The organism is Leifsonia sp. Root1293, from assembly GCF_001425325.1.
Classification (GTDB): domain Bacteria; phylum Actinomycetota; class Actinomycetes; order Actinomycetales; family Microbacteriaceae; genus Orlajensenia.
Window position 1 is genome coordinate 1,430,427 of the sequence record NZ_LMEH01000001.1, and the last position, 55,107, is coordinate 1,485,533.

General features: G+C 68.8%; 56 protein-coding genes and 1 tRNA gene (2 of these 57 running past the window's edge). 20 read left to right on the top strand and 37 right to left on the bottom strand.

The window, feature by feature from the left end:
* Positions 1–85 carry the beginning of an RNA polymerase sigma factor gene (locus ASC59_RS06655; RefSeq protein ID WP_235492599.1) on the bottom strand. The gene continues 494 nt to the left of window position 1, outside the view, so 85 of the gene's 579 nt are visible here — the first part of the coding sequence; its start codon is at positions 83–85; the stop codon falls past the left edge of the window.
* Between the two features lie 99 nt (positions 86–184).
* Positions 185–649 carry a hypothetical protein gene (locus ASC59_RS06660; RefSeq protein ID WP_055819869.1) on the bottom strand — a complete coding sequence of 155 codons (465 nt, stop codon included), beginning with the start codon at positions 647–649 and terminating at the stop codon, positions 185–187.
* Between the two features lie 216 nt (positions 650–865).
* On the opposite strand from ASC59_RS06660, the gene ASC59_RS17180 reads away from it, so the two are divergent.
* Positions 866–1,015, top strand: coding sequence for a hypothetical protein (locus ASC59_RS17180; RefSeq protein WP_157487940.1), 150 nt, complete (start codon positions 866–868; stop codon positions 1,013–1,015).
* 82 nt (positions 1,016–1,097) lie between these two features.
* The gene (locus tag ASC59_RS06665; protein WP_055819872.1) at positions 1,098–2,012 is read left to right on the top strand and encodes a hypothetical protein; all 915 of its coding nucleotides are present in this window, start codon (positions 1,098–1,100) and stop codon (positions 2,010–2,012) included.
* Between the two features lie 36 nt (positions 2,013–2,048).
* On the opposite strand, the gene ychF is transcribed toward ASC59_RS06665, so the two are convergent.
* From ychF to ASC59_RS06680, 3 genes are read right to left on the bottom strand one after another with little or no spacing between them, the layout of a single operon-like run.
* Complete coding sequence (gene ychF, locus ASC59_RS06670) at positions 2,049–3,122, bottom strand: redox-regulated ATPase YchF (protein ID WP_055819876.1); 1,074 nt, start codon at positions 3,120–3,122, stop codon at positions 2,049–2,051.
* A 50-nt stretch (positions 3,123–3,172) separates the two neighbouring features.
* Positions 3,173–3,499, bottom strand: a complete 327-nt coding sequence (locus ASC59_RS06675) for a nuclear transport factor 2 family protein (RefSeq protein WP_055819879.1) — start codon at positions 3,497–3,499, stop codon at positions 3,173–3,175.
* Positions 3,496–4,254: an HAD family hydrolase gene (locus ASC59_RS06680; RefSeq protein WP_055819882.1), complete on the bottom strand. Its 759-nt coding sequence runs from the start codon at positions 4,252–4,254 to the stop codon at positions 3,496–3,498. Before ASC59_RS06680 ends, ASC59_RS06675 begins: the two co-directional genes overlap by 4 nt.
* Positions 4,255–4,458: 204 nt before the next feature.
* On the opposite strand from ASC59_RS06680, the gene ASC59_RS06685 reads away from it, so the two are divergent.
* Positions 4,459–5,076 carry a 3'-5' exonuclease gene (locus ASC59_RS06685; RefSeq protein ID WP_055819884.1) on the top strand — a complete coding sequence of 206 codons (618 nt, stop codon included), beginning with the start codon at positions 4,459–4,461 and terminating at the stop codon, positions 5,074–5,076.
* A 196-nt stretch (positions 5,077–5,272) separates the two neighbouring features.
* Complete coding sequence (gene rmuC, locus ASC59_RS06690; protein ID WP_055819887.1) at positions 5,273–6,676, top strand: DNA recombination protein RmuC; 1,404 nt, start codon at positions 5,273–5,275, stop codon at positions 6,674–6,676.
* Positions 6,677–6,715: 39 nt separating this feature from the next.
* On the opposite strand, the gene ASC59_RS06695 is transcribed toward rmuC, so the two are convergent.
* The 5 genes from ASC59_RS06695 to ASC59_RS06710 form a co-directional block, all read right to left on the bottom strand.
* Positions 6,716–7,204 carry a Clp protease N-terminal domain-containing protein gene (locus ASC59_RS06695; protein WP_055819891.1) on the bottom strand — a complete coding sequence of 163 codons (489 nt, stop codon included), beginning with the start codon at positions 7,202–7,204 and terminating at the stop codon, positions 6,716–6,718.
* Positions 7,182–8,630, bottom strand: a complete 1,449-nt coding sequence (locus tag ASC59_RS06700; protein WP_055819895.1) for an MFS transporter — start codon at positions 8,628–8,630, stop codon at positions 7,182–7,184. The genes ASC59_RS06695 and ASC59_RS06700 overlap by 23 nt, the downstream gene beginning before the upstream one ends.
* Before the next feature lie 106 nt (positions 8,631–8,736).
* Positions 8,737–9,723 (bottom strand): class II fructose-bisphosphatase, encoded by a 987-nt coding sequence (gene glpX, locus ASC59_RS06705; protein ID WP_055819898.1) that lies wholly within the window; start codon positions 9,721–9,723, stop codon positions 8,737–8,739.
* 38 nt (positions 9,724–9,761) lie between these two features.
* Entirely contained in the window at positions 9,762–10,004 is a 243-nt protein-coding gene (locus tag ASC59_RS17185; RefSeq protein ID WP_157487942.1) for a hypothetical protein, read from the bottom strand.
* A 28-nt stretch (positions 10,005–10,032) separates the two neighbouring features.
* A complete protein-coding gene (locus tag ASC59_RS06710) occupies positions 10,033–10,986 on the bottom strand; it encodes a fructose-bisphosphatase class II (protein ID WP_055819901.1) in 954 nt (317 codons plus the stop codon).
* Between the two features lie 141 nt (positions 10,987–11,127).
* Between ASC59_RS06710 and fbaA the strand changes: the two genes are divergently transcribed.
* Positions 11,128–12,153 (top strand): class II fructose-bisphosphate aldolase, encoded by a 1,026-nt coding sequence (gene fbaA, locus ASC59_RS06715; protein ID WP_055819905.1) that lies wholly within the window; start codon positions 11,128–11,130, stop codon positions 12,151–12,153.
* Between the two features lie 6 nt (positions 12,154–12,159).
* Positions 12,160–12,924, top strand: a complete 765-nt coding sequence (locus ASC59_RS06720) for a DUF6264 family protein (RefSeq protein ID WP_157487943.1) — start codon at positions 12,160–12,162, stop codon at positions 12,922–12,924.
* A gap of 70 nt (positions 12,925–12,994) precedes the next feature.
* Here the strand turns inward: ASC59_RS06720 and ASC59_RS06725 are convergent, their stop codons facing one another.
* Entirely contained in the window at positions 12,995–14,029 is a 1,035-nt protein-coding gene (locus ASC59_RS06725) for a 4-hydroxy-3-methylbut-2-enyl diphosphate reductase (RefSeq protein WP_082513613.1), read from the bottom strand.
* Between the two features lie 88 nt (positions 14,030–14,117).
* Between ASC59_RS06725 and xseA the strand changes: the two genes are divergently transcribed.
* Genes xseA through ASC59_RS06750 form a run of 5 tightly spaced genes read left to right on the top strand, consistent with a single transcriptional unit; the run spans position 14,118 to position 18,462 of the window.
* Complete coding sequence (gene xseA, locus ASC59_RS06730) at positions 14,118–15,443, top strand: exodeoxyribonuclease VII large subunit (RefSeq protein WP_082513446.1); 1,326 nt, start codon at positions 14,118–14,120, stop codon at positions 15,441–15,443.
* Between the two features lies 1 nt (position 15,444).
* Positions 15,445–15,708: an exodeoxyribonuclease VII small subunit gene (locus tag ASC59_RS06735; protein ID WP_055819915.1), complete on the top strand. Its 264-nt coding sequence runs from the start codon at positions 15,445–15,447 to the stop codon at positions 15,706–15,708.
* Positions 15,708–16,349 (top strand): DUF4245 domain-containing protein, encoded by a 642-nt coding sequence (locus ASC59_RS06740; RefSeq protein ID WP_055819918.1) that lies wholly within the window; start codon positions 15,708–15,710, stop codon positions 16,347–16,349. The genes ASC59_RS06735 and ASC59_RS06740 overlap by 1 nt, the downstream gene beginning before the upstream one ends.
* 6 nt (positions 16,350–16,355) lie before the next feature.
* Entirely contained in the window at positions 16,356–17,012 is a 657-nt protein-coding gene (locus ASC59_RS06745) for a carbonic anhydrase (protein ID WP_055819921.1), read from the top strand.
* 25 nt (positions 17,013–17,037) lie between these two features.
* On the top strand, positions 17,038–18,462 hold the full coding sequence (locus ASC59_RS06750) for a class II fumarate hydratase (RefSeq protein WP_055819924.1): 1,425 nt from the start codon (positions 17,038–17,040) through the stop codon (positions 18,460–18,462).
* 184 nt (positions 18,463–18,646) lie between these two features.
* Here ASC59_RS06750 and ASC59_RS06755 read toward each other — a convergent pair whose 3' ends face one another.
* From ASC59_RS06755 to ASC59_RS06765, 3 genes are all read right to left on the bottom strand, one after another.
* Positions 18,647–20,047 carry a PhoH family protein gene (locus ASC59_RS06755; protein WP_082513447.1) on the bottom strand — a complete coding sequence of 467 codons (1,401 nt, stop codon included), beginning with the start codon at positions 20,045–20,047 and terminating at the stop codon, positions 18,647–18,649.
* Positions 20,048–20,185: 138 nt separating this feature from the next.
* A complete protein-coding gene (locus tag ASC59_RS06760; protein WP_055819927.1) occupies positions 20,186–21,307 on the bottom strand; it encodes an aminotransferase class V-fold PLP-dependent enzyme in 1,122 nt (373 codons plus the stop codon).
* Between the two features lie 67 nt (positions 21,308–21,374).
* On the bottom strand, positions 21,375–22,160 hold the full coding sequence (locus ASC59_RS06765; RefSeq protein WP_055819931.1) for an isoprenyl transferase: 786 nt from the start codon (positions 22,158–22,160) through the stop codon (positions 21,375–21,377).
* A 205-nt stretch (positions 22,161–22,365) separates the two neighbouring features.
* Here ASC59_RS06765 and trhA point away from each other — a divergent pair, with 205 nt between their 5' ends.
* Positions 22,366–23,046 carry a PAQR family membrane homeostasis protein TrhA gene (gene trhA, locus ASC59_RS06770; protein WP_055822954.1) on the top strand — a complete coding sequence of 227 codons (681 nt, stop codon included), beginning with the start codon at positions 22,366–22,368 and terminating at the stop codon, positions 23,044–23,046.
* A gap of 3 nt (positions 23,047–23,049) precedes the next feature.
* Here trhA and ASC59_RS17470 read toward each other — a convergent pair whose 3' ends face one another.
* Positions 23,050–23,406, bottom strand: a complete 357-nt coding sequence (locus ASC59_RS17470; protein WP_200942346.1) for a hypothetical protein — start codon at positions 23,404–23,406, stop codon at positions 23,050–23,052.
* Between the two features lie 87 nt (positions 23,407–23,493).
* Here ASC59_RS17470 and ASC59_RS06780 point away from each other — a divergent pair, with 87 nt between their 5' ends.
* Both ASC59_RS06780 and greA read left to right on the top strand, forming a co-directional pair.
* On the top strand, positions 23,494–23,889 hold the full coding sequence (locus tag ASC59_RS06780) for a DUF4307 domain-containing protein (protein ID WP_055819933.1): 396 nt from the start codon (positions 23,494–23,496) through the stop codon (positions 23,887–23,889).
* An 83-nt stretch (positions 23,890–23,972) separates the two neighbouring features.
* On the top strand, positions 23,973–24,464 hold the full coding sequence (greA, locus tag ASC59_RS06785; protein ID WP_055819935.1) for a transcription elongation factor GreA: 492 nt from the start codon (positions 23,973–23,975) through the stop codon (positions 24,462–24,464).
* Positions 24,465–24,576: 112 nt separating this feature from the next.
* On the opposite strand, the gene ilvA is transcribed toward greA, so the two are convergent.
* Both ilvA and ASC59_RS06795 read right to left on the bottom strand, forming a co-directional pair.
* Positions 24,577–25,848: a threonine ammonia-lyase gene (gene ilvA / locus ASC59_RS06790; RefSeq protein WP_055819938.1), complete on the bottom strand. Its 1,272-nt coding sequence runs from the start codon at positions 25,846–25,848 to the stop codon at positions 24,577–24,579.
* Entirely contained in the window at positions 25,841–27,076 is a 1,236-nt protein-coding gene (locus tag ASC59_RS06795; protein ID WP_055819942.1) for an AI-2E family transporter, read from the bottom strand. The genes ilvA and ASC59_RS06795 overlap by 8 nt, the downstream gene beginning before the upstream one ends.
* 100 nt (positions 27,077–27,176) lie before the next feature.
* Here ASC59_RS06795 and ASC59_RS06800 point away from each other — a divergent pair, with 100 nt between their 5' ends.
* Entirely contained in the window at positions 27,177–28,376 is a 1,200-nt protein-coding gene (locus ASC59_RS06800; protein ID WP_055819945.1) for a winged helix-turn-helix domain-containing protein, read from the top strand.
* Here ASC59_RS06800 and ASC59_RS06805 read toward each other — a convergent pair.
* Positions 28,373–29,245 carry a M48 family metalloprotease gene (locus tag ASC59_RS06805; protein ID WP_055819948.1) on the bottom strand — a complete coding sequence of 291 codons (873 nt, stop codon included), beginning with the start codon at positions 29,243–29,245 and terminating at the stop codon, positions 28,373–28,375. The genes ASC59_RS06800 and ASC59_RS06805 overlap by 4 nt on opposite strands.
* 22 nt (positions 29,246–29,267) lie before the next feature.
* Positions 29,268–29,834, bottom strand: a complete 567-nt coding sequence (locus ASC59_RS06810; RefSeq protein ID WP_055819951.1) for a LemA family protein — start codon at positions 29,832–29,834, stop codon at positions 29,268–29,270.
* A gap of 124 nt (positions 29,835–29,958) precedes the next feature.
* Between ASC59_RS06810 and ASC59_RS06815 the strand changes: the two genes are divergently transcribed.
* From ASC59_RS06815 to ASC59_RS06825, 3 genes are read left to right on the top strand one after another with little or no spacing between them, the layout of a single operon-like run.
* A complete protein-coding gene (locus ASC59_RS06815) occupies positions 29,959–30,612 on the top strand; it encodes a TetR/AcrR family transcriptional regulator (RefSeq protein WP_235492600.1) in 654 nt (217 codons plus the stop codon).
* 11 nt (positions 30,613–30,623) lie between these two features.
* On the top strand, positions 30,624–31,433 hold the full coding sequence (locus ASC59_RS06820) for an ABC transporter ATP-binding protein (RefSeq protein WP_235492698.1): 810 nt from the start codon (positions 30,624–30,626) through the stop codon (positions 31,431–31,433).
* Entirely contained in the window at positions 31,430–32,164 is a 735-nt protein-coding gene (locus ASC59_RS06825; protein WP_055819957.1) for an ABC transporter permease, read from the top strand. Before ASC59_RS06820 ends, ASC59_RS06825 begins: the two co-directional genes overlap by 4 nt.
* Before the next feature lie 7 nt (positions 32,165–32,171).
* On the opposite strand, the gene ASC59_RS06830 is transcribed toward ASC59_RS06825, so the two are convergent.
* The 14 genes from ASC59_RS06830 to ASC59_RS06895 all read right to left on the bottom strand — a co-directional run bounded on the left by ASC59_RS06830 (position 32,172) and on the right by ASC59_RS06895 (position 46,017).
* Positions 32,172–32,918, bottom strand: coding sequence for a hypothetical protein (locus ASC59_RS06830; RefSeq protein ID WP_055819959.1), 747 nt, complete (start codon positions 32,916–32,918; stop codon positions 32,172–32,174).
* 215 nt (positions 32,919–33,133) lie between these two features.
* Complete coding sequence (locus tag ASC59_RS06835; RefSeq protein WP_055819961.1) at positions 33,134–34,498, bottom strand: D-arabinono-1,4-lactone oxidase; 1,365 nt, start codon at positions 34,496–34,498, stop codon at positions 33,134–33,136.
* Positions 34,495–35,772, bottom strand: coding sequence for an amino acid deaminase/aldolase (locus tag ASC59_RS06840; RefSeq protein ID WP_082513449.1), 1,278 nt, complete (start codon positions 35,770–35,772; stop codon positions 34,495–34,497). Before ASC59_RS06840 ends, ASC59_RS06835 begins: the two co-directional genes overlap by 4 nt.
* Entirely contained in the window at positions 35,772–37,034 is a 1,263-nt protein-coding gene (locus ASC59_RS06845) for an MFS transporter (protein ID WP_055819964.1), read from the bottom strand. Before ASC59_RS06845 ends, ASC59_RS06840 begins: the two co-directional genes overlap by 1 nt.
* A complete protein-coding gene (locus tag ASC59_RS06850; protein WP_055819967.1) occupies positions 37,031–37,627 on the bottom strand; it encodes a TetR/AcrR family transcriptional regulator in 597 nt (198 codons plus the stop codon). Before ASC59_RS06850 ends, ASC59_RS06845 begins: the two co-directional genes overlap by 4 nt.
* 235 nt (positions 37,628–37,862) lie before the next feature.
* Positions 37,863–37,936 (bottom strand) — tRNA-Leu (locus ASC59_RS06855).
* 89 nt (positions 37,937–38,025) lie between these two features.
* Positions 38,026–39,510: an NAD(P)/FAD-dependent oxidoreductase gene (locus ASC59_RS06860; RefSeq protein ID WP_055819970.1), complete on the bottom strand. Its 1,485-nt coding sequence runs from the start codon at positions 39,508–39,510 to the stop codon at positions 38,026–38,028.
* Positions 39,511–39,550: 40 nt separating this feature from the next.
* Positions 39,551–40,834, bottom strand: coding sequence for a S8 family peptidase (locus ASC59_RS06865; RefSeq protein WP_055819973.1), 1,284 nt, complete (start codon positions 40,832–40,834; stop codon positions 39,551–39,553).
* Positions 40,831–41,364, bottom strand: a complete 534-nt coding sequence (locus tag ASC59_RS06870) for a DUF501 domain-containing protein (protein WP_055819976.1) — start codon at positions 41,362–41,364, stop codon at positions 40,831–40,833. The genes ASC59_RS06865 and ASC59_RS06870 overlap by 4 nt, the downstream gene beginning before the upstream one ends.
* Positions 41,361–41,864 carry a septum formation initiator family protein gene (locus ASC59_RS06875; protein ID WP_082513450.1) on the bottom strand — a complete coding sequence of 168 codons (504 nt, stop codon included), beginning with the start codon at positions 41,862–41,864 and terminating at the stop codon, positions 41,361–41,363. The genes ASC59_RS06870 and ASC59_RS06875 overlap by 4 nt, the downstream gene beginning before the upstream one ends.
* Before the next feature lie 23 nt (positions 41,865–41,887).
* Positions 41,888–43,168, bottom strand: coding sequence for a phosphopyruvate hydratase (eno, locus tag ASC59_RS06880; protein WP_055819978.1), 1,281 nt, complete (start codon positions 43,166–43,168; stop codon positions 41,888–41,890).
* A 152-nt stretch (positions 43,169–43,320) separates the two neighbouring features.
* A complete protein-coding gene (hisS, locus tag ASC59_RS06885) occupies positions 43,321–44,580 on the bottom strand; it encodes a histidine--tRNA ligase (protein ID WP_055819980.1) in 1,260 nt (419 codons plus the stop codon).
* A gap of 124 nt (positions 44,581–44,704) precedes the next feature.
* Positions 44,705–45,238 (bottom strand): ferritin, encoded by a 534-nt coding sequence (locus ASC59_RS06890; protein WP_055819983.1) that lies wholly within the window; start codon positions 45,236–45,238, stop codon positions 44,705–44,707.
* An 83-nt stretch (positions 45,239–45,321) separates the two neighbouring features.
* The gene (locus ASC59_RS06895) at positions 45,322–46,017 is read right to left on the bottom strand and encodes a MazG family protein (RefSeq protein WP_055819986.1); all 696 of its coding nucleotides are present in this window, start codon (positions 46,015–46,017) and stop codon (positions 45,322–45,324) included.
* 134 nt (positions 46,018–46,151) lie between these two features.
* Between ASC59_RS06895 and ASC59_RS06900 the strand changes: the two genes are divergently transcribed.
* Positions 46,152–47,402 (top strand): Na+/H+ antiporter NhaA, encoded by a 1,251-nt coding sequence (locus ASC59_RS06900; RefSeq protein WP_055819989.1) that lies wholly within the window; start codon positions 46,152–46,154, stop codon positions 47,400–47,402.
* Here the strand turns inward: ASC59_RS06900 and mfd are convergent.
* From mfd to ASC59_RS06915, 3 genes are all read right to left on the bottom strand, one after another.
* The gene (mfd, locus tag ASC59_RS06905; RefSeq protein ID WP_055819993.1) at positions 47,308–50,976 is read right to left on the bottom strand and encodes a transcription-repair coupling factor; all 3,669 of its coding nucleotides are present in this window, start codon (positions 50,974–50,976) and stop codon (positions 47,308–47,310) included. The genes ASC59_RS06900 and mfd overlap by 95 nt on opposite strands.
* A 249-nt stretch (positions 50,977–51,225) precedes the next feature.
* On the bottom strand, positions 51,226–51,810 hold the full coding sequence (gene pth / locus ASC59_RS06910) for an aminoacyl-tRNA hydrolase (RefSeq protein ID WP_055819996.1): 585 nt from the start codon (positions 51,808–51,810) through the stop codon (positions 51,226–51,228).
* 41 nt (positions 51,811–51,851) lie between these two features.
* Positions 51,852–52,457 carry a 50S ribosomal protein L25/general stress protein Ctc gene (locus tag ASC59_RS06915; protein WP_055819997.1) on the bottom strand — a complete coding sequence of 202 codons (606 nt, stop codon included), beginning with the start codon at positions 52,455–52,457 and terminating at the stop codon, positions 51,852–51,854.
* A gap of 273 nt (positions 52,458–52,730) precedes the next feature.
* Here ASC59_RS06915 and gndA point away from each other — a divergent pair, with 273 nt between their 5' ends.
* On the top strand, positions 52,731–54,188 hold the full coding sequence (gene gndA / locus ASC59_RS06920; protein WP_082513451.1) for an NADP-dependent phosphogluconate dehydrogenase: 1,458 nt from the start codon (positions 52,731–52,733) through the stop codon (positions 54,186–54,188).
* A 15-nt stretch (positions 54,189–54,203) separates the two neighbouring features.
* Here the strand turns inward: gndA and ASC59_RS06925 are convergent, their stop codons facing one another.
* On the bottom strand, positions 54,204–55,107 hold the 3' portion of the coding sequence (locus ASC59_RS06925) for an APC family permease (protein WP_235492601.1). 353 nt of this gene lie beyond the right edge of the window; only the last 904 of its 1,257 coding nucleotides appear in the window; its start codon lies off the right edge, out of view; its stop codon occupies positions 54,204–54,206.

Consider the following 55,107-nt stretch of genomic DNA (forward strand, 5'->3'; position numbering starts at 1 on the left):
CCGCATCGCCGGGCGGGTCGGCGGTGTCTGGCATCCCCGCTCCCTCGGTCACGTCGGCGTCTGCTGCGGTGCTGGCGATCCTCACACCCTGACTGTGTCGGATCTGCCGCGAGTCTTGCACGGACGCCGCACGGAGTTCGGGAACGACGGGCACACTGGCGTCGCCCACCGGAGCGAGGTCGGCTCAGTACTGGCCCTTGATCACGAAGAAGGAGCCGCGGATGGTGCCGGCGAGCTTGGACTTCTGGCGCGCGAACTTGAATCGTTCGGCGAGCTCATCGGGAACCTCCATGCCATCGGAGAGCTTGAATCCGACCGCTCGCTTGCCGCCATCCTGGAGGCCGTACATGACGTTGATCGAGAGCCCGGACTCGTAGAAGACGTACGTCATCCGAGTGCCGTCGACCTCGAAGTCGGTCACCTGCAGCGGACGGGACGAGATGGCGATCCCGCGTTCCTCGTCGAGGATGCGCCTCACGCGCTCGAGAGCCTCGGGGTTCTCCTCTGGGGTCTCGACGGTGAAGTCGTGGTCGAACTTGTTCTTGTAGTAGCGCGCCTCGTTCGCGCGCAGGCCGGCGAGCGCATCCGTGACGGGAGAGGACTCGAGCCCCTCGGTGGAGACGTTCACGAAATCGACGGTGTGCGGCATGGGTCCTCCTGGTGTGCGGATGACCCCACGGTAATGCTGGCATGCTCCCGCAGACTTCTCGGATCCTGCTCGAGTGCACCACCGGGCCGGTGGGCTGCCGACGGGCGATGGCTGCCCGAACCAGCGAAGAGCGCGCCGCGCCGGGCTACCATGCGATGAGACCCGTCGACGCGCCTCTGCGTCGCGACACCACAGAACGCGAAGAAAGTACGCACCATGCCGACGAGACCCCTCCGCTGCCGAGTGGGCCTGCACGCCTGGGTCCTGAAGCACCAGGAGGAGACCGGCGTCGCCTATCACGCGTGCGCCCTCTGCGGCGTGGACCGCAGCGACGACGGCCCTCCCGGCACGTTCGACTTCTCCTGACGGGACTGCCGCGCGTCGACGAACGCGCAGTCGGGTCGCGTCCTTCCGGTCCGAGGCGCTCGGCGAGCCCTACGATCGCGATGTGGATAGGAACACCGCCCTACATGTCCTTCGCCTCGACCCCGTCGCGCCGCTGACGACGGCTGTCGTCGACGCCGCCTACGCACGCGAGGCCGCCGCACGGCATCCGTCACGCTATCCGGATGCCGATGGGCGACGGGCCGCCGAGGAATGGGCTACCACCCTGGTCGCCGCGCGCACGGCCCTCCTCGACGGGCTGCCCGCGAGCCGGACGTTCGACCCGCGCGCGGTCGAGTTCCAGCCCGCGCGCGTGGACGGCACCGCCGCTGCCGTTGCGATGAGCCCGACGGCGATCCCGTACGTGGCGCCGGTCTCGCCCGCGGCGCCCCGACGACTCTCCGCGCTGGCCATCGTCGGCATCACCGTCGGCGCCATCGCTCTGGTCATCGTGGCGACGGGCACTGCCGTGGGTGCTCTCGGGTTCGCTGGGCAGATGTCCCAGAACGATGCTGCGGCGAGCGATGCGGCAGCCGGCGCGCCGGCCCAGGGCGAGGCGTCGGAGGAGGACCTCCCGTACAACGGGGAGGCCCCCGCCGTCGAGTACTACACCTTCGAGCAGACGGGTTTCACCTTCGAGACGGCTCTCGAGGTCTACCACGACGGCCGCCTCGGCGGCTGCCCGCCGCAGTTCGAGCGCGGGTGCTGGGAGGCGGCGCTCATCCCGGAGACATCGTGCGGACGGCTCTACATCCGCTACACCTTCAGCAACGACGACGACTCCGAACACTCGGGAGAGTCGCGCGCGATCACTCGAACCGATGTGAAGCCCGGCGAACCCGTCGAGCTCGTCTTCGGCAACGACCTCTACGATTCCGGCTGGGTCGACTTCGTGAGCTCCGGCGCACCGCCCACCGCACCGCCGGTGGCACCGACAGCCCCGCCGTTCGCCTCGACGACGCCGCCGATGGAGAGCTGAGACTGCTGCGATGACGCGGTGCTGCCTCGCCGGCGCCTAGACGTTGAAGCGGAACTCCACGACGTCGCCGTCCTGCATGACGTAGTCCTTGCCCTCGATGCGGGCCTTGCCGTGCGAGCGGGCCTCGGCGATCGAGCCGGTCGCCACCAGGTCGTCGAACGAGATGACCTCGGCCTTGATGAACCCGCGCTCGAAGTCGGTGTGGATGACGCCGGCGGCCTGGGGAGCCTTGGCTCCGGTCGGGATGGTCCACGCGCGGGTCTCCTTGGGGCCCGCCGTGAGGTAGGTCTGCAGGCCGAGCGTGGCGAACCCGATACGGGCGAGCTGGTCGAGGCCGGACTCCTCCTGGCCGGTCGACGCGAGCAGCTCTGCGGCGTCGGCGGGGTCGAGGTCGATCAGCTCCGACTCGATCTTGGCGTCGAGGAGCACGGCCTGGGCTGGAGCCACGAGGGCTTCGAGCCCGGCGCGCTTGGCGGCATCCGTCAGCACGGCCTCGTCGACGTTGAAGACGTAGATGAAGGGCTTGGCCGTGAGCAGGCCGAGCTCCTTGATGGGAGTGATGTCGACCTTCGATGCCGAGAGCGGCGTGCCCTTCTGCAGCTCGGCGAGCGCCTCCTGCGCCGCGGCGAGAACGTCGGAGCCGATCTTCTTGGTCTTCAGCTCCTTCTCGAACCGCGGGATCGCCTTCTCGAGGGTCTCCATGTCGGCCAGGATGAGCTCGGTGTTGATGGTCTCCATGTCGGACTTGGGGTCGACCTTGCCCTCGACGTGCACGACGTCGTCGTCGGTGAACCCACGCACGACCTGGGCGATGGCGTCTGCTTCACGGATGTTCGCCAGGAACTTGTTGCCGAGGCCCTCACCCTCCGATGCGCCGCGCACGATGCCGGCGATGTCGACGAAGGAGACCGGAGCGGGCAGGATGCGCTCGCTGCTGAAGATTCCGGCGAGCGTCTCGAGGCGCGGATCGGGCAGGTTCACGACCCCGACGTTCGGTTCGATCGTGGCGAAGGGGTAGTTCGCCGCGAGCACCTGATTCTTGGTCAGTGCGTTGAAGAGGGTTGACTTGCCGACGTTGGGCAGGCCGACGATGCCGATTGTAAGAGCCACGGGGGTCAATCGTACCGGTCGCGCGTGTGTGCGGGTTTCGGGGATGGCCGCTACGCGCTGATGACCATCCGCTCGATCGCGGAGCCGTCGGCGGTGAGGTCGAAGGTGAACGTGGACGGGCCGGTGAACCCGTTGCCGCCGACGTCCGCACGCACCACCACCGTGCGTGCCTCGATACGGAAGCTCGTGACCTCGAAGGTCTGCTCGACGCCGATGGACTCGCCCTCGGTCCACTGGCGAACCCCGTCATGGCCGGTGAAGGTGCGCCCCCAGTCGTCGATCACGCCGTCGGTCGCGAAAGCTTCGACGAATCGATCGACGTCGCCGGCGTTCGTCGCGTCGAAGAACGCGTCGACGGGCTCGGGCAGGGCGTTCACGAGCCGACCCCGGTGCGGACGGGCAGCTGCAGGGCGGGGAGGAGTTCGCGCAGCGAGGTGATCTCGAGGTCGGGAACGGCATCCGTCGGCGCGGCGGTCTCGTCGAGTCGGTTGAGCCAGATGCCCCGGATGCCGGCGGCCTGCGCCCCGGCCACGTCTTTGTCGAGCAGGTCGCCGACGTGCCAGGCTGTGGCGGGATCGGCGCCGAGCTCGGCCAGGGCCACGTCGAAGATGGCACGGTCGGGCTTGGCCGCCCCGACCTCCCCCGAGACGAAGACGGCATCGAAGCTGTCCTCGATGCCGAGCGCCTCGAGCTTCGCGCGCTGGGCTCCGGTGGGTCCGTTGGTGACAACGGCCAGCCTGATCCCGGCTGCGCGCGCCTCGGCGAGGGTGTCGACGACGTCGTCGAACAGGGTGTGACCGCCTCGTTCCGCTCGGTGGTAGGCATCCGTCGTCGCCCGCAGGAGTTCTTCGTCGTGCAACCCGAAGTGCTCGAAGGTACGGCGCCAGGCCTCGAACCCGAGCTCGTCGTTGTCGAGGTCGCCGCGGTACCAGTCGAGTTCGACCTCGGGCCAGTACGTGTCCCAGACCGCGTCGTTCACCTTCTCGATCTCGAGAGGGTCGAGACCGGGGTGCGCCGAAGACAGCCCCTCGCAGGTCGATCTGATGGCATCGCGCAGCCGGCTCCAGTCGAGCAGCGTTCCGTCGAGGTCGAGGAACAAGGTCTCGATGAGGCGATCACGATCTCGGTGCACTGCAACTCCTGTCTCTTCCCTGCTTCCGGCGGGACCGGGAGACCGGGTGCGCTCACCCTACGACCGCCCGCTGACATCCGTCTGAACAGTTGCTGACCGATCCCGCTCCAGACATGCTGCTCGCGGCATCCGTCACGGGCGTCCTGATGCCGACAGGCCGCCGTCGGTGCGAGCCGTGTCCGAGGAGCGTGTAACGATGACAGGGTGCCAGTGAACTTCACCGCGATCGACTTCGAGACAGCGAACGGATCGAACGTCTCGGCGTGCTCCGTCGGTATGACGAAGGTGCGCGACGGCAAGGTCGTCGAACGCGTCGGGTGGTTCATCCGCCCGCCGTTCCCCCACGACGAGTTCAACGAGTGGAACATCCGCATCCACGGCATCCAGCCCGAGCAGTGCGCCGATGCGTTCGAGTGGGGAGACCAGCTCCCCGACCTGCTCGCCTTCGCCGAGGGCGACGTGCTCGTGGCCCACAACGCCGGCTTCGACATGGGCGTCATCAAGGCCGCGTCCACCTTCGTCGGATCCCCGGTGCCCGACTTCCGTTACCTCTGCAGTCTCCAGGTGGCGCGCAAGACCTACGCCCTCGACTCGTATCGCCTGCCGGTCGCGGCCATGGCGGCCGGGTTCGAGGGCTTCACCCACCACGACGCCCTCGCCGACGCCGAGGCGTGCGCGCACATCATGATCGACGCCGCAGCACGTCACGGCGCCGACGACATGGACGCCCTCGCCCGGGTCGTCGGCGTGAGGTTCGGGGCCATCGGCCCCGTCGCCACCGCCGCGAAGGCCGCGACCCACGGCCCCATGGCGCTGGCGTAGCCCGGCACTCACCTCCGCCGAACGCGCGACGAGCGGCGCGCCTGAAACAGGCCGGATCGCACGAACCGCCGCGGGACAGGCCGGATCGGCCTGTTCTCACCACGCCGGCCTGTTCTCACAGTCATCGCGGCCGCGGATGCCGCGGCTCGCGGGCCGGCGCACGCCCAGTGTCGGCGGGGCAGGTGACACTGGAGTCATGGACATCCTCGGACTTCTCATCGGCCTCGTCGTCGGCATCGCGCTCGGCGCCCTCGCGACGGCGTTCCTGCTGCAGCGTCGGGCTGCCGCCGCCCGTGAAGCCGCTGCCCGGTCCGGCGTGATCGTGGAGGATCCGGCTGTCGTCGAGATGCGCCACCAGGCCCAGCTGGCCGAGGCGCGCGCGGCCGAGCTGGCCGTGCAAGCCGAGATCCGTTCCAGCGAGCACGCCGTCCAGGCCGAGTTGCGTGCTCAGCTCGCCGCCATGGACGCGACGGTCGGCGTGCTGCGCGAGCAGATCGCCTCGGCCCAGGCTCAGTACCGCGAGGTCGTCGAGCAGCACCGCAGCGAGCAGCAGGCTCGCGAAGCCCGCGAGAAGGCCGAGAGCAAGGTGCTTCAGGCGCTCGCCCCCGTGAAGCAGTCGCTGTCCGAGATGCAGCTCAAGGTCACCGAACTCGAGACCCAGCGCAGCCTCCAGCACGGCGAGTTGTCGCAGCAGCTCCGCCAGGCGAGCGAGTCCGAGGAACGCCTCCGGTCCACCGCCGAGACACTGGCATCCGCTCTACGGTCCAACAGCACGCGCGGCGTGTGGGGAGAGACGCAGCTGCGCAGCGTGGTCGAGGCAGCGGGGCTCATCGAGCGCGTCGACTTCGACACCCAGGCGAGCATCTCGACGGATGCCGGCGCCGGGCGACCCGACATGGTCATCCACCTGCCGGGAGGCAAGAACATCGCCGTCGACGCGAAGGTGCCTTTCAACGCGTACCTCGAGGCCAGCCAGATCCCCGCCACGGCCACAGGGGCTGAGGGAGCGCAGCGCGAGGCCAAGCTGAAGGACCACGTGAAGGCGGTGCGCGACCACATCACCACCCTCGGCAGCAAGACCTACTGGAACGGCCTCCAGTCCTCGCCCGAGCTGGTCATCGCGTTCATCCCCAGTGAGTCGCTGGTCTCCAGCGCCCTCGAGGCCGACCCGTCGATCATGGAGTTCGCCTTCAGCAAGCGGGTGGCGCTCGCCTCTCCCGTCACGCTGTGGTCGGTGCTCAAGACCGTCGCGTTCAGCTGGCAGCAGGACGTGCTCACGAACGAGGCGAAGACCCTGTTCGACCTCAGCCGAGAGCTCTACTCCCGGCTGTCGACCACGGCCACCCAGATCGAGAAGCTCGGTCGCACGATCGAGCGCACGGTCAAGGACTACAACACCTTCGTTGGCTCGCTCGAGAGCCGGGTGCTTCCGACGGCCCGGAAGCTCGGCGCGCTCGACGAGACGAAGGTCTTCGCTCCCCTCACCCCCATCGAGGAGAGCCCGCGCGAGTTGACGGCCTTCGAGCTCGTCGGCGAACTCGAGTCAGCCCGCGTCACCGAGCAGCTCGCGGAGATCGACGAGGAGATCCGCTCGATCTGACGAGCGACGTGCGTCGTACGCGCGTCCAGCGATCGGAGCTCAGTGCCTTTCCGCCCAGTCGCGGAAGTCGAACAGGCGCTGACGGTCGACACCCAGTTCGTCGAGCACGGCACTGGCGGTGCCATCGCGTTGCTCAGCCACAGCCACGAGCACGTCGGCTGACTGGAGGCCTCGCGGTCGGCGCCTGAGAGACAGCTCGTGCGCTCGGCGCAGGACCGCCGCGCCGTCATCGGCGAGCGGTGGCGCGCCGAACGGCACGGTGTCGAGTCTCTCCGGCGAATCCTGCAGTGCGGCCGTCCCGGCCAGCACGGCTCGGTCCAGGACCCGGGTCGTTGCTTCCCGGACAGCTCGATCGTCGACATGGTCGGCTGCGATCGCGGCCCGCGCCGACGGGTCGGTGGTGGTGAGGCATCCGATCAGCAGGTGCACGGCCCCGATGCGCCGGGCGCCCGAGCTGAGTGCCGCACCCTCGGATGCAGCGAGGATCTCGGCGACCAGCTGCGCGTCAGCCGCCAGACCGCCGCTCACGTCCGGCCTCCTCGTCGGCGGGGTCGTCGGCCGTTCGATCGGCGGACCGATCGGCTGGTTCGTCGGCGGGTGCGTCGAATCCGGCCGCAGCACCGGCACCCGTCACCGCGTCGTCCGCTCCGTCGGCATCCGGCGGCAGGTCATCCAGCGGATGCGCCAGCTCATCGGGGCCGAGCCGGGCTATGAGCAGCGTGGCCAGAGCCAGGCCCACGGGCACGAGTCCGGCGAACAGGAACGCCGGGGCGACGCCGATCGCCTCGCCGACGGGGCCGGCGATAGCCATCGAGAGCGGCATAAATGCCAGCGAGACGAAGAAGTCGAGGCTCGAGACACGGCCCAGCATCGAGGGCGGAACGCGCCGCTGCAGCAGGGTGCCCCACACCACGCTGGCACCGGAGAAGAGGAGGCCCGTGATGAACAGGGCGATCACCATGACCCAGAGCTGGCTGGTGTAGCCGATGATTGCGAGCGGCGCGCATCCGACGCCCCAACCCAGAATCATCAGGGTGAGGTAGCGGCGCGGCAGCTTGAGCGAGGCCACCGTCAGCGACCCGATCGCACCGCCGACGCCGAAAGCCGCGAGCGCCAGCGCGAACGCACCGGCTCCACCACCCGTCTGGTCTTTGACGGCGAATGGCAGCAGCACCTCGATCGGCCCCATGATCACGAGGATCAGCAGGATCGAGAACATGAGGGTGGCGAACAACCACCGGGTCTTCACCATGTAGCTGAAGCCCGATCGCAGGTCGAGGAAGGTCTCGACGAGGAGATGCCGGCGCTCACGGTCTGCTTCACCCTCGAGATCGCGACGCACCGGAGTGGTGCGCATGAGGTACAGCGACACTGCTGCCCCGATCTGGAGCACGGCGATCACCAGGAAGGCGAGCCCGGGGGCGAAGAGTGCGATGAGCGCGCTGGCCATGGCTGGTCCCGCTGCGTTCATGACGGCCGGCCGCAGCACGCCCTCGATTCCGTTGGCAGCGAGCAACTGGTCGGCGGGGATGATCGCCGGCAGCCACGCCGAGTAGGCCGGGTAGAAGAAGCCGTCTGCCACCCCGAGCACGAACGCGATGACGGCGAGGTGCCAGACCTCGATGGTGCCGGTGAGCGCGAGGACGGCTGCCGTGGCGAACGCCAGGCCCCGCAGACTCTCGCAGGCGAGGAGGATGCGCCGCTGCGGAATGCGGTCGGCCGCCACTCCCCCGAACAGCACCGCCAGAACCAGGCCGATGCTCGCGCCGACGGCCACCAGTGACAGGTCGACCGGGCTGCCGCCGAGTTGGACGACCTGCCAGACGGATGCCACCAGCCAGCAGCCGCCGCTGAACAGCGAGAAGGTGAGGGCGACGACGAGCAGCCTGTACTGGCCGTCGGCGAACGGCTTCAGGGCGCGAGGAAGGCGCGTCGCGGCATCCGTCGTCGCCATGTCGGTCCCCCGTCGAGCGTCGTGTGCGCTGCGTGCGAGCGCTATCCGTCAACGCTACACAGAGGCACCGACGCGCGGCAGGGCCGAACGGCCATCGATCAGCGAGCTAGTGCCACTTCGAGGCGAGGTGGTCGGCCACGATCCTCCGGATGGTGCCCGAGTGGGAGCGCAGCACGATGGATTCGGTGCGCAGCGTCGGCCCCCGCCGGCTCACTCCGGCGACCAGACCACCGTCGGTGACGCCCGTGGCCACGAAGATGGTGTTGTTGCCGGCGACCAGATCGTCGGCCTCGTACGTGCGATCCATGTCGAGGCCGGCCGCGATGCCCTTCTCGCGCTCCTCGTCGTTGCGGGGGGCGAGCCTGGTCTGCATGAAGCCGCCGAGTGCCTTGATGGCGGCCGCCGTGGTGATTCCCTCCGGGCTGCCGCCGATGCCGACGCACATGTCGATGCGCGACTCGTACCGGGCCGCGTTGATGCCGCCGGCCACGTCGCCGTCGAGCATGAGGCGGGTTCCGGCTCCGGCCGCCCGGATCTCGGCGATGAGCCCCTCGTGGCGAGGCCGGTCGAGCACCGCGACACGGAGTTCCCCGACGTCCTTGCCGATCGCCTTCGCGAACGCGCGGATGTTGTCGCCGATGGGGCGCTCGATGTCGATGACGCCGGCTCCGGCCGCGTTGGTGACGATCTTGTCCATGTAGAAGACCGAGGACGCGTCGAGCATCGTTCCCCGGTCTGAGACGGCGATGACCGACAGGGCGTTCTGCCGACCGGCCGCCGTCAGGCTGGTACCGTCGATCGGGTCGACCGCGATGTCGCAGGCCGGGCCTCGACCGTTGCCGACGTGCTCGCCGTTGAAGAGCATGGGCGCCTCGTCCTTCTCGCCCTCACCGATCACGATGAGTCCGTCGAAGTTCACCGTGGCGAGGAACGCGCGCATGGCATCGACAGCCGCCTTGTCCGCGCTGTTCTTCTCGCCGCGGCCGATCCACGGCACGGCACGGATCGAGGCGGCCTCGGTGGCGCGCACGAGTTCGAGGGCGAGGTTGCGATCGGGGTGCTGATCGAGGCTGGCGGTTTCGGAGGTGTTCATCTGGGTCCTCCCGGACGCATTCGACGACTGATGGCCCATCATCGGACCGCGGTCGACCGGTCGGCCACCGCCTCTTCGAGCCTAGCCTTCGGCGTGTCGTCGAGACCGTCGACCGGTGCGTCCTGCCCCGAAAGTTCGTTCGTTCTTAACGTTCCGGGCGGGGTTGCCGCCCCGATCGCGTCCAGAACGTCGACCAAGGTCGACGGATCGCCCACATTTCCAGGCACGACGACGTACGTGATGGCTCGGCCGTCGTATGCCTCGACCGACCATACGGACACCCCGGGTAGAGAAGACGGACGGATGCCGTCAGCCGATCGAGACGGACGTGCCGCCAGTGCCCAGCGTCCAGCTGTGAACAGCGCCCGCGGGCGACACCGGTGCGAGGCGGGCCCCATCGCCCAGGTCGATTCCCGTGATCGAGCTCACGACCACGAAGGCGTCGGCGGAGCAGATCTCGGTGCCCGTGAACGTCTGCGCTGCATCGAGACCGGCTGAGGCGAGCCGCTGCGCTTCCTCCGGGCCCTGCGGCGCGAAGCGGCCCAACATGGTGCCGCCCAGCATCCGCGCGGCCGCCGCTGTGATGACGCCCTCGGGAGCACCGCCGATTCCGAGCAGCAGGTCGAGGTCGCCGCCGGGCAGCAACGCCCGGATGGCACGCTCGACGTCACCGTCGGCGAACAGCTCGACGCGCGCACCGGCGGCCGCCGCATCCGCCGCGAACCGGGCGTTCCTCGCGCGATCCTGCACGGCGACGGCCAACTCGGAGACCGGGCGGCCCGTGCGCACCGAGAGACGCTCGAGGGTGACGGCCACCGGTTCGTCGAGGGAGCGGGCCGCGTCGGGCACCCACGACACCAGCTTCTGCATGTAGTAGGCCGGCCCGAGGTCCAGAAGCGCTCCACGCGGTGCCACGGCGAGCAGAACGATGGCTCCGGGCACCCCGGCAGCCGCCGATCGCGTGCCGTCGACGGGGTCGACGGCGATGTCGACAGCCGGCACGGATGCGGCGGAGCCATCCGCCTGCGCCGTAGCCCCGAACCGTTCGCCCACGAACAGCATCGGAGCGGCGTCCTTCTCCCCTTCGCCCACGACGACACGGCCATCCACGTGCACGCCCTCGAGGGCGCCCCGCAAGGCGACCACCGCGGCTGAGTCGACGGCGTCCTTGTCACCCGAGCCGACCAGGGGGTGCACGGCGCGAGCCGCCACCCGGGTCGCATCGACGAAGGCCTGCTCGAGTGCCGGGGTGATGACTGTCATGGGTCAATCCTCCCGGACATGACGCGCGCATCACGGCGGCGGCATCCGCGCGCCGGCCGCCCGCCATGCGTCCGGCATCCGCCCTGTCGACGACTGGATAGACTTCGAGGACACCCCGCAGACATTCCCGAAGGAGTCGCCATGCCCGTTGCAACACCCGAGCAGTACGCCGAGATGCTGAACAAGGCCAAGGCCGGCGGATTCGCCTACCCCGCCTTCAACGTCTCGTCGTCGCAGACCATCCACGCCGTGCTCCAGGGCCTCACCGAGGCCGGATCCGATGGAATCATCCAGGTCACCACGGGTGGTGCCGACTACTTCGCCGGCCAGACCGTCAAGAACCGCGCCGCCGGTGCGCTCGCCTTCGCGAAGTTCGCGACCGAGGTCGCCAAGAACTACCCGATCACCGTCGCGCTGCACACGGACCACTGCCCCAAGAACGCCCTCGACGACTTCGTGCTGCCGCTCATCGCGGCCTCCGAGGAAGAGGTGAAGGCGGGCCGCAACCCCATCTTCCAGTCGCACATGTGGGACGGCTCCGCCGTTCCGCTCGATGAGAACATCGAGATCGCCCAGGACATGCTCAAGCGCACGCAGGCCATCAACGCCATCCTCGAGGTCGAGATCGGCGTCGTCGGCGGCGAAGAGGACGGCGTGGAGCACGAGGGCAGCAACGAGGCCCTGTACACGACCGTCGGCGATGTCACGAAGGCCGTCGAGGCACTCGGCCTCGGCGAGAACGGCCGCTACATCGCAGCGCTCACCTTCGGCAACGTGCACGGCGTGTACAAGCCCGGCGGAGTGAAGCTGCGTCCCGAGCTGTTGGGCGAGATCCAGGCCGGCATCGCCGAGAAGTTCGGCACCGGACCCAAGCCGCTCGACCTCGTCTTCCACGGTGGATCGGGCTCGACGGATGCCGAGATCGCCGCGGCCGTCGCCAACGGCGTCGTGAAGATGAACATCGACACCGACACCCAGTACGCGTTCACCCGCGCCATCGCCGACTACATGCTGAAGAACTACGACGGCGTGCTCAAGGTCGACGGCGAGGTGGGGAACAAGAAGCTCTACGACCCCCGCGCCTGGGGCAAGGTCGCCGAGTCGGCCATGGCCGCTCGCGTCGTCGAGTCCACCAAGCAGCTCGGTTCCGCCGGGCACTCGGCGTAGGTCCTGATGGCTGAGAACCCGACTCCTGACCCTGTGGACGGGTCGGGTTCCCAGCCTGCCGCCACGCCTGAGAGCTCTGCACCCGCGCCGGAGAACAGCCCGGCCCAGCCGGTCGACACGCGACCGAAGCCGCAGTTCGGCGAGCTCGCGCCTCCCGGCTGGGTGTGGACTCCTCCCGCCGACTCGAAGACGGGCCATCAGCAGGAGCCGATGGTCGTCCACAAGCCGGCGCACGGACACAACGCCCCGCAGACACCGCCGCAGGACGCGAAGCCGCCGAAGGCGGCCAGGGCTCAGCGCGCTCCGAAGCAGAAGACTCCCTCCGGCACACTGTTCGGAAGTGAGGCGGCCCCTGTTCCCCACGCACCGTCCGAGCTCCCGGCCGACCCCCAGGCCGCCCCGGCGTGGGACCGCCCGGTGACGCTCGCCCTTCTCGTGCTCGGGATCTTCGGCGTCGTGCTCTCGATCCAGCTGCAGTCGGGCATCACGCAGTCGATCGCGATCGTGCACGCTCAGGAGGGCATCGGCGACTACACGCCGGCATCCGTCGTTTCGACGATCGTCATGATCGGAGGCATCGTGCAGGTCGTTCTCTGGCTGCTCGCCGCCGGCCTGTCGCTCCTGCAGATCCGCCGCCGACGCCGGGCCTTCTGGATTCCGATCGTCGTCGGGGTGCTCTCGGCGATCGCCGTGATCTTCGTGATGACGACTGTGCTGCTGACGGATACAACCCTGCTCAACCACTTCGCCGAGCTGTCCAAGACGCAGTAATCGGCGCCGACGCGAGAGCCGCATCGGTGCCGCTCAGCCGCGCGCCTCGGCTAGGCGCCCCTTCCTCGCTCTAGGAGGAGACGCGGCCGCCGAGAGCGCGCTCGTCCTGCTTGCCCTGGAGATCCTTGCGGAGCTCCTTCGGCAGCGAGAACATCAGGTCCTCCTCGGCCGTCTTCACGACCTCGATGTCGCCGTATCCCGCATCCGCGAGATCGCGCAGCACCTCTTCGACGAGCTCCTCGGGAACCGAGGCTCCACTGGTCACGCCGACTGTCGCGACGCCGTCGAGCCATTCCTGCTTGATCTCGCTGGAGTAGTCGACGCGGTAGGCGGCACTGGCGCCGTATTCGAGGGCGACCTCGACGAGGCGCACGCTGTTGGAGCTGTTGGCCGAGCCGACCACGATGACCAGTTCCGCACCAGCGGCGACCTTCTTGATGGCCACCTGGCGGTTCTGGGTCGCGTAGCAGATGTCGTCCGACGGCGGGTCCTGCAGGTTGGGGAACTTCTCACGCAGCCGGCGCACGGTCTCCATGGTCTCGTCGACGGAGAGAGTGGTCTGAGACAGCCACACCACCTTGTCGGGGTCCTGGACGACGAGATCGTCGACGTCGGCCGGGCTATTGACGATGGTGACGTGATCGGGCGCCTCACCGGCGGTTCCCTCGACCTCCTCGTGACCTTCGTGGCCGATCAGCAGGATCTCGAAGTCGTCGCGCGCGAAGCGAACGGCCTCGCGGTGCACCTTGGTCACCAACGGGCAGGTGGCGTCGATCGCCAGGAGTCCGCGATCGGCTGCTGCGTTGACGACGGCCGGCGAGACTCCGTGAGCACTGAAGACGACGTGGGCGCCCGACGGCACCTCGTCGACCTCCTCGACGAAGATCGCACCCTTCTTCTCGAGCTCCGTCACGACGTGGATGTTGTGCACGATCTGCTTGCGCACGTACACCGGGGCACCGTAGTGCTCCAGCGCCTTCTCCACGGCGATGACAGCTCGGTCGACACCGGCGCAGTATCCGCGGGGGGCCGCGAGCAGCACCTTCTTCTGTCCGAGCACCGGGGTATTCTTGAGCCGCCCCCGCACGCCGGGAATTCGCGGCATTCCGAGGCCGATGGGCGGGGCTTCCGTACTGCTGGTCACGCCTTCGATTCTACCGGGGTGTTCCGGCATCACTTGGTGAGGGGCTTTCATGACGGACGCGACGACGGATGCGACCACGGCTCCGCCGGCATCCACCGGTCCCAGCATGGAGTCTCCGTGGCCGGTCTCGGTGCTCACCACCAAGATCAAGGACTACATCGACCGGCTCGGCACGGTGTGGGTCGAGGGCGAGCTCACCCAGTGGAGCGTCTCGGGCGGCAACGTCTACGGCAAGCTCAAAGACCTGCACGCCGATGTCACCGTGAGCATCCAGCTGTGGTCGTCGGTGCGCGCCCGCCTCCGTGAGGACTTCACGCAGGGCGACAGGGTGGTCGCGCTCGTCAAGCCCAACTGGTGGACCAAGGGCGGAAGCCTCACCATGACCGTGGTGCAGCTGAAGCACGTCGGTCTCGGCGACATGCTGGAACGGCTGGAACGGCTGCGCAAGAAGCTCGCCGGCGAGGGCCTGTTCGATGCGGCCCGCAAGAAGCCGCTGCCGTTCCTGCCGCACTGCATCGGCCTGATCACGGGCAAGGACTCCGACGCCGAGAAGGACGTGCTGCGCAACGCGCAACTGCGCTGGCCGGCCGTCGATTTCCGGGTGGTGCACGCCGCCGTCCAAGGAGACCGGTGTGCGCCGGAGGTGACGTCGGCCATCCTCAGGCTCGACGCCGACCCCGAGGTCGACGTCATCATCGTGGCTCGCGGCGGCGGTGACTTCCAGAATCTGCTGGGCTTCAGCGACGAGCGCGTGCTCCGTGCTGCGGCATCCGCGACCACGCCCATCGTCAGCGCCATCGGGCACGAAGCCGATCGCCCCCTGCTCGACGATGTCGCCGACCTGCGCGCATCGACCCCGACGGATGCGGCCAAGCGCGTCGTCCCCGACGTGGCCGACGAGCTCGCACGCGTGCGGCAGGCCCGCGCCCGTCTGGGCACACGGCTCACCCACCTCCTCACGCACGAGACCGACCGCATCGTCCAGCTCCGCAGCCGGCCCGTTCTGGCCAATACGAGCTGGATCGTCGACCAGCGCGCCCAAGACCTCACCTACTATCTCGCCAGGGGTTCCGACCTGCTCGAGCGCACGATCGAGCGGGCGCAGGCCACCACCACCGAGCTGGCGACCCGCCTGCGCTCCCTGTCTCCCCAGGCCACACTCGACCGCGGCTACGCCATCGCTCAACTGCCCGACGGCCACGTGCTGCGGCGGGCCGACCAGGCACCGGCCGGCACCCGCCTCGTGCTCACGCTGGCCGAGGGCGTGGTCGGAACGGAGTCCACCGGACCCGCGACGCGGGTGTCCGGCGCGAGCCCTGACGAGTCGGGTCCCGGCGAGTCGACGGCGGCGAGTGCGCCGTCGACGACGAAATAGAATGGATGCCATGCCCACGAACGACGACACCGCGAACCTCAGCTACGAGGAGGCCCGCGACGAACTCATCCGCGTCGTGAGCGCGCTCGAGCAGGGATCGTCGACGCTCGAGCAGTCGCTCGCGCTGTGGGAGCGCGGCGAGCAGCTCGCCCGGCGCTGCGAGGAATGGCTGATCGGTGCGAAGGCGCGCCTCGAGGCTGCACGCGCAGGGGCATCAGTCCCGTCGGCGGCATCCGGAGCGCCTCTCGCATCGGACGCCGTCTGATGGCCGGCAAGCCTCCCCGCGTCGTCGCCGAGCTCGGCCGTCCCGAGACGCCAGAGGAGACGGCAGCACGGAAGGCCGAGAACTCGCGGCTCTACAGGGCTCGCAAGACCCCGAACAACCTCGTGCTCTCTCTGATCGTCTGCGTGGCGGTGGCCTTCGTGATCTTCCTCGCCGTCCCCCGCGGCGACATGAACTTCGACAACACCGTCGACTGGAAGGCACTGTCGGCGACGGCCCAGACCGGCGTTCCCGAAACTCTCGCCAGCCCCGACCTGCCCGATGGGTGGCGGTCGAACACGGCCGTCTACCGCGCTGGCGCGGCCGACGGCGTCGACGTCTGGTTCATCGGCTTCCTCACCCCGAGCGACGAGTTCATCGGGATGAGCCAGGCCTTCGACGCCAACGACACCTGGGTGGCATCCGAGCTGAAGAACACCCTCGCGACGGGCTCTGTCACCATCGACGGCGTCGACTGGACCATCTACGACAACAGGGCGTCGACCGACGACCTGGGCAACGCCCGCTACGCTCTCGTCACGACGGCGGGCGAGAGCACCTGGGTGCTCTCCGGCACGGGCACCCCGTCGGAATTCACGACGCTCGCGAAGTCTCTCACCCCCACGATCACCGCCGAGGAGTAACCACGGATGACGACAGTTCCCGAACAGACGACGCACACCCCGTCGAGCGCGTGGCGGGAACTCCGCCGCGGCAACGAGAGGTTCGTCGCGGGTGAACCACAGCATCCCAATCAGGATGTCGGCAGACGAGGCGTCATCGCCGCCGGGCAGGCTCCCATCGCCGCACTCTTCGGCTGCAGCGACTCCAGGCTGTCGGCCGAGATCATCTTCGATCTGGGTCTCGGCGACCTGTTCGTGGTTCGCAACGCCGGCCAGACCATCTCCGAATCGGTGCTGGGATCTCTCGAGTACGCCGTGGGTGTTCTCGGCGTTCCGCTCATCCTCGTGCTAGGGCACGACGAGTGCGGTGCCGTGAAGGCCGCCATCGACTCCGTGGTTCCGGATGCCGCTCCCCTGCCGGTGCACATCCAGGCGCTCATCGACAAGATCATGCCCGCCGTCAACCGTGTCGTCGGCCCCGCGGGCGACGAGCCGATCGACCCGTCCGACATCGACGCCTCGTTCGTCGGACGCGAGCACCTGCGCGACACCGTGGCCGAGCTGCTGGAGTCCAGCGAGATGATCAGCGAGGCCATCGCAGAAGGTAGATTGGCTATCGTCGGCGCGAATTACAGGCTCGTCGAGGGCCGCGCCGAAACCGACATCGTCGTCGGCACGGTCTAGTGCCGAACATCACCTCTCGAAAGGCATGACACACAACGTGAGCACCGCGGCTGAGTCCGAATACCGCATCGAACACGACACGATGGGAGAGGTGCGCGTTCCCGCCAACGCGCTGTACAGCGCCCAGACCCAGCGTGCCGTCGAGAACTTCCCGATCTCCGGATCGACGCTCGAGTCGGCGCAGATCGCCGCCCTCGCACGCATCAAGAAGTCGGCGGCGATCGCCAACGAGCGCCTCGGCGTGCTGAGCAGCGACGTCGCAGGTGCCATCGCCTCGGCGGCCGACGAGGTCATCTCCGGCAAGCACGACGCCGAATTCCCGGTCGACGTGTACCAGACGGGTTCCGGCACGTCGTCGAACATGAACATGAACGAGGTGCTGGCGAACCTGGCCACCTCACGTCTCGGCAGCCCCGTGCACCCGAACGACCACGTGAACGCCTCGCAGTCGTCCAACGACGTGTTCCCGACCTCGGTGCACATCGCCGTGACCAGCGCCCTCATCGACGACCTCATCCCCGCTCTCGACCACCTCGCCGTCGCCTTCGAGGCCAAGGCCGAGCTGTGGTCCGGTGTCGTGAAGGCCGGCCGCACCCACCTCATGGACGCCACACCGGTCACCCTGGGCCAGGAGTTCGGCGGCTACGCCCGCCAGATGCGCCTCGGCATCGAGCGCGTGCAGTCCACACTCCCCCGTGTCGCCGAGGTCCCGCTCGGCGGAACCGCCGTCGGCACGGGCATCAACACTCCCGCCGGCTTCCCGCAGCTCGTCATCGAGCTGCTGCAGCAGGAGACCGAGCTTCCCATCACCGAGGCCGCCGATCACTTCGAGGCCCAGGCCAACCGCGACGGCCTCGTCGACGCATCCGGAGCCCTCCGCACCATCGCCGTGAGCCTCACGAAGATCTCGAACGACATCCGCTGGATGGGATCGGGCCCGAACACCGGACTCGGCGAGCTCAGCATCCCCGACCTGCAGCCCGGCTCCTCGATCATGCCCGGCAAGGTCAATCCCGTGATCCCCGAGGCCGTGCTCATGGTGGCCGCCCGCGTGATCGGCAACGACGCCACCATCGCCTGGAGCGGCGCCTCGGGCTCCTTCGAGCTCAACGTGCAGATCCCCGTGATGGGAACCGCGCTGCTCGAGTCGATCCGCCTGCTCACGAATGCCGCCAGGGTGCTCGCCGACAAGACCGTCGACGGACTGGAGGCCAACGTGGAGCGCGCCGCCGCCCTCGCCGGCATGTCGCCGTCGATCGTGACGCCGCTCAACAAGGTGATCGGCTACGAGGCAGCCGCGAAGGTGGCCAAGCACTCGGTCGCCCAGGGCATCACCGTGCGCGAGGCCGTCGTCGACCTCGGCTTCGTCGAGCGCGGTGAGGTGTCGGTCGAGCAGCTCGACAGCGCCCTCGACGTGCTGTCGATGACGCGCCCGCCGGTCAGGAACTAGAGGCCCGCGCTCTCTTTCTGGAAAGCGAGGAACTTCGCCGCGAAACGCCCCCGTCAGAGGTTCGACGGGGGCGTTTCGTTCGGAAAGTCCTCGCTTTCCGGATGCCTGGCTCCGGGGATTCGCCGAGCCCGGGCCCGGAGGCGGAGGCGGAGGCGAAGGCGAAGCGCGGCGCGGCCGGCGCGGCTCAGGCCAGCTCGTTGCCCTCCAGCATCTGGGTCACGAGGGCTGCGATGGCACTCCGCTCCGAGCGGGTGAGGGTCACGTGTCCGAACAGCGGGTGGCCCTTCAGCGTCTCGATGACCGAGGCGACCCCGTCGTGTCGGCCGACGCGGAGGTTGTCGCGCTGGGCGACGTCGTGGGTGAGCACGACCCGCGAGTTCTGGCCGATGCGGGACAGCACCGTCAGCAGCACGTTGCGCTCCAGCGACTGCGCCTCGTCGACGATCACGAAGGCGTCGTGCAGGCTGCGGCCGCGGATGTGGGTGAGCGGCAGCACCTCGAGGATGCCCCGTTCGACGACCTCGTTCAGCACGTTGTCCGAGACGACGGAGCCGAGGGTGTCGAAGACCGCCTGGCCCCACGGGTTCATCTTCTCGCCGGCGTCGCCGGGCAGGTAGCCGAGCTCCTGGCCACCGACGGCGTAGAGCGGTCGGAACACCATGATCTTCTTGTGCTGCTGGCGCTCCAGCACGGCCTCGAGGCCGGCGCAGAGGGCGAGGGCCGACTTTCCGGTTCCCGCGCTTCCGCCGAGCGAGAGGATGCCGATCTCGGGATCGAGCAGCATGTCGATGGCGAGACGCTGCTCTGCCGACCGACCGTGCAGACCGAACAGCTCGCGGTCGCCGCGCACCACCTTCAGTTCGCCCTTGCGGATGACACGCGCCAGCGCACTTCCGCGGTCGGAGTGCACGACGACCCCGGTGTTGATGGGGAGGTCTGCGACCATACGGGTCTCGAGGTAGTCCTGCTCGTACAGGTCGTCGATCTCCCGAGCGCCGAGGGTGACGTCCGCCATTCCGGTCCACCCGGAGTCGACGGCGAGCTCGGCGCGGTACTCCTCGGCCGCGAGACCGATCGACGCGGCCTTGACGCGCAGCGGGAGGTCCTTCGACACCACTGTCACGTCGAGGCCCTCATTGGCGAGGTTGAGCGCCACGGCGAGGATGCGTGTGTCGTTGTCGTTCAGCTGCAGGCCGTTGGGCAGCACCGAGGTGTTCGAGTGGTTGAGTTCGACGCGGAGCGTTCCGCCGTCGTCGCCGACGGGGATCGGGAAGTCGAGTCGCTCGTGCTCGACGCGCAGGTCGTCGAGCGTGCGGAGCGCCTTGCGGGCGAAGAAGCCGATCTCCGGATCGTGACGCTTGGCCTCGAGCTCTGCGATCACGATGACCGGCAGCACGACGGAGTGTTCGGCGAAGCGGAACAGGGCACCCGGATCGCTGAGGAGCACCGACGTGTCGAGCACATACGTGCGCTCGAGCGTTCGGGTCCCGGCATCCGTGCCGTGCTGAACCGACTTCTGGATTTCCAGTGAGGTCACAACCGCTCCCACCCCGAGCTTCGCACTCGGAATCGCGAGCGGCCACATGGCGGGTTTCGAGCCGTCTTATGTGGCCGACTCGATCAGATGCCTTACCTGATGAGGGCAACGTACGTCCGGTGAGGACGGATGCCGGTCACGACACGCGGGAAGACTTCGGCCTGTCACACGACACGCCGGACGGCGTCAGTAGATGGCCGCCGAGGAGTACGACGTGAAGGCTCCGCGCAGCATGTCGACGGTGTCCTCGTGCAGCGCGGCGTGCACGCTGAGACGCACCGAGTTCGCCCGGGACGTCGCGGTGACGCCGTGGTTGAAGAGCGACGCCGTCAACAGGGTGAGCTGGTCGACCGGGGGCTCCAGCACGACCAGACCCGCCCGCTCGTCCTCGTTCCGCGACGAGGCGACGGGGATGGCGAACTCGTCGGCGAGATCGATGATGCGGGTGACGTTCTCGGCGATCACGGCCTGGATCTCGCCGGCTCCCACGTCGTTCATCTCCTCGAGGGCGGCGGCGAAGCGTCCCTGGGCGATGCGATCGGGGTTCGTGACCCTGAATGCCCGCGCGCCCGGGGCCGGCGGCGGAACCTCGTCCCAGGTCTCGTCGGGGCCGGTTCCGCTGTAGCCGCTGATGACGGGCGTCAGACGCTCGATCGCGCGGTCGCTGAGCGCCATGAACCCGGTGCCCCAGCCGGCGCGGCACCACTTCTGGCCGCCGGAGACCACGACATCCGCCGCCTCGTAGGCCGCATCCACGACACCGAAGCCCTGGATCGCGTCGACGATGAGCAGGCGATCGCCGATCACCTGGCGAAGACCGTCGAGATCCGCGAGATAGCCGGTGCGCGAGTCGACCAGGGTGACGGCGACGGCCTCGATCGACGAGGTGAGCTGATCGCGCACCTGTCCCGGCGTGACGCGGCCGTGGTCGGTCTCGAGCCAGACCGGCCTGACGACGTGCAGGGCCTCGGCGGCGCGCACCGCCGAGATCGGCAGGGTGGGGAACTCGCCGGCGGAGAGCAGCACGTCCCCGGTCAGGCCGAACATGGCGTGGGTGACGCCCATCGAGGTGTTGGGCTGGGTGACGACCTGCTCGGCCGGGAAGCCGGTCGCCGCGGCCACGGCGGCGTGTGCCCGCTCCTCCTGCGCCTGGAAGTCGCCGAGCGAGCCGAAGCGCGCCTTGGCGAGGGTGTCCTGCATCCCCTGCGATTCGGCGATCACCCGTGCGGAGAGCGGGCCGACCCTGCCGAAGTCGAGGTAGCCGGGTTCCTCGAGGAAGCCGTCGAGGTAGTCGTCGAGCGCCGTCATCGCGCCTGCCTTTCGTGGGAGTCGTGCGTGAAGTCGATGGAGCCGGGCACCGGATGGCGCATCCGACTCATGCGCCGAAGCGCCGGTGTCGTGTTGCGTAGTCGCGCAGCGCGCGGAGGAAGTCCACCTCGCGCAGGTCGGGTCCGAGCGCCTCGACGAAGTAGAACTCGCTGTGCGCCGCCTGCCAGAGCATGAAGTCGCTGAGGCGTTGTTCACCCGAGGTGCGGATGACCAGGTCGGGGTCGGGCTGGCCCACCGTGTAGAGGTGCTCGCCGATGAGCTCGGGGGTGAGCCGCTCGGCAAGATCCTCGAGGCTGCGCCCCTCGGCGTGGTGGCTGGCCACGATCGACCGCATCGCGTCGGTGATCTCGGTGCGTCCGCCGTAGCCGACGGCCAGGTTGATGTGCAGCCCCGTGTGGCCGACGGTGCGGGCTTCTGCCGCCGCGAGGGCGTCGACGAGCGCCTGGGGCAGCCCGCTGGTCGACCCGACGTGCTTCACCCGCCAGTCGCCGTGGCGCGAGAGATCATCCGCGAGCTCCGCGATGATCTCGACGAGGGCGTCGAGTTCCTCGCCGGCGCGGTTCGAGAGGTTGTCGCTCGAGAGCAGGTACAGGGTGACGACGCTGATGCCGAGCTCATCGCACCACTGCAGGAACTCGCTCATCTTCGCCGCCCCGGCGCGATGACCGTGTGCGGCCGTCGCGAGGCCGAGCTGGCGCGCCCAGCGGCGGTTGCCGTCGATGATCATGGCGACGTGACGCGGCATGGTCTCGGGGGTCAGGCCGCGCCGCAGACGCCGCTGGTAGAGGTCGTAGAGGAGGCCTCGCCCCAACGGTTCTTCCCTCTTCTGCACGGAGTCAACGGTAGTGCACGAGGCGCGCCGGCCTCACAGCCGGAGCCCGAAGGTGCTGTCGTAGGCTGGGCGCATGAGTGCCGTCGACCCCCGAGAACCGCAGGACGTGCGGGAGCACCTCGATGAGCCAGCCTCGACGTTGGACGCCTCGGATGCCGCCGTCGCACTCGACGAGGACCGCGGTCCGGAACTGCCGAACATCCCCATGGTGGATGCGTCTCCTGCCCATCCCGATGACGTGAAGCCGACCTGGCGGGGATGGATCCACGCGGGAACCTTCCCCCTCGCGCTGATCTCCGGCATCGTCCTGATCTCCGTCGCGAACGGAGCTGCGGCCAAGTGGTCGTCGGTGGTCTTCGTGCTCACGTCGCTGCTGCTCTTCGGCAACTCAGCGCTCTATCACCGCTTCGACTGGAATCCGCGCACCAAGGTCATCCTGAAGCGCATCGACCACGCGAACATCTTCCTGCTCATCGCGGGAACGTACACACCGTTGGCGATCCTGGCCCTGCCTGCGAGCAAGGGCGTCCTCCTCATCACCCTCGTCTGGGCCGGTGCCCTGCTCGGCATCGGGTTCAGGGTGTTCTGGATCGGGGCGCCGCGCTGGCTCTACGTGTTCATCTACATCGCGCTCGGCTGGGCGGCGATGATGTACATCGTCGACCTGCTGAACGCCAACGTCGTGATGATGGTGCTCGTCGTCATCGGTGGCCTGCTCTACACCGGCGGCGCCATCGTCTACGCGCTCAAGAAGCCCAACCCATGGCCCGGAAGATTCGGATTCCACGAGATCTTCCACACCTGCACGCTGTTCGCCTTCATCTGCCACTGGACGGCCGTGCTGCTGATCGTGCTCGACCCGCTGCCTGGCTCCGTCGGGGGCTAGCCGCTACTTCGTGTCGTCGGTGTTCGCCGGATCGACGACGGGGCTCGTCGGGGCCGCACCCGGAGCGGCATCCGGGGTCGAAGCCCGCGCCGTGGAGGCACCGGTCGCCGGAGCGTCGGCGGCCATCTGCGCTTCTGCCTGCTCGAGCAGCAGTTTCTCCCGGATCTGGTCGCGGTAGTTCACGCGGCGCACGCGGCGCACCATGTCGATGATCAGCAGGACCGTGGCGACGGCCACGAGGAAGGTGACGAGGAATCCGACGACGCCGGGAGTGATGAGGTCGTCATCGGGCGGAGTCGGAGCTGCCGTCGATGCGACGACGGATGCCCGTACCAGAAGGTCGGTGATGCTCACGAGCACGGGGGACGACTCCTTGATCCACTCTTGTTAGCCTTGAGTCACCAGCTTAACCTTTGCGGGGCCCCTGCCCCGACCGCCAGGAGCTCCATGACCACCCAACTCGACGCGCGCTACGGCCGCACGAGCACGCGCAAGCGCCGCGACGGCTGGATCATCGGGATCGTCGCCGCAGCGTTCGTGGTCGTGTTCGCCGCCTGGGTGATCTGGGCGGGCCTGGACGGCGCGAAGCCGATCATCGAGGCTCAGGACACCCAGCACTCCGTCATCGACTCCCGCACCGTGAGCGTCACCTTCGAGATCTCGATGCCGGCAGGCACCCGCGCGAGCTGCGCCGTGCAGGCCCTCAACGAGGACTTCTCGATCGTCGGCTGGAAGGTCGTCGACATTCCGGCCGCCGACGTGTACACGCGCTCGTTCACCGAAGAGGTGCGCACCTCGCGCCAGAGCAACACCGGTTTGATTTCGAGCTGCTGGGCGACCTAACATGGCTCATTCGCCCCGACGGCCTCGTTGGGGCGTCGTCTTATCCGCAGCACCATGAAGCACGCACCTTCTCGAGGAGAAACATGTCCCAGGACGCAACCGTCACGTGGCTCACGCAGGAGGTCTACGACCGCCTGAACCTCGAGCTGCAGACCCTCAGCACCACGGGTCGCCAGGAGATCACCGACCGCATCCAGTCGGCGCGGGAGGAAGGCGACCTCAAGGAGAACAGCGGCTACCACGCGGCCAAGGAGGAGCAGGGCAAGCAGGAGGCCCGCATCCGCCAGCTCACCGAGCTTCTGCGCACGGCCGAGGTCGGCGAGGCACCGGAGAGCCACGGCGTCGTCGAGATCGGCACGATCATCACCGCCACCATCGCCGGCGACGAGACGACGTTCCTCATCGGCAGCCGCGAGATCGCCGAGGGCAGCGAACTCGACGCCTACAGCGAGCAGAGCCCGCTCGGTGCTGCGATCATCGGCCTCGCCGTCGGAGACTCGACCAGCTACACGGCCCCGAACGGCCGCGAGATCGCCGTCACGATCACCGCCGTCGAGACCTGGACCGGCCAGTAGCCCCTCAAGCTCCGCAAGACGAACGGCCCGCCTCTCCTGAGGCGGGCCGTTCGTCGTCGTGCGAGGCCGTGCGGTTCGGGCCGAGCGGAGCCGGGCCGAGCGGAGCCGCAGCTCAGACGATGCGCGGGTCGTATCCGGCCGCCCGGAGCGTCTCGACGACGAAGTCCTTGTGGGCCGGGCCCCGCGTCTCGATCGAGAGCTGCAGCTCGACGTCGCTGATCTCGCGCCCGGCGCCGTGGCGGGTGTGCAGCACCTCGACCACGTTGGCGTTCGCAGCGGCGACGAGTTCGGCCGTGCGGGCGAGCTGGCCGGGGCGGTCGGGCAGCATGATCGAGATCGTCAGATAGCGGTCGGATGCCGCCAGGCCGTGGCTGATCACGCGCTGCATCAGCAGCGGGTCGATGTTGCCGCCTGAGAGGATCGCGACGGTGGGCCCGTCCGACTTGACGACGCCCGAGAGGATGGCCGCGACCGAGACGGCACCGGCGGGCTCGACGACGAGCTTCGCGCGCTCCATGAGCACGATGATGGCCCGGGCCACGTCGTCCTCGGTGACAGTGACGATCTCGTCGACGGTGTCGCGGATGATCTCGAAGTTGAGGTTGCCCGGCCTGTACACGGCGATGCCGTCGGCGATGGTCGGGATCACGGGAATGCTCACGGGCTCCCCCGCGGCGAGGGAGGCGGGATAGGGCGCCGCGTTCGCCGCCTGCACGCCGATGATCCGCACGGTGCGCCCCGTCGCCAGGGACTGCTGCCTGATGGCGCTCGCGACTCCGGATGCGAGCCCACCGCCGCCGATGGGCACGATGACGGTGTCGACATCCGGAACCTGCTCGAGGATCTCGAGCCCGAGAGTGCCCTGCCCGGCCACCACGTCTGGGTGGTCGAAGGGCGGGATGAGCACCGAGCCCGACTCGGCCGCGTACGCCGCCGCAGCGTCGAGGGTCTCGCCGATCACGTTGCCGCGCAGCACGACGTCGGCGCCGTAGTCACGGGTCGCCTCGAGCTTCGGCAGGGCGACGCCGATGGGCATGAAGATGGTGGCGCGGATGCCGAGCTCCCGCGCGGCGAGGGCGACGCCCTGGGCGTGGTTGCCGGCCGACGCGGCCACGACGCCCCGCGCGCGCTCTTCGTCGCTCAGCGAGGAGAGCCTGTTGTAGGCGCCCCTCAGCTTGTAGGACCCGGTGCGCTGCAGGTTCTCGCACTTGAGGAACACCGGAGCGCCGAGCACCTCGGCGATGTGGCGCGAGCTCTCGACAGGCGTGGTCCGTACGACGCGACCCACGGTGATCCGGGCGGCCTCGAAGTCTGCGAGCTGCGGTCCCGCGATGGTGCCGGCTGCCCCGGTCGGTGCAGGCAGGGTGTTCGCGGTGTCAGGCATCCGTCGTGTCGTCCTTTCGATAGCCCGGTCGGGGCTGGGGAACCGTCTGCCACAGGATCGACTGCGGCACCGGCGGTTCCACCGGAGGTCTCGTCTTCCAGACCCCGCTCGAAATGTACCGCACCATGACGTTCATGACCGCCGCCACCGGCACGGCGAACAGTGCTCCGGGGATGCCGGCGAGCAGGGATCCCGTCGCCACGACGAGCACGACGGCGAGCGGATGCACCTTCACGACGCTGCCGACGATGAGCGGCTGCAGCACGTGGCCCTCGAGCTGCTGCACGGCCAGCACGACCACGATCATCCAGAGTGCGATCCACGGACCGTTGTAGACGAGAGCGATGGCGGCCGCCAGCGTGCCCGTGACCACGGCGCCGACGATGGGGATGAAGGAGCCGAGGAAGACCAGCACCGCGATCGGGATGGCGAGCGGAACCCCGAGCAGAAACGCGCCGAGACCGATGCCGACGGCGTCGATGGCGGCGACGAGCACCTGGACCCGCGCGAAGTTGGTGAGAGTGGTCCAGCCGGCGATGGCGGCTCCGTCGACGGCCGCACGGGCGCGCTTCGGGAACAGGCTGACGATCCAGCGCCAGATGCCCCCGCCGTCGATGAGGATGAACAGCAGGCTGAAGAGGGTGAGGAACACGCCGGCGACGAGGTGGCCGAGAGAGGAACCGAGCGACAGCGCCCCGGTGACGTAGACCTGGCTGTCCTGCTGGATGCTCGCCCAGGCCTGGTTCAGGAAGCCGTTCAGGTCGCTCTCGGAGATCTCGAACGGCGACGCCAGCAGCCAGGCCTTGAGCTCGTCGAACGACTCGAGGGCGTGGGAGGCGATGTCGCTCGCTCCGCGCTGGATCTGCGTGATGACGAGCACGAGCAACCCGGCCACGAGCACCAGGGTCCCCAGCATCGCCACGGTGATGGCCAGCCACGCGGGCCACCGGTGGCGGCGGAGGAAGCCGACGAACGGCACCAGGAGCGCTGCGAGCAGCACGGCGACGAACAGTGGGATGACGATGAGCCGCAGCTGGATGACGAGGAAGATGACCACGGCGATCACGGCGCCGATCAGCAGCAGGCGCCACGACCACCCTCCGGCGAGCCGCACGCCGTTCGGGATGGACGCCTCGACATCGAAGGGAGGCTCGCCCTCTGGCTTGTCCTCGGGCCTGCGGCGTCCGAACGCCCGCCACCCGCGCTGGTCATCCGAAGCTCGGCTCATCGTTTCAGTCTACGGTCGCCGATGGGGTCGGCTTCGGGGTTGACGACCAAGACGCCTGCTTCCCGCCGGTGTCGGCGCGGGCTGTTATGGTCGCAGCATCATGCCTGATTCCGTCTCCCCTGCACTCGCACGTCGTGTCGCGCTGGCCGCACAGGGGTTCGGGCGTCCGCGTCCGGCATCCGTCGGAACCCGCCAGTTGAACGGTCTGATCGCGCGCCTCGGGCTCCTCCAGCTCGACTCGGTGAACGTCTACGAGCGCTCGCACTACCAGCCGGTCTTCGCCAGGCTCGGCGCCTACGACAAGGCGCTGCTCGACAGGCTCACGTTCCCGCGCCGAGGCGGCTACGTCGAGTACTGGGCGCACGAGGCCGCCGTCATCCCCGTCGACACCTGGTCGTCGTGGCGCTGGCGCATGGAGGAGTACCGGGACTACTTCTCGGCACGCGACTCGTGGGCCGCCGCCAACCGGCGCATGCTCGAGTGGCTCACCAGCGAGCTGGCCGCCAACGGGCCGATGGCCGCGAGCGCCATCGAGCACGACTCCAATGTGCGACGCGGACCGTGGTGGGGATGGTCCGACGTGAAGCGCGGACTGGAAGTGCTGTTCCGGCAGGGCGATGTGGTGTCGGCAGGACGAACGCGCTTCGAGCGTACCTACGCCCTGCCCGAGCAGGTGCTGCCCTCTGCAGTCATCGAGCGCGTGGTGCCCAAGCACGACGCCCACGTGCAGCTGGTCGAGCGTGCGGCCGCAGCCCACGGCATCGGCACCGAGAAGGACCTCGCAGATTACTACCGGCTGAAGCGCGCTGACACCCGGGCCGCCATCGCCGAGCTCGAGGAGGCGGGGATGCTCCTTCCCGTCACCGTCGACGGCTGGCAGTCTCCGGCCTGGCTGCATCGCGACGCCCGTCTCCCTCGGAGGATCGGGGCCACGGCGCTGCTCTCTCCGTTCGACCCCGTGGTGTGGGAACGGGCACGAACCGAGCGCATGTTCGGTTTCCACTACCGCATCGAGATCTACACCCCCGCCGAGAAGCGCATCTTCGGCTACTACAGCCTGCCGATCCTCGTCGACGACACGCTCGTCGGGCGGATCGACCTGAAGAACGACAGACAGGCGAAGGTACTCAGGGTGCAATCGGCGTGGCTGGAGGAGAGCGTGCCTGCCGCGTCAGTCCCCGAGATCGCTGCGCGGGTGACGTCGGTGCTGCACGAGATCACCGCATGGCAGGGCCTGGAGTCGATCGTCGTCGCCGCCCGCGGCACGTTGAGCGCGGCGCTCGAGGCGGAGCTGGCCTAGAACTCTCCACCGATGGTGTGCAGGCGCTGGATGCGCTCCTCCAGCGGCGGGTGGGTGCTGAACAGCTTGGCGATGCCACCGCCCGCGAGCGGGTTCGAGATCCACAGATGGGCCATCGAGCTGTTCTGCTTCTGCATCGGTCGACCGTAGGCCCCGAGCTTGGCCAGTGCGCTGGCGAGGGCTTCGGGGTGGCGGGTGATGAGGGCTCCGGTGGCGTCGGCCAGGTACTCGCGCTGACGCGACACCGCGGCCTGGACGAGACCCGCGACGAGCGGTGCGACCAGCATCGCCACGAGACCGAAGACCAGCACGACGGGATTGTTGTTGTCCCGCCCTCGCCCGAAGAACGCCATGCGCAGGAACATGTCCGCGATGAAACCGACGGCCACGACCAGGCCGAAGACGATCATGCTCACACGGATGTCGTAGTTCTTCACGTGACCCATCTCGTGGGCCATGACGCCCTCGAGCTCCGAGTCGTCCATGAGGTCGAGCAGTCCGGTCGTCGCGGCCACAACGGCGTGCTGGGGGTCGCGTCCGGTGGCGAAGGCGTTCGGCGCCGGATCGTTGACGATGTACACCTTCGGCATCGGCAGGCCCTGCGAGATGGCGATGTTCTCAACAGTGCGCCAGAGCCGAGGGTTGTCCGACTTCTCGATCTGCACGCCGCCCGAGATGGCGACGGCCTGCGAGGCCGCGAAGAAGTACTGGAAGATCGCGTAGGCGATCGATCCCACGATCGTGACCACGACGATGGTCGGGCTGTTGTAGACGTAGCCGGCCAGCCAGCCGAGACCGGCGATGATCGCGATGAAGAGGATGACGATGAAGACTGTGTTGCGCTTGTTCTTGGCTATCGCGCTGTACAAGGGGCCTCAGGGCTCCTGACGACTAGAACTGCACGCGCGGGGGCTCCGCGATGGCCGCGGCATCCGCGACCTCGAAGAAGTCCCGCTCGGAGAAGCCCAGCCGCTTCGCGAAGGCGTTGTTCGGGAACACCTTGATCTTGGTGTTGAGCTCGCGCACTCCCCCGTTGTAGAACCGGCGCGCGGCCTGGATCTTGTCCTCGGTGTCGACGAGTTCGCCCTGCAGCTGCAGGAAGTTCTGGCTGGCCTGGAGCTGCGGGTACGCCTCTGCGACAGCGAAGATCGACTTGAGCGCCTGCTGCATGTGGTTCTCGGCGACGGATGCCTCGACGGGGCCCTGCGCCGACAGCGTCTCGGCGCGCGCGCGCGTGACGGACTCGAACACGCCGCGCTCGTGGGCTGCATAGCCCTTGACCGACTCGATGATGTTCGGAATGAGGTCCGCTCGCCGCTTCAGCTGCACCGTGATGTCGCTCCAGGCCTCGTCCACCCGCACGTTCAGCGTGACCAGGGAGTTGTACGTCGCCCAGAGGTAGATGCCGACGATGGCGACGAGCACGACGACGATGATGAGGGGAATGAGCCATTCCATGGCGAGGACTCCTTGGGCGTGAATGGCGCGAGGACGCGACTCTTCATCCTAAGCGGGGCATACTCGGCTCGCAGTGACTTCCCATCACTCTCCAAGGAACACGGCAGGCGTAGGCTCTCCCATCGTGAGTGAGAGTGCCGCCGACCTGCCAGCCCCGGCTGGTGCACGCCGACGCGGGCGACCTCGGCAGGGCGCCGCCGGCGACTCCCGGGGTCGCATCATCGCGGCGGCCGAGAAGGAGTTCGCCGCCCGAGGCTACGACGCCACCTCGATGAGAGCCGTTGCCCGGCGGGCGGGGGTCGACGCGGCGCTCGTGCACCACTACTTCTCCGACAAGGCCGATCTCTTCGCCGAGGTGATCGCCGCGCCGCTGCGACCCGACCGGGCCATCAAGGCCGTGCTCGCCGGTCCTCGAGAGGACATCGGCGTGAACATCGTGAGGTTCCTCCTCGAGGAGTTCGAGAAGCCGGCTGTGCGCGCCCGCGGCACCGCCCTCATCCGTTCCGTCGTCGGCTCGGACGGCACCAGCCTGCTGCGCGACTTCCTCGTTCGCGAGGTGTTCCGGCGCATCGCAGCCGCTCTCGACACGCCCGACGCCGATCTGCGGGCGACCCTCGCGGCGTCGCAGATCGTTGGCATCATGCTCACGCGGTACGTGCTGCGGCTCGAACCCCTGGCCAGTGCCCCGATCGACGACCTGGTGGCGCGTCTCGGCCCGGCCGTGCAGTGGCATCTGACCGGCTTTCCCCTTGACGACGGGCCGTCTTCGGGCGAATAATTCATCACATGATGAATAGTGCGGCTCCGGCCGTCGACATCCGGGATCTCCACATCCGTCGCGGCAGCACGGCGGTACTGCACGGCCTCGATCTGAGCATCGCCCGCGGGGGCGTCGTCGGCCTGCTCGGCCCCAGCGGCAGCGGCAAGACGACCCTCATGCGCGCCATCGTGGGGGTGCAGGTGGTGACGTCCGGCACTGTGGCCGTACTGGGCGAGCCGGCGGGCAGCGAACCCCTCCGACACCGGGTGGGGTACGTCACGCAGTCGGCCAGCGTCTACGACGATCTCACTGTCGCCCAGAACATCGCCTACTTCGGGTCGGTGCTCGGAGCTCCGCGCTCCGACGTCGCCCGCGTGATCGAGGAGACCGACCTCACTCCCTTCGCCGACAGGGTCGTCGGGTCGCTCTCCGGGGGCCAGCGCTCCCGGGTCTCCCTCGCCGCAGCGCTGCTGGGCGCTCCGGAACTGCTCGTCCTCGACGAACCGACGGTCGGCCTCGATCCTCTGCTCCGCGTGCAGCTGTGGGACCTGTTCCACAGGCTGGCCGCCGCGGGCACCACGCTGCTCGTCTCGAGTCACGTCATGGACGAGGCCACGCGATGCGACCGACTGCTCCTCATGCGCGACGGCGAGATGCTCGCGGATGACACCCCGCAGGCCCTGCTCGGGGCGACGGGAGCCTCGGACGTCGAGGGGGCGTTCCTGGCCATCATCGCCTCGCGCCCCGATCGCGAGAGCGAGGCACAGGCTCCCGCTCGGCGCGGCGGGTCAGCTCGGCCCCGTCGCCATCGGCATGCCCGTGGGGAGGAGGGACGATGAACGCCCGCCGAACCTTCGCGACGGCAGGCCGCGTGCTCCTGCAGATCCGTCACGACCCTCGGACCATCGTGCTGCTGCTGGTGGTGCCGACGCTGCTGATCGGCCTCCTCGCCTGGATCTTCGTGGACACCGACGTCTTCCAGAGCATCGGCCCGGCGATGATCGCGCTGTTCCCGTTCATCGTGATGTTCCTGGTCACGAGCATCGCCACCCTGCGTGAGCGCCGCTCAGGAACGCTGGAGCGCCTCCTCGCCATGCCGCTCGGCAAGGGCGACTTCATCCTCGGGTACACGCTGGCCTTCAGCCTCCTGGCCGTAGCTCAGGCGTCGATCGCCGTGGCGTTCGCCGTCTGGATCTGCGGGCTCACGATCGAGGGCAGCATCTGGCTGCTCCTCGCCGTCGCACTGGCGGATGCGATCCTCGGCACGGCGCTCGGTCTGCTGGCCAGCGCCTTCGCCCGCACCGAGTTCCAGGTCGTGCAGTTCATGCCCGTTCTGGTCTTCCCGCAGATCCTCCTGGGCGGCATCTTCCTGGCACGGGACCAGCTTCCGCCCGTGCTCGAGGCGATCAGCGACTGGTTGCCCCTGTCGCACGCCATCGATGCCCTGAATGCCGTCGCGACCGACAGCGAGAGCGCCGCTTGGATCTGGGGTCAGATCCTCATCCTCGGCGCCTTCATCGTGGGGGCGATCGTGTTCGGATCGATCACGCTGCGGCGTCGGACGCCGTAGGTCGCGTCTACGGGCAGCCCCAGTACGTGATTCCGTCGGAGACGATGGGCACCAGGGTGGCTCCGGGGCACGGGCCGCAGTCGTCGTTCACGGGCGCGTCCGCGGCTGGTGCCGGAGCGCTGGCAGCCGGCTCGGCTGCGGGAGACTCTGCGGCGGCATCCGACTCGGCCCAGCTGTCCGAGGAGGATTCGTCGCTCCAAGAGACGGCGGCAGAGGCTTCGGCGGCTGCCTGGGCAGCGGCCTCAGCAGCAGCTGCGGCGGCCGCGGCGGCGATGCGGGCATCCTCGGCCTTCTGCCACACGGCAACCTCTCCGGTGGTCTTCTTCTCGAGCTCGCGCAGACCGTACACGGCGGCGAGCACGGCGTCGACGTCGGTCGACGTGGCGGCCAACTCGCCGGCTGCTGCAGTTGACGACTGGAGAGCGGTGCGGGTGGCCTCGGTCGCCTTACCGGCGCTCTGCGACAGGGCGGTGCCGGCGAGGGAGAGTTCGTAGGTCGCCAGGTCGAGTGCCGACGACAGCCGGGAGGCGGAGAGGTCGACACTGCCGGCGCCGACTCCCACCCTGTGGGAGACCTCGCCGATCGCGGCCGTCCTGGCCTCGGCGACGCGCTCGGTGCGCTCAGCGGCCTGTGCGGCCGCTGCCGCCGTGGTGCCCGTCGTGAGCACGGCCGTGGCGATGAGAATCGCCACGACCGTGAACCACGGGCTTCTGGTGCGCTCGGTCGTTGAGTCGTCGGAGCGGTTCGGGAACATCAGGTCTCCATTCGGGCGACGCGCGGTCGCCACGCAACTGTAGGGAGTCGGGAGGCAGTGCCACCGGCGATGTAGGGGGTGCCGGTGGCCTCAGGGTGCCAGCGCGGAGAAATCACTGTCAACGCCCCCATGCGAGAAGATCCGGAGCCCTCACCCGAAGAGGGGGTTAACCGAGATCCGCTCAGTTTGCGCGGAAAGCCAGATCAGCAAGCGTTTCAGCCCGAATGGTGAGCGAACCGGGCACCCCCCGGACTGGGACGTCCCGGGGTGACGCCCAGAACCCGGTCGAGATACGGGTTCGCGAACATGCCCGTCGGGTCCAGCCTGTCGCGCAGGGCGACGAAGTCGGTGAAGCGCGGGTACATCGTCGCGAGTTCTGCAGCGTCGAGGTCGTGCATCTTGCCCCAGTGCGGCCGACCGTCGTGGGAGCGCATGATGGCCTCGACCGCCCCGAAGTACGGGCGGTGGTCCTCCCGGTAGTACCTGTGCACGGCGATGTAGCCCGTGTCGCGACCGGACGCCGTCGACAGCCAGAGGTCGTCTGCTGCGGCGGATCGCACTTCCAGCGGGAAGGAGACCCGCCAGTCGTTCCGGTCGATGAGCTGGCGGATCTCGCGCATGGCCGACGGCACAGCCTCACGGGGCAGGGCGTACTCCATCTCCCGGAAGCGCACGGTTCGATTCGTGACGAACACGGAGGGGGCGGCATCCGTGAAGTCGCGATTACCCGAGAACCTCTCGGCCAGGCGCGCCGTCGACGGCACCGTGCCGGGGAAGGCTGTGCCGAGGGCGCAGAGCATCCTGTACGCGCCGTTCGCCACGAGTTCGTCGTCGACGAAGCGCGAGACCCTGCCGAGGGGGTGCAGTGGCGCGTCGGCCGGCAGGCGGGTGTTGGTCTTGGTGAGGGCGGTCGCCGTGTGCGGGAACCAGTAGAACTCGAAGTGGTCGGCGGTGTCGCTGCGCTCCAGGTACTCCTCGAGCACCGCCTCGAGCGGCTCCGGGCGCTCGACGGCATGCAGGGCGAACGCCGGAACCAGTTGCAGGGTCACGTCGACGACGACGCCTAGGGCGCCGAGACCGAGTGCCGCTGCGCCGAGCAACTCGGGGTTCTCGGTCTCACTGATACGGAGGAGCTCTCCGGATGCCGTCACGAGGGTCATGGCGCGGATCTGCGTGGCGATGCCGCCGAACCGACCCCCGGTGCCGTGCGTTCCCGTGGAGGTGGCTCCCGCGATCGACTGCCTGTCGATGTCGCCCATGTTGGTGAGGCCGAGGCCGTGGGGAGCGAGCAGGCGCGGCAGCTGGTGCAGGCGGGTGCCTGCCGCGAAGGTGACGCGCTGGCGCTCGGCATCGACGTCGATGATGCCGCTCAGGTCGGTGAGGTCGAGTTGCACGCCCGGGGCGACGGCGATACCGGTGAACGAGTGTCCCGCTCCGACCGGCTTCAGGCGCATGCCCGTGCGCGCGGCAGCCTCGACTGCACGCTGCACCGCTCCCGTCGTCGCCGGACGCTCGACCCGCGCCGGACGCACCGACTCCGTTCGTGCCCAGTTGCGCCAGACGGCGCCGCTCGCGCTCACAGGAACGCCTTCCCTTCTCCCCGGTAGGTGGGAGTGGTGCCGACGACGGTGTCGCCGTCGACGAGGGCGAAGTCGTTGAGGTGCTCGGAGAGCTCCCCCGACTTGGTGTGGCGCATCCAGACCCTGTCGCCGGGTCGCAGGGTTCTGGCGGCTCGACCGGTGACGGGAGTCTGCACCTCTCCGGCAGACTCGCGCGGTGCCATCGAGAGGCGGGCGGGCCAGACGATCTTCGGCAGCCGGTCGGGCGCGGGAGGGCCGGAGGCGATCCAGCCGCCGCCGAGGATGGTCGCTGTGTCCGGTGCCGGGCGCCGCACGATCGACATCGCGAACGACGCGGCCGGGGCCGGCGTGAACCGGCTGTAGTTGTCGAACAGGTGTCCGCCGAAGATGCCACTGCCTGCGCCGATCTCGGTGACGGAGCCGTCGTCGTGGGTCGACTCGAGCGAGCCGGTGCCCCCGCCGTTGACGAACTCGAGGTCGGCGATGCGTCGCACAGCCGCAACCGCAGAGGCCCGCCGGGCATGCAGCTCCTCGATGGACTGCGACTGCATCCAGCGCTTCAGGGCTCCGTCGAGCGGCTTGCCGATGGGCTGATCGCCGACCCCGGCGATCTGCGCCTCGTAGGCCATCATTCCGACGAGCGTGAAACCCGGACGTCCCTCGATGTACTGCGCGAGCGATGCCGCGGCGTCGGCGTCGTGCACGGGCGACCGCAGGACGCCGATGTGACCGAGCACGGCGGAATTCCACGAGGCGTCGAGTTCGAGGCAGACCCGGATGTCCTCGCGGAGCGCGGGCGGCAGCACGGCATCGACGATGTCGAGCTGCGCCGGCGAGTCGACCATGATCGTCACCCTCGCGGCGAGCTCGGGCGACGTGGCGAGGCGACGGATGGCCTCCCGGTCGACCGTCGGATAGCCGACGACGACGTCGTCGACGGTCTCGGCGAGCCACAGGGCCTCCGCGAGCGTGTAGCCGAGCACTCCCCTGTATCCGGGAAGCTGCAGCAGTTCCTCGATGACGCTGCGCACCCGGATCGACTTGCTCGCCACCCTGATGGGCGTGCCTCCGGCCCTGCGCAGCATGTCGTGCGCGTTGTGCCGGAGGGCGTCGAGGCTCAGCACGCCGAACGGCGGGTCGAGTTCTGCGGTGGCGCGGTCGAGGCTCGACCAGAACGGTCCGGTCTCGAGCCAGGGCTGCCCATCGGGCACGCGATCCAGGCCGAGGAGGGTTGCATCCCGGGCGGCACCGGCCGCACTCTGCACGGCGGCCATCAGCGCACGCTCTTCACGCGCGTCACGGCAAGGGCGCCGAGGGCCGCGCAGACGGCCGCGACGAGGAAGAGTCCGGTGAAGCCGCCCATCATGGCGACGAGACCGGCTCCGATCAGGGGCGCTATGGCCTGGGGGACGGCCGAGGCGATGTTCATGATTCCGAGGTCCTTTCCGCGGTGCTCCGGGTCGGGGAGCACCTGGGTGGCGAGTGCCTGATCGACGGAGAGGAAGCATCCGTAGCCGAGCCCCAGAAGGGCCGCAGCAAAGAGTGCCACCGTGAAGTCGGGGAAGAAGGCGAGCAGCACCGCGGCGACGGCCTGCAGCACCGAGGCCACGATGACGAAGAGCTTGCGACGACCGAGCTTGTCGGAGAGCCTGCCGAGCACGAGCGCGGCCAGGATGACGAAGACCATGTAGACCGCCGTGAGCAGGAGCAGGTCGCCCTCGGCATCAGTCCGGTCGAGTCCGAACATGAGAAAGTACAGCAGCAGCGTGGTTCCGAAGGCGTTGCCGAAGTTGACCAGGATGCGGCCGAGCAGGGTCCAGCCGAAGTCGGGGTGCTCCCGTGGACTGATCCACAGGCTGCCGACGACGCCCCGAGCCGAGACGCGCTCGCGCTGCGCCGGCTCGAGCACGGCATCCGGTCGCATCAGGAAGGGGATGGTGAACACCAGCAGCAGCACGGCGACGAGGGCATAGCCGGCGAGCACGGTCAGCGACAGCAGCGTCACCAGCAGGATGCCCAGGATGGTGCCGATCGCCTGAGGCGCCGAGAGCCAGCCCGAGACGTAGCCGCGCTGGTCGACCGGCACCCTGTCGGAGATGGTGGCGGTGAGTGCCGCCGTCATGACGCAGAAGCCTGAGAGCGAGAGCACCCAGAACACGCCGATCCCGACGAGGCTGTGCTGCAGCCCGAGCAGCACGAGCGAGACGGCGAAGCCCAGCGCTCCCCCGGCGATCCACGGGCGACGACGCCCGAACCGCGACGTCGTCCGATCGGACAGCGCGCCGGTGAGGGGGTAGACGATCACGGCGAAGAGGCCGGCGATGCCCGAGATGATCCCGAAGGCCACCACGCTGTCGATCCAGTTCTGCGGATGCAGCTCGTCGTCGATCTGCAGCGGCAGCAGTAACTGGATCGGCGTAAGCTGCGCCATCCAGATGCCGAGCCAGGCCGCGCCGAACGCTGCGATCCAGGCACCGGTCACCCGCTGGGTCGGTTCGCTGAAGACGGCCGGTTGCGCTGTCGAGGTGGTGGTCATCGTGTGTGCGCCATTCCTGCGACCAGGGCGGCCGCGTTGTCGATGAGGTGACCGGCGGCCGTGTCGTCACGGTCGACCAGCCACGACAGGGTGAGACCGTCCGTGAGGGCGACCAGCAGGCGCGCGACCTCGTCGACGGGGCGGTTCCATTCGCTGCCGGTGTGCTCGGCGGCGAAAGTCAGGGCGGCAGCGGCGAGGGCGTGGTAGCCGTCGTACTGCTCCCGCGCGAGGTGGCGCATGTCAGGGGTGCGCAGGGCGTAGAGGGCCAGCTCGTTGACGGCCTGCTCGCGCTCGGGATCGGCGCGCAGCAGGTCGAAGTAGCGTTGCAGTCCCGCTCGGGCCACGTCCTCGAGCGAGCCGACCTCGATGTCGTCCGGAAGGATGGCACCGCGTTCCTCGGCGATGACCCAGCGCACGACCTCGGCCATGAGCTCGCCGTGCGAGGTGAAGGCGTAGTGGAAGCTGGCGAGCGACATCCCGGCCTCCGCGACGATCGCTCTCGTCGTCGCGGCGGAGACTCCCCCGCGCCCGATGACCTGCACGGCGGCCAGCACGAGCGCGACACGACGCTCGGATGCGGGTATGCGCGGCATGGCGACTCCTCACACGACAACGGGCAACAAGTGGGACGATCGACCCACTCGGAGGCGATGACTCAGTATGCACCATGCCGGCGGATGCGGCAGCGCGTGTCGCGTGGGTCTGCGTGATCAGCCATCCGAGCTGTCGAGACCGGAGTACGTGTGGGTGGAAGGCACCCAGCACCCGCAACGAGTGCGTTCTCGGGGAATGTGGCCGGAGCGGCCGATCTCAGAACAGCTCGCCCTGTGCTCCCGCAGGGACTCGAACCCTGACTGAAGCGATTTTAAGTCGCCTGCCTCTGCCGATTGGGCTACGGGAGCCGGAGGTGTACCGAGGCCAACCTACAAGAAACGCCCCGCCCGGTCCTTCGGAGCGAAGGAACGGGGCGGGGCGATTCGTGACGTGACTGCTAGGACTTGGCGCTGGCTCGCTCCGCTGCTGCGGGCTCGACGGATGCCTCGGCTGCCGGCGCGGCCTTCGCTGCGGCGGGCTTGCGCTTGGCCGGAGCCTTCTTCGGTGCCGCCTCGACGGCCGGAGCCGCGGGAGCTGCCGGAGCGACGGGTGCGGCTGCCGGGGGCTTCGGGCGTGCGGCGAACTCCTCGAACACGGCGCGCGGGTGCTGCACGGCCTCGATGGCGACGATGTCGCGGCCGAGGAAGAAGTTGGCGACCCAGCCGCCGACGACTCGGAGCTTGCGCTCCCAGCTGGGCATGGCCAGGCCGTGGTAGCCGCGATGGGCCACCCACGCCGGGAAGCCCTTGATCGCGAGCTTGCCCGACTGGAACACGCCGATGCCGAGGCCGAGGCCGGCCACGGCGCCGAGGTTCTTGTGCTTGTACTCCTTGGGGCCCTCGCCACGGAGCACGGCGACGAGGTTCTTCGCGAGCAGCTTGCCCTGGCGAACCGCGTGCTGGGCGTTCGGAACGCAGTAGCCGCCGACTCCGCCGCCGGAGAGGTCGGGGACGGCCGAGACGTCGCCGGCGCCCCATGCACCCTCGATCCACTCGTCCTCGGTTCCGACGCGGAGGTCGGCGCGCACCTTGAGGCGCCCGCGCTCCTCGATCGGGAGGTCGGTGTTGCGCACGATGGTCGGGTTGGCCATGACGCCGGCGGTCCAGACGATGAGGTCGGACTCGAAGGACTCACCGGTCGAGAGCTCGATCTTGCCGTCGACCGCGCTGGCGAGCTGCGTGTCGAGGTGGATCTGCGCACCGCGCTGGTCGAGGTTCTTGATGACCCAGTGGCTGGTCTCGAGGGATACCTCGGGCATGATGCGTCCCATGGCCTCGATGAGGTGGAAGTGCGTGTCCTCGAAGGAGATCGTCGGGTACTTCGGGATGAGTGCGCTCGCAAGAGACCGCAGCTCGGCGAAGATCTCGATGCCGGCGAAACCGCCGCCGACCACGGTGAAGGTGAGCAGACGGTCGCGCTCGGGTCCGGCGGGGAGCATGGACGCCTTGTCGAAGTTGGTCAGCACGCGCTGGTGGATCGCGGCGGCCTCCTCGATGGTCTTCAGGCCGATCGCGTTGTCGGCGATGCCCGGGATCGGGAAGGTGCGCGAGACGGCACCGGCCGTGACGACGACGATGTCGTAGTCGAGCTGGTACGGCTCGCCCGCGATGGGCTCGATCGTGACCTGCTTGTCGGCGTGGTTGATGTTGGTGACCTTGGCCGCGAGGATCGTCGTCTTCTTGAGGTGACGACGGTGGGACACCACGGCGTGACGGGGCTCGATGGAACCGGCGGCAACCTCGGGGAGGAACGGCTGGTACGTCATGTAGGGCAGCGGGTCGACGATCGTGACCTCGGCTTCGCCCTTGCGCAGCTGCTTCTCGAGTTTCCAGGCGGTGTAGAACCCGGCGTAGCCTCCGCCGACGATCAGAATTCTGGGCACAGTGGAACGGTCTCCTACATGATCACGTTGGTGCGGATCGTCACTGTTTTCGCAACGACCGCTTGATATGCCGTGTGGCGCCGATGCCCAGCAGCACAGCAAGACTACCAAATCCTGCGAGCACGGCGAACGGCACGGTCAGGTAGCGCAGCGTCCAGCCCGTCGTCATGAACGACTGCTCATCCGCCTTGACCTCCGGAGCGGGGTCCGGCACCGGGGTCGTCGGCGTGAGGGTGGGCGCCGTGGTCTCCTCGGCCGGCGGCTGCGCGCGCCGGTGGATGCGGATCCAGTCGGTGAGCTGGTCCTCCGGCGTCGTCGTGGCCGGATCGACGCTCGCGGTGAGGGCTGCAGACGCGTTGATGAGACCGTTGCCGTAGATGGGGCTCGGCACGTCATGGCCGTTGGGGTCGGCCGTGGCGATCACGCGGTTGATGGCATCCGCCGCGCTCAGGTCGGGGTAGGCGCTGCGCACCAGGGCGAGCAGTCCCGAGACGAGCGGAGTCGCCCCGCTCGTGCCGTTCCAGGCCACGTAGCCGCCGCCGGGGACGACGCCGACGAGCTCCTCGCTGGGGGCTGCGACCGAGATGGTGATGCCCTGCGACGAGGCGTCGAAGCTGGCCTCCTTGTTGCGGTCCACTCCGGCCACCACGACCACGCCGGGGATGGTCGCCGGTGCGCCGACCTGCGACGTTCCTCCGGCTCGGTTGCCGGCGGCCGCCACCACGATCACGTCGTTCTGGAACGCGTAGAGGAACGCGTCGTCCCAGCTCTGCGGCCAGTCGACGGTGTTGCGGGTCAGCGACATGTTGATGACGCCGGCGCCGTTGTCGACGGCCCACCGCACGGCCTCCGCGATCTGGTCGTCGGTCGAGATCTTCGACTTGGTGTCGCTGCCGAAGGCGACGGAGATGCTCAGCAGTTGCGCCTCGGGCGCGACGCCGAGAACCCCGTTGCCCTCTCCAGTGCCCCGCCCGGCGAGGAGCGAGGCGACCTGGGTTCCGTGCGAGTCGTCGTCGCCGACGGGCTTCTGCCCGTTGGCCGATCCGATTCCGGAGACATCCGCTCCCCCGACGACGACACCCTTCAGTTCGGCGACGGAGCCGTCGATGCCGGTGTCGATGACGGCGACCTTCACCCCGGCGCCCTTACTCGTCGTCCACGCCTGAGTGAAGCCGTAGTCGTTCAGCCAGTACTCGAGGTCGCGCACGGGGTCGGCGTGCGCCGGGGGCGCATCGATCACGTCGAGCGCGATGGGGCTCGCGCCGAGCAGGGCCACCGCGACGATCAGCGCCCCCGCCGCCGTGCGCCTCAGTCGTCGTCTCACTCGTCGCCGACCTCGTCGATCCCGGGGTAGTCGACGCAGGCGCAGACGGAGGGGCTCCACACGGACCGCGCGAGGGCGAGGTCGCCGATCGGGTTCACTCCTGGGCCGGCGGCCAGGGCGTGGCCGGCCAGGGCGTGCAGGCACTTGACGCGCTCGGGCATGCCTCCGGCCGAGAAGTTCGTGATCTCGTCGACGACGAGGATCGATTCCCGGTCGGACAGGTAGGAGGCGTGGGCCTTCTCGTAGGCGGCCTTCACCTCGGGGTCCTCGGCCAGGAGGTCCTGGAACTCGACCATGACATGCGCTGCCTCGAGGTAGGACATGGCGGCGGTGGCCGCAGGATGCGACAGGTAATAGAGCGTGGGGAACGGGGTGCCGTCCTCGAGCCGTGGCGACGTCGCCACCACGGTCGGGGCACCGCACACGCAGCGCGCGGCGACGCCGATGACGCTGCGGACGGGACGACCCAGTTGGGCCGAGAGGATCGCGATGTCGCGCTTCGACGGCGCGTCGAACGGCGGCGTGGTCATTTCGAGGATCCTTCCGGAGCGACGGGCGCCAGCCCGGCGGCCATCGCAGAAGCGAAGAGGGAGTGCATCCAGTCGGACTTCGTGGCCTGCACCTCGGTGGACACCGGAGCCGGCTCTGCCGCAGCGGCGGCCGCCGGCAGGTCGTTGATCACGAGGAAGCTGACCTCCCCGGGCATGACGTAGGCGAGACGCTCCCGTGCCTGGGTGGTGATGAAGGTCTTGTCGTTCCAGCGCTCCCGCTCCGCGGTGAGCGAGTCGACCTCGCTCTTCTCGGCGGCCACGGCCTGCTGCAGCGCCGCGATCTGCTGTCGCTGAGCCACCCACGACTGCGCTGCGGGCGCGAGCACAACGACGGCGAGCACGGCGAGCCCCATCATGATGAGCGAGAAGCCGGAGAAGCGCAGGCCGCGCATCCAGCCGCCCGCCGCCGATTCACGGCGGAGGGCGACCGGGATGCGTGTCGACTGCTGGTTCAGAGTCGCGTCAGGAGAGGTCGGCATCTGCCCCTCCTCCGTTCGTCGACTCAGACCGTGAAGCGGGGGAACGCGCTGCGTCCTGCGTAGACGGCGGCGTCGCCCAGCTCCTCTTCGATCCTCAGAAGCTGATTGTACTTAGCGACACGCTCGCTTCTGGCAGGCGCTCCGGTCTTGATCTGGCCGCAGTCCGTCGCGACGGCGAGGTCGGCGATGGTGGTGTCCTCGGTCTCGCCCGAGCGGTGCGACAGGATGGCCGTGTAGCCCGCGCGCTGCGCGAGCGCGACGGCGTCGAGCGTCTCGGTGAGAGTGCCGATCTGGTTCACCTTGACGAGGATCGAGTTGCCGGCCTTGACCGTCAGGCCCTTGGCGAGACGCTCGGGGTTCGTGACGAACAGGTCGTCTCCGACGATCTGCACCTTGTGGCCGAGCTGCTCGGTGAGGTGGGTGTAGCCGTCCCAGTCCTCCTCCTCCAGCGGGTCCTCGATCGAGACGAGCGGGTACGCGTCGACGAGCTCTGCGTAGTAGGCGACGATCTCGGTGGCCGAGAGCTGCTTGCCCTCGAAGTGGTAGGCGCCGTCCTTGTAGAACTCCGTCGCGGCGCAGTCGAGGGCGAGGGCGATGTCCTTGCCGGGAACATAGCCGGCGATGCCGATGGCCTCGACGATCAGGTCGAGGGCGGCACGGTTGCTCGGCAGGTTGGGAGCGAAGCCGCCCTCGTCGCCGAGGCCGGTGGCGAGGCCCTTCGACTTCAGCAGGCCCTTGAGGGCGTGGTAGGTCTCGACGCCCCAGCGGAGACCTTCGCTGAAGGACTCGGCGCCGAGCGGAACGATCATGAACTCCTGGATGTCCACGTCGTTGTCGGCGTGCGAGCCGCCGTTGATGATGTTCATGAGCGGAACGGGCAGCGTGTGCGCGTTCGGTCCGCCGAGGTAGCGGAACAGCGGGAGGTCGAGCGAGTCTGCGGAGGCCTTGGCCACGGCGAGGCTCGCTCCGAGGAGGGCGTTGGCTCCCAGACGGCTCTTGTTCTCGGTGCCGTCGAGGGCGATGAGGGCTGCGTCGATGAGGCGCTGCTCAGTGGACTCCATGTCCTCGATCTCGTCGGAGATCTCACCGATGACGGCGTCGACGGCCTTCAGCACGCCCTTGCCGCCGTAGCGGGCCTTGTCGCCGTCGCGCAACTCGTACGCCTCGAAGGCGCCCGTGGATGCACCGGACGGGACGCCGGCGCGAGCCACCGTGCCGTCGTCCAGCAGAACCTCGACCTCAACGGTCGGGTTGCCACGGGAATCAAGAATTTCGCGAGCGCCTACAGCCTCGATGAGAGCCACAACTATCTCCTTTGGAACCGGGTGTGTTTTGAACGAGAACGTCGTTGTTCCTCGCTGGTCAGTCTAGGGCGCGGCCGACGAGGCCCGCGAGTCGCCCACCTCCGCCGCCGCTGCCGGCCGCGAGCCTCCCGCTGGCAGTGCCGGAGAGCCGGTCAGCCGATGGCCTTGAACTCCAGTGCCGCGGCATCCGTCTCGCCCGAGGCGACGAAGGCGTACCGGGTGAACCCGTCGGCCTCGGCGCGCTCGAGCAGCGCTCGGACGTTCTTGCTGCGCTTGGCCAGGCGCACTCGGGCGCCGGACTCCACCAACGAGCCCTTGAGCGACACCAGCGACGCCGGTTCTGCATCCTTGTCGTGCACGAGGAGCACAGCGTCGGCGCGAGCAGAATCGTCGGCGTCGAGGAGGTCGACGATGCGCTCGAAGCCGATGGAGAATCCGCAGGCGGGAACGTCGGTTCCGAGGAAGCGGCCGATCATGCCGTCGTATCGTCCTCCCCCGCCGAGGGAATAGGTGAGCTCGGGGTGCGAGATCTCGAAGATGGTGCCGGTGTAGTACCCCATGCCCCGCACCAGCGTCGGGTCGAAGTCGAGCTCGATGCCCGACACGGCGTCGCGGATGGCACGGAGCTCGGCGTAGACCTCGAGGTCGAGCCAGGCAGGCGGCGGCAGCGTTCCGTCGTGCAGGTGCCAGCCGGCGTTCTCGATCGAGGCGAGAGTGTCGGCGATGCCGTCGGTGGTGATGCCGAGGGACCCGAGTTCATCGACGACGCCTGTGACACCGATCTTGTCGAGCTTGTCGATGGTGATGAGGGCCCGCTCGTGCTGTTCTGCCGGTACCTTCCAGGTGTCGAGCAGACGGGTCAGGATGCGGCGGTCGTTGATGCGGATGCGGCATCCGTTCAGTCCGAGGGCCTCGATCGCCGCGGCCGTTGCCGTGATCAGCTCGATCTCGGCGAGCGCACCGGACTCCCCGATGATGTCGATGTCGCACTGCAGGAACTGGCGGAAGCGGCCCTTCTGCGGGCGCTCGGCCCGCCAGACCGGGGCGATCTGGATGGCGCGGAACACGGCCGGCAGCTCTGCCCGGTGGCTGGCGTAGAAACGGGCCAGCGGCACGGTGAGGTCGAAGCGCAGTCCGAGGTCGGCGAGGCCGAGCGCGTCGTCGGCCTCAGCCGCAGCGGCGAGCATCTCGCTGGTGATCCCGCGGCGCATCACCGCGAACGCGAGCTTCTCGTTGTCGCCACCGAGGCCCGAGTGCAGGTAGGCGGCGTCCTCCATGACCGGCGTCTCGATCTCATCGAAGCCGTGCCGCGCGTAGGCGCTCCGGATGACTCCGAGGGCGTGCTCGCGGCGGGCCTTGTCGGCCGGGAGGAAGTCGCGCATGCCGCGGGGAGGGGTCACAGTCTGGGCCATGGGTCCATCCTCCCAGTTCCCGGGCGCTCCCTGAAAAGCGAGGAGGTTCGCGACGAATCGCCCCGACCCGGCGGTCGAGGGGCGGGTTTCGAGGCGGAGATCCTCGCTTTCCCGTGCGGCGGTCCTAGAGGGCCCCGCCGGCCGCTGCGGGCGCATCGGGCTCGAGGCCGCCGTCGCCGATGGCCTCGCGGGCGACGAAGTTCTCGAGATCGAAGAGGTTGTCCCCCGCGCGCTGGGCGACGGTCAGCAGCGTCGACATCGACGCGACCTCCTCGACCTGTTCCTTGAGGAACCAGAGCATCGCCTGCTCGCCGATGGCGTCTCCATCGGCCCGCGCCGCACGGAACATCGCCTCGATCTGGGAGGTGACCTGCTTCTCCTGTGCGAGGGCCAGGGCGATCGGCTCGACCACCGAGGCGAAGGCGGTCTGCGGTGCGTCGACGCCGGGGATGGTGACGCCGAGGTCGCGGTCGAGGCGGTACTGCACCAGCATCATGGCGTGGTTGCGCTCCTCGAGCGATTGACGGTAGAAGTGGCGGGCCAGTTGCGGGAGGTCGTGCCCGTCGAACCAGACCGCGATGGCGATGTACTGCTGCGACGCCGAGAACTCGTTCCCGATCTGGGCCGTCAGGAGGTCGTTGAAGCTCTGCTCTGTCATGGCTCCGACGTTAGCGGCGGCATCCGGCGCCCGCTAGGCAGGACAGGCTGCCCTGAGCGCGGTCGTCGGCCCGGCTCGAAGGCCTAGCGGGCCTCGGCGGCATCAGCGGCCGGGGCGGCCTCCGCGTCCGTGGCGGCGGCCTCCGCCGCACGCACGTCGTCTCCGAGGGAACGGATGGCGGCCCGCAACGCCCGCTCGGGGTCGAGGTCCTTCGCGCGGGCGTTGGCGACGAGTGCGAGCAGGTGGGCGCCGAGCGCAGCCTCGTCGTCGATCCCGGCGGTCGCGGCGATGGAGGCATCGGTGCGGTCGACACCGACCTTCGCCGCCTTGCCGAGCGTCTTGTCGGCCAGCGCGAGTGCGGGCATGCCCTGCGGGACCCCGTCGAGCACGCTCGTGCGGTGAGGCTTCTCCTCGGCCTTGAGCTCGTCCCAGAACGCGACGACATCGTCGGCCGTCGACGCCTCGCGGTCGCCGAAGACGTGCGGATGCCGACCGATCATCTTGGCGTTCATGTGGGCGGCGACATCCTGGATGTCGAAGTCCTCCCCCGCCGTGTTCGCGGCGATGTCGGCGTGGAACAGCACCTGGTAGAGCACGTCGCCGAGCTCCTCGATCATCTCGGCTCGGTCGCCGGCCTCGATCGCGTCGATGAGCTCGTGGGACTCCTCGACCAGGTAGCGCACCAGCGACTCGTGGGTCTGGTCTGCGTCCCACGGGCATCCGCCTGGGGCGCGCAGCAGGGCGACTGTGGCGATGAGGCCGTCGAGTTCGCTGGTCATGCCTTCATGCTAAACGGATGCATCGCCCTCGGCAGGAGCTCCTCGCTAGACTGACGGCGGTGCGCCGGGAAGTCTGGTCGGCGGGCGGCTGAGCCGCTCTGAATCCAGCACGCGACCCTCGAGGAGTCCAGTCGATGACCATCCAGCACAGCGACGACCACCGCACATCGCCCTTCAGGTCGGAACGGGTGGCCGCCGGCCTTCTGCTGCTCGCGGCCGTCCTGGGACTCGTCGTCGCGAACCTGGCGGTCGGCCCGGCACTGCTGGACTTCATGGGCTCTCACGTCGAGATCGAGGCCATCGCCTTCGACATCTCCGTGAGCCACGTGGTCAGCGACGGCCTCCTCGCGGTCTTCTTCTTCATCGTCGCGGTCGAACTGCGTCGCGAACTGGTGATCGGCGAGCTGAACTCCCTGTCCAAAGCCGCGCTCCCCGCCATCGCCGCCATCGGCGGGGTCGTCGTTCCGGCCCTCGTCTACCTGGCGTTCACTGCAGGGACGGATGTCGTCGACGGCTGGCCGATCCCCACGGCGACGGACATCGCCTTCGCGCTCGGAGTGCTCGCCATCTTCGGATCGGCACTGCCGACACGGGTGAGGGTGTTCCTGATGGCGCTCGCTGTGCTGGACGACCTGGTGGCCATCCTCATCATCGCCTTCTTCTTCACGACGGGCGTGCAGTTCGCCTCCATCGGCTTCGCCGCCATCGCCATCACGGCTTTCGGTGCGTTGAGCCGACTGCTCCGACCCCGCTCCCCGTGGCTGCTCGCCCGACGTGCGCAGTGGCCCATCATCGCGACGATGATCGTGCTCGCCATCGCCGCGTGGTTCTTCACCTACCAGTCCGGTGTCCACGCCACCATCGCGGGCGTTGCCCTCGGGTTCGTGATCAGCCGGCGCCCGGGAGGCCGAGCCGTGCACGCGATCGAACCCTGGTCGAACGGCGTCATCCTGCCGATCTTCGCGTTCTCGGCTGCACTCGTGGTGATCCCGTCGGTCGCCCCGAGCGACCTGAGTCCCGCGTTCTGGGGCATCCTCGTGGCGCTGCCCGTCGGCAAGCTCATCGGAATCACCCTGGGCGGCCTCATCGGAGGCTGGATCTTCCGGCGTCGTTCCGGTGCGCTCAGGCTCCCCGACCTCATACCCGTCGCCGCCCTCGGCGGTATCGGCTTCACCGTCTCGCTGCTGATGAACGAACTGGCCTTCCGCGGCAATCGGGAGGTCGCCGACGAGGGCGTTCTCGCCGTGCTGCTCGGCTCGGCCGTGGCGATCGCGTTCTCCGCCGTCGCCGTCAGCGTGCGCGCTCGACAGTATCGGCGTCAGCGGCTCCTGGCTCTGCAGGCTCGGCAACCGGAGCCGGGAAGATCGCCGTCAGCAACTGCGTGACCCAGGCGATGAGCTCGGCGTCCTCCAGCGGCTGCCCGTGCTTGTCGGGAAGCGGAACCGACAGCACGCCGGTCTGCGTGAAGTAGCGCGAGCCCGGGTACATGCGCTGCAGCCGCACCTGGATCGAGTCCGGCAGGGTTCCCGGGCCGACGCGCAGGTTCGATCCCATGGCCACGACCTCGCCGAGACCCGCGCGCTGAGCCTGTCGGCGGAGCCGGGACACGGCGATCAACGTGAGCACTGCCTGCGGCGGCTCGCCGTAGCGGTCGGTGAGCTCCTCGAGCACGCTGTCGATCTGGCCGTCCTTGGCCGCCGGCGAACTGGCTGTCGAGAGCTTCTGGTAGGCCTCGAGACGCAGGCGCTCGCTGTCGACGTAGTCCTCGGGGATGTGAGCGTCGACCGGCAGCTCGAGCCGAAGCTCGGTCTGCCCTTCTGCCACGTCGCCGCGGAAGGTGGAGACGGCCTCGCCGATCATGCGCAGGTAGAGATCGAAGCCCACCCCGGCGATGTGCCCGGCCTGCTCACCGCCGAGCAGGTTGCCCGCCCCACGGATCTCGAGGTCCTTCAGCGCCACCTGCATGCCCGACCCGAGTTCGTTGTTGGCCGCGATGGTCGAGAGCCTGTCGTGGGCGGTCTCGCTGAGTGGCGTGTTCTCGTCGTAGAGGAAGTAGGCGTAGGCACGCTCGCGACCACGTCCGACGCGACCGCGCAGCTGGTGCAGCTGGCTGAGGCCGTACTTGTCCGCCCTGTCGATGATGATCGTGTTGGCGTTGGCGATGTCCAGGCCGGTCTCGATGATGGTCGTCGAGACGAGCACGTCGAACTTGCGCTCCCAGAAGTCGACGACGATCTGCTCGAGCACGCTCTCGGGGAGCTTGCCGTGCGCCACGGCGATGCGAGCCTCGGGCACGAGCTCGGCGAGCTGGGCCGCAACGCGGTTGATGCTCGACACCCTGTTGTGCACGAAGAACACCTGCCCCTCGCGCAACATCTCACGGCGGATGGCCGCCGTCACCTGCTTCTCGGAGTACGGGCCGACGAAGGTGAGGATCGGATGCCGGTCCTCGGGCGCCGTGGCCAGCGTCGACATCTCCCTGATGCCCGTGACGGCCATCTCCAGCGTGCGCGGGATCGGCGTCGCGCTCATGGCGAGGAAGTCGACGTTCGTGCGCAGCTTCTTGAGCTTGTCCTTGTGCTCGACGCCGAAGCGCTGCTCCTCGTCGATGATCACGAGACCGAGGTCCTTGAAGATGACGCCGTCGGCCAGCAGACGGTGCGTTCCGATCACCACGTCGACGGTGCCATCCGTCAGCCCGGCGAGGGTCTCGCGCGCCTCCTTGTCGGTCTGGAACCGGCTGAGGGCCTTCAGGTGCACCGGGAACCCGGCGAAGCGCTCCTGGAAGGTCTCGACGTGCTGCTTGACGAGCAGGGTGGTGGGAACCAGCATGGCGACCTGCTTGCCGTCCTGGACGGCCTTGAATGCTGCACGCACGGCGACCTCGGTCTTGCCGAAGCCGACGTCTCCGGAGAGCAGCCGGTCCATCGGGATGGGCCGCTCCATGTCGGCCTTCACCTCGTCGATGGTCTGCAGCTGGTCGGGCGTCTCCGCGTAGGGGAAGGCCTCCTCGAGCTCGCGCTGCCAGGGGGTGTCAGGACCGAAGGCGTGTCCGCGCGACGCCATGCGTGCGGAGTAGAGCTTGACCAGTTCGACGGCGATGTCGCGAACGGCTCTGCGGGCTTTGCTCTTGGCGTTCGACCAGTCGCTGCCGCCCATCTTCGACAGTGCCGGTGCCTCGCCTCCGACGTAGCGGGTGAGCAGGTCGAGCTGGTCGGTGGGCACGAACAGCTTGTCGGCCGGCTGCCCGCGCTTGGACGACGCGTACTCCAGCACCAGGTACTCGCGCACGATCGTCGGCTGCTGAGCGATGCCGGCCGTGCGGCTCGGCCCGGTCGGGCGGGCACCGGATGCCACGGTGCGCTGGGTCATGTCGACGAAACGGCCGATGCCGTGGGTCTGGTGCACCACGTAGTCGCCGGGCTTCAGCTGCAGGGGGTCGACGACGTTCTTGCGCCTGCTGGCCAGCTTCTTGATCTGGCGGGAGTCGTAGCCGGCGGTGCGACCGTAGAACTCGCCCTCGCTGAGCACGCCGATCTTCGCCGACGGGACCTCGAAGCCGCGGGAGACGCCAGCCTGCAGCAGATAGGCGACACCGGGCTCAGGGTTCTCGGGGAACTCGTCAGCGACACGGCCGGCGAAGCCGCGGTCGGCGAGCACGTCGCGGGCACGCTCGACGAGGCCGTGCCCGGCTGCCACGATGGCCATCGACCAGCCGTCGGCCAAGCGGGCGCCGACATGCTCGAGAGCACCCTCGACGTTGCCGGCGAAACTGGGCACGGCGTATGCGGCCACCCTGACGTAGTCGAGCAGATCGGCGTCGCCGGCATCGAACGCGGAGAAGGTCCACCAGGGGTGGTCCTGCGTCTTCTCCCCGGGCGCGGAGAAGCGCACCGAGTCGCGCAGCTCGGACAGCGAGAGGAAGTCCCCGGAGTCGAGGTCGATCGGCGCCTCGGCTCCGGCGGTCGCCGCACTCCACGCCGCGGCGAGGAACTCGCGGTTGGTCTCGGCCAGGCTCTGAGCCCGACCGCTCACACGTTCTGGACCGACGACGGCGACGACGGCATCGTCGGGCAGGTAGTGGGTCACGGGCACCAGGCGGTCGACGAGAGCCGGCGCCAGCGACTCCATGCCCTCGACGGGGATGCCCTCGGCGATCTTCTCGAGCATCTGGGCGAGACTCGGGAACTCGTGCCTCATCTCGCGGGCACGCTGGCGCACCGAATCGCTCAGCAGCATCTCGCGACTGGGAACCAGGCTGACGGATGCCACGGCATCGGGGAGCGACCGCTGGTCGGACACGGAGAACGCCCGGAGCTGATCGATCTCGTCGCCGAAGAAGTCGACGCGATAGGCGTGGTCGGCCACAGGCGGGAAGACGTCGAGGATGCCGCCGCGCACGGCGAACTCCCCTCGGCGGGTCACCATGTCGACGCGCGTGTAGGCGAGGTCGACGAGCTCGCCGGCGAGGGCCGAGAGGTCGTAGCCTCGCCCTCCCTGCGCGAGGACGACGGCCGGGTGGTCGGCCAGGTTGTCGGCGATGGGCTGGAGCGCCGCGCGCACGGAGGCGACGACGATGAGCGGGGGGCGCATGGCGGGATCAGCCTCGCTCCACTCCCGGAGCGTGCGCAGGGCCTGGATGCGGCGGCCGACGATCTCGGCGCTGGGGCTGAGGCGCTCGTGCGGGAGCGTCTCCCAGGCCGGGAAGTCGAGCACCGTTGCGCCGGGCGCGTAGGCGGCGATGCTGGCTTCGAGCGCCTCGGCCTCACGGCTCGTCGCCGTGATCACGAAGGCCGCCTGTGCGCCACGCTGGGCGCCTCGACGCGCCAGGAGGGCGGCGATGAGCGGAGCGTTCAGCCCCTCGGGGAGGGAGAAGTCGGCATCCCGGTTCGCCTGAGCGAGAGCCGATTCGATGGTGGAGGCGCGCTCGAGCGCGGTCAACAAGCCCTGGAGCATCACCGTACGAGTCTACGGCCGCCCGCCGACACACCGGTCGCGCATGGCCCCCGGACGGGCATCACCCGATCTGGGAGGCGCAGAGCCGCCGTGCCCTTCCCTAGGGTCGAAACACGCCGGAAGTCCCCTACGACGAAGGCGGAGCGTCAGACGTCGAAGTTCACGCAGTGCCCTCGCAGAGTCCCGGTTCCCTCGGAGCCGGGACTCACTGCGTCTGACCGGGTCGCAGGCGCGCGCATCACCCGGCGCGCCTCAGGACGGCGAGTGGAAACGCAGCTGAGCCGACGCGAGGCCGTCGGTGACGATGTGCTCGGCGGCGTCGGCGGCATCCGCCAGCAGATTCGGAAGCACCTTCTTCTCGGTCGATGAGAAGTCGTGCAGCACGAAATCGGCGGCGTCCTGTCGCCCGGGCGGCCGCCCGACGCCGACGCGGACGCGCGTGAAGTCGGGGGTGCCGATGGCGGCGATGATGTCGCGCAGGCCGTTGTGGCCGCCGTGGCCCCCGCCCTGCTTGAGTTTGACGGTGTCGAAGGGCACGTCGAGCTCATCGTGGATCACGATGAGCCTGGACGCGTCGAGCGAATAGAACTTCAGCAGTGCCGCGACCGGCTTGCCCGAGAGGTTCATGAAGGTTCCGGGCTTCGCGAGGATCAGCTTCGGACCGCCGGGGCTCAGGCGTCCCTCGGCGACGAGCGCGTTCGCCTTGTGCGTCTTGAACGACGCCGAGATGCGGCCCGCGAGCTCGTCGAGCACCATCTGCCCGACATTGTGCCTGTTGCCGGAGTAGCCGGGCCCGGGATTGCCGAGCCCGGCTACCAGCCAGGTGTTCTCGTCCACGTCGTGAACGTTTCGTCGTGAACGGAAGAGACCGGGAATGACTACTCGGCAGCCTCGGCTGCGGCAGCGGCGTCAGCCTCTTCCTCTTCCACGCCCTCGCCGCGACCGGCAGCGGGCACGTGCACGTTGATGACGAGCGTCTCGGGGTCGCTGATGAGCGATGCACCCTTGGGGAGCTCGACGTCCTTCGCGAAGATCTGAGCGCCCTCTTCCAGGCCCTCGATGTCGACGACGACGTTCTCGGGGATGTGGGTCGCCTCGGCCTCGAGCAGGAGGGTCTTGGCGTCGAGGTCGGCGATGGTGCCGGAGAAGCTTTCACCGGTCACGTGCACGGGAACCTCGATCTGGACCTTCTCGCCCTTGCGGATGACGATGAGGTCGAGGTGCTCAATGATCTGGCGGACCGGGTCCTTCTGCACGTCCTTGACGAGCACGAGCTCCGTCTTGCCGTCGATGTCGAGCTCGAGCAGGGCGTTGGCCTTGCGGAGGATGAGTCCGATCTGGTGGGCGGGCAGCGTCACGTGGCGCGGGTCGGAACCGTGGCCGTAGATGACTGCCGGGATCTTGCCGACGGCGCGGATCTTGCGGGCAGCGCCCTTGCCGAAGGACTCGCGAACCTCGGCGACAACCTTGTTGTCATCACTCATGATGTATCTCCTTGCGGGCTCGTGGCCCAGATCAGTGGTCTGTGTGTTCAACTCGAACGCATGTCAGCGTGAGGAAAAGCCAGGGGAAGCCGCATCCGCCGCGTCGATAACGGATGCCGGAGCATCCCTCGCCGAAGTCTTCAGCCGCCAGCGCCGCGAGCGGCACCGGAAACCAGTCTGTGAGTCTATCAGGCCCGAGCCGTGCTGCAGCACGGCGTCACAGAGAGGCACCGACACTACGCTGGAAGTCGACTATCGAAGGAGAGCGAAATCGTGCCTGAGGCAACTGCAAACATCGGCGTCGTCGGCTTGGCCGTCATGGGTTCCAACCTGGCGCGCAACCTCGCCAGCCGCGAGGGGAACACCGTGTCGATCTTCAACAGGTCGTACGAGAAGACCCAGACCCTCCTCGACGAGCACCCCGAGGCCGAGTTCGTCCCGGCCTCCACCTACGCCGAGTTCGCCGCCTCCCTCACGACTCCCCGCACCGCCATCATCATGGTGCAGGCCGGCAAGGGCACCGACGCCGTCATCGACGCGCTGACCGAGGTCTTCGAGCCGGGCGACATCATCGTCGACGGCGGAAACGCTCTCTTCACCGACACCATCCGCCGCGAGAAGGCCGTGCGCGAGACCGGCATCAACTTCGTGGGCGCCGGCATCTCCGGAGGCGAGGAGGGTGCGCTCAACGGCCCCTCGATCATGCCGGGCGGTTCCGATGAGTCGTGGGTGACCCTCGGCCCCATCCTGAAGTCGATCGCGGCCATCGCCGAGGGCGAGCCCTGCGTGACCCACGTCGGCCACGATGGAGCAGGGCACTTCGTCAAGATGGTGCACAACGGCATCGAGTACGCCGACATGCAGCTGATCGGCGAGGCCTACGACCTCATCCGCCGCGGCACGGGCAAGTCTCCGGCCGAGATCGCCGACATCTTCTCCGAGTGGAACCGCGGCGAGCTCGAGAGCTACCTCATCGAGATCACCGCGGAGGTGCTGCGCCAGGTCGACGCCGAGACCGGGCAGCCGCTCGTCGACGTCATCCTCGACCAGGCCGGCGCGAAGGGCACCGGAGCCTGGACCGTGCAGACCGCGCTCGACCTCGGCATCCCGGTGTCCGGCATCGCCGAGGCCGTGTTCGCGCGCTCTCTCTCGTCGAAGCCGGCGCAGAGGGCTGCGGCATCCGACCTTCCCGGCCCGTCCGAGGCCTGGACCGTGGCGGATGCCGACAAGGACGCCTTCGTCGAAGACGTGCGCCGCGCCCTGTACGCCTCCAAGATCGTCGCCTACTCGCAGGGCTTCGACGAGATCGTCGCCGGCGCCGAGCAGTACGACTGGGACATCAAGAAGGGCGACATCGCGGCCATCTGGCGCGGTGGCTGCATCATCCGTGCGCGCTTCCTCAACCGCATCACCGAGGCGTACGCAGCCGACCCCGGTCTCGTCGCGCTCCTGACGGCCCCCTACTTCGCCGAGGCTCTCGCCGGCACCCAGGAGGCCTGGCGTCGCGTCGTCGTGGTGGCGGCGCAGGCCGGCATCCCGTCGCCGGCGTTCTCGTCGAGCCTCGCGTACTACGACGGCCTGCGCGCCGACAGGCTGCCGGCTGCTCTCATCCAGGGCCAGCGCGACTTCTTCGGAGCACACACCTACAAGCGCGTCGACAAGGACGGCGTCTTCCACACCCTGTGGTCGGGCGACCGCACCGAGATCGAGTCGGCCGGCTCCGGCCACTGAGCTATCCGCTCGGCGCTATCCGCTCGCCGATGGCCGAGCGAGGCGACCGGTGACGGCACGGGCGAGCAGCCCGACAGCCAGCACCGCCACGGCGCCGACGATCGCCTGCCACGGCAGCGTGAAAGCCAGCAGGATGCATCCGGCGAGCCCGATCCACTGCACGGCGCGCGGCAGCCAGCGCTCCGAGCGCGGCTGCCGCAGCGCCGCCGCGTGGGCGATCGCGTAGTAGCCGAGCACAGCGCAGGCCGAGAATCCGACCAGCTGGCGGGGATCCAGCAGCACGACGGCCAGGATCGCGACCAGCGCGACGGATGCTTCGGCCACGACGGGCGCGGAGGTACGCGTCGAGATGCGGCTGAGGCCGCCGGGCAGGTCGCCCTCGCGCGCCATCGCCAGCGAGGTGCGGCTGAGCCCGGCCAGGATGCCGATCAGCGAGCCCAGGCTGGCGATAGCCGCCACGACTGTCGCGACGACCGGCCACGCGGCGCCGCCGAGGGCCGCTGAGGCCAGATCGGCGAGAGGCGACGTCGACGATGCCAGTCCGTCGACGCCGAGCACGCTGAGGCAGAGGGCGCCGACGACCGAGTAGAGCACGAGCGCTATCGCCAGTGCCATGATGATCGCACGCGGAAGAGTGCGCTGCGGATCGCGCACCTCCTCCCCGAGGGTCGCCATGCGGGCGTATCCGGCGAAGCAGAAGAACAGCAGGCCGGCCGACTGCAGCACGCCGTAGAACCCGGCATCCGTCTGCCCGAGATCGAGGACGGGGCCGTCCGCCGCCCCTGAGATCAGCGTCGCCCCGAGCAGCGCCACCAGCCCGATGCCGACGATGGTCACGATTGCGACGCTCACCCGCGCCGTGCTCCTGATGCCGGTCGCGTTGACGGCCGCGAGCACGACGATCACCCCGACGGCCACA

What these genes read in the sequence shown, in the direction of transcription:
- ASC59_RS06660 (WP_055819869.1), bottom strand. Translation starts at nt 649, where the DNA reads ATGCCGCACACCGTCGATTTCGTGAACGTCTCCACCGAGGGGCTCGAG.
- ASC59_RS17180 (WP_157487940.1), top strand. Translation starts at nt 866, where the DNA reads ATGCCGACGAGACCCCTCCGCTGCCGAGTGGGCCTGCACGCCTGGGTC.
- rmuC (WP_055819887.1), top strand. Translation starts at nt 5,273, where the DNA reads ATGGACATCCTCGGACTTCTCATCGGCCTCGTCGTCGGCATCGCGCTC.
- ASC59_RS06700 (WP_055819895.1), bottom strand. Translation starts at nt 8,630, where the DNA reads ATGGCGACGACGGATGCCGCGACGCGCCTTCCTCGCGCCCTGAAGCCG.
- glpX (WP_055819898.1), bottom strand. Translation starts at nt 9,723, where the DNA reads ATGAACACCTCCGAAACCGCCAGCCTCGATCAGCACCCCGATCGCAAC.
- ASC59_RS06710 (WP_055819901.1), bottom strand. Translation starts at nt 10,986, where the DNA reads ATGACAGTCATCACCCCGGCACTCGAGCAGGCCTTCGTCGATGCGACC.
- fbaA (WP_055819905.1), top strand. Translation starts at nt 11,128, where the DNA reads ATGCCCGTTGCAACACCCGAGCAGTACGCCGAGATGCTGAACAAGGCC.
- ASC59_RS06720 (WP_157487943.1), top strand. Translation starts at nt 12,160, where the DNA reads ATGGCTGAGAACCCGACTCCTGACCCTGTGGACGGGTCGGGTTCCCAG.
- ASC59_RS06725 (WP_082513613.1), bottom strand. Translation starts at nt 14,029, where the DNA reads ATGCCGCGAATTCCCGGCGTGCGGGGGCGGCTCAAGAATACCCCGGTG.
- xseA (WP_082513446.1), top strand. Translation starts at nt 14,118, where the DNA reads ATGACGGACGCGACGACGGATGCGACCACGGCTCCGCCGGCATCCACC.
- ASC59_RS06735 (WP_055819915.1), top strand. Translation starts at nt 15,445, where the DNA reads ATGGATGCCATGCCCACGAACGACGACACCGCGAACCTCAGCTACGAG.
- ASC59_RS06740 (WP_055819918.1), top strand. Translation starts at nt 15,708, where the DNA reads ATGGCCGGCAAGCCTCCCCGCGTCGTCGCCGAGCTCGGCCGTCCCGAG.
- ASC59_RS06745 (WP_055819921.1), top strand. Translation starts at nt 16,356, where the DNA reads ATGACGACAGTTCCCGAACAGACGACGCACACCCCGTCGAGCGCGTGG.
- ASC59_RS06750 (WP_055819924.1), top strand. Translation starts at nt 17,038, where the DNA reads ATGACACACAACGTGAGCACCGCGGCTGAGTCCGAATACCGCATCGAA.
- ASC59_RS06755 (WP_082513447.1), bottom strand. Translation starts at nt 20,047, where the DNA reads ATGTGGCCGCTCGCGATTCCGAGTGCGAAGCTCGGGGTGGGAGCGGTT.
- ASC59_RS06760 (WP_055819927.1), bottom strand. Translation starts at nt 21,307, where the DNA reads ATGACGGCGCTCGACGACTACCTCGACGGCTTCCTCGAGGAACCCGGC.
- trhA (WP_055822954.1), top strand. Translation starts at nt 22,366, where the DNA reads ATGGTGGATGCGTCTCCTGCCCATCCCGATGACGTGAAGCCGACCTGG.
- ASC59_RS06780 (WP_055819933.1), top strand. Translation starts at nt 23,494, where the DNA reads ATGACCACCCAACTCGACGCGCGCTACGGCCGCACGAGCACGCGCAAG.
- greA (WP_055819935.1), top strand. Translation starts at nt 23,973, where the DNA reads ATGTCCCAGGACGCAACCGTCACGTGGCTCACGCAGGAGGTCTACGAC.
- ilvA (WP_055819938.1), bottom strand. Translation starts at nt 25,848, where the DNA reads ATGCCTGACACCGCGAACACCCTGCCTGCACCGACCGGGGCAGCCGGC.
- ASC59_RS06795 (WP_055819942.1), bottom strand. Translation starts at nt 27,076, where the DNA reads ATGAGCCGAGCTTCGGATGACCAGCGCGGGTGGCGGGCGTTCGGACGC.
- ASC59_RS06800 (WP_055819945.1), top strand. Translation starts at nt 27,177, where the DNA reads ATGCCTGATTCCGTCTCCCCTGCACTCGCACGTCGTGTCGCGCTGGCC.
- ASC59_RS06810 (WP_055819951.1), bottom strand. Translation starts at nt 29,834, where the DNA reads ATGGAATGGCTCATTCCCCTCATCATCGTCGTCGTGCTCGTCGCCATC.
- ASC59_RS06820 (WP_235492698.1), top strand. Translation starts at nt 30,624, where the DNA reads ATGAATAGTGCGGCTCCGGCCGTCGACATCCGGGATCTCCACATCCGT.
- ASC59_RS06825 (WP_055819957.1), top strand. Translation starts at nt 31,430, where the DNA reads ATGAACGCCCGCCGAACCTTCGCGACGGCAGGCCGCGTGCTCCTGCAG.
- ASC59_RS06830 (WP_055819959.1), bottom strand. Translation starts at nt 32,918, where the DNA reads ATGTTCCCGAACCGCTCCGACGACTCAACGACCGAGCGCACCAGAAGC.
- ASC59_RS06840 (WP_082513449.1), bottom strand. Translation starts at nt 35,772, where the DNA reads ATGGCCGCCGTGCAGAGTGCGGCCGGTGCCGCCCGGGATGCAACCCTC.
- ASC59_RS06845 (WP_055819964.1), bottom strand. Translation starts at nt 37,034, where the DNA reads ATGACCACCACCTCGACAGCGCAACCGGCCGTCTTCAGCGAACCGACC.
- ASC59_RS06850 (WP_055819967.1), bottom strand. Translation starts at nt 37,627, where the DNA reads ATGCCGCGCATACCCGCATCCGAGCGTCGTGTCGCGCTCGTGCTGGCC.
- ASC59_RS06870 (WP_055819976.1), bottom strand. Translation starts at nt 41,364, where the DNA reads ATGACCACGCCGCCGTTCGACGCGCCGTCGAAGCGCGACATCGCGATC.
- ASC59_RS06875 (WP_082513450.1), bottom strand. Translation starts at nt 41,864, where the DNA reads ATGCCGACCTCTCCTGACGCGACTCTGAACCAGCAGTCGACACGCATC.
- hisS (WP_055819980.1), bottom strand. Translation starts at nt 44,580, where the DNA reads ATGGCCCAGACTGTGACCCCTCCCCGCGGCATGCGCGACTTCCTCCCG.
- ASC59_RS06890 (WP_055819983.1), bottom strand. Translation starts at nt 45,238, where the DNA reads ATGACAGAGCAGAGCTTCAACGACCTCCTGACGGCCCAGATCGGGAAC.
- ASC59_RS06895 (WP_055819986.1), bottom strand. Translation starts at nt 46,017, where the DNA reads ATGACCAGCGAACTCGACGGCCTCATCGCCACAGTCGCCCTGCTGCGC.
- ASC59_RS06900 (WP_055819989.1), top strand. Translation starts at nt 46,152, where the DNA reads ATGACCATCCAGCACAGCGACGACCACCGCACATCGCCCTTCAGGTCG.
- ASC59_RS06915 (WP_055819997.1), bottom strand. Translation starts at nt 52,457, where the DNA reads ATGAGTGATGACAACAAGGTTGTCGCCGAGGTTCGCGAGTCCTTCGGC.